This is a genomic window from Oryzomicrobium sp., assembly GCF_036820405.1.
Classification (GTDB): domain Bacteria; phylum Pseudomonadota; class Gammaproteobacteria; order Burkholderiales; family Rhodocyclaceae; genus Oryzomicrobium.
Window position 1 is genome coordinate 1 of sequence record NZ_DAISLS010000012.1, and the last position, 48,729, is coordinate 48,729.

Sequence of the window (48,729 nt, forward strand, 5' to 3'; positions counted from 1 at the left end):
TCCCGTTTCATCTTCCACCTTAACAAGGTGTCAGCGAAACCGGCTGCAGCCCAATGATGGGTAGTCGCTGTAGGTTTTACTGCAAGCACCAGGAACAACCTGGTGCTGTTGTGATGAGGATTTAGCTAACCGCATTCCTCAAGATTTCGCGCTGTTGCTTGGTGAATCGTTTCAAGATTTCGTCAAAGTTTGATTCCACGAAATCATCTACAGCAAGCATCAAATGGTGTTTCTCTTTTTCTCCAAGTAAAACAGTTCCATTTTTTTCTTTATCAAAAGCTGCAACCACATCAATGTATTGCATCGTGAATACAAGTGTTTTTACTTTTTGCTTTTGTGGATGAGGCACTGCCTTGAGTTGTCGGATGGCATCTTTAACCAAATCCAACTCTAGTAATTCATCAAAGGTAAAGTGGCCTTCTGGTACGTTTGCGCATGTAAATGTTTTCATATCAAATCCTTTCAATCGGTTGTCTATTTTATTTTTGACCCTCCTACAAAGTAGGCGGTTGATGGGTAGTCGCTTTAAATTTTTTATTTCGTCGCTGTATTGTGGAAGTGATTATGATCCTACTTAGGAATTTCGAAAACGTGGGGAAAGGTTGGGTCTGGAAGTCTGGGGTTGGGTCGTAAAAAAAAGCACCTGTAGGTGCTTGATAAAAAATCGCCGTAGCAAATTTTTTCTATTAATTTCTTAATGGGTTGAATATATCTTTGCTAGTGTGTTTTGTCTTTCTCTTTGCTGTGTAATTAGTTATTTGTATTCTATATAAGGTGTGCTTCGATATATTTTTTAAAAACTAAGAAGGCATGCCGAGGCCCTAGCGCTTTTGAATTAAAGCGACTCCTGACATACCTTCAAAAATTCAGTTCTAAGAAGGGTGTAAGATGTTTAAGGCACTTACACTTCGTGGTTTTCTTTCGGCTCTCTTAAAAGCCTGCCCCAAGGAGTTCACATGTATCTCATGTGGCATCCACTAGCAACCATCATCAGAACTTGGATTTCTTCTCTGATAACAATCACTGCCTTGGCCTTTTGCTAAGGGGCGCCCAACTGCGATTCGCTTTGAGTCAGTTTCTCGCGCAAATGAGGGTGGTGAATCTCTTCATCACTGTGGATGTTATTGGGTTCTAATACTCAACCAGGTTGCAATGTTCATTGGCCTTATCCCCCACACGGTTTGCCAATACATCAACTGAATGAAATCTATCAGTGATGATATCTATCTGCTCCATCGTCGCTGTAAATGGGTTGAGCTTTCTGCTTTAGTGAACCATGCTTTTTTAGTCACATCCAAAACTGATCGCATACCTTTCAGATATTTCTATCTGACTTCTGCTAAGCAACTTCACGCAAAACTGAGTCCAGAGGTTTCACTGTGACATATAGCTATCAAGTTGCCTTTGCTACCAAAGCAACACAATTAAGAGATTAGTTATTTGAAGTGATATTGACTTTTAAAAATATACGTCTTAATATTGATTTGTGTTTTGGTGATATACATCTATTAAATTTTTTCAGGAATGTCAAGATTGATAGATTGAAAAGTATATCGTTAGGTTTCGGGTGGTGCTGGCTTAACAAAAAACAAAAAGGCTAGTCGCAATGACTAGCCTTTTTGTTTGGTGTGAAGGAATTTATTTCACACGAAATTGTTCAATGTCTCCACCAGCATCAAGGATTTCTTTCACCCAATCAGGCTTACGACCACGGACAGCACCGGACCAAGTTTGATCACCATTCTTGTACATCACAGTAGTTTCCTTGGCTGCTGCCTTCTTAGCACCTTTTTTGGGTGCAGATGCAAAACCAAGTTGTTCAGCGGTCAAGCCGTATTCAGCAATCTTGGCTTTGATGTCAGTAATGACCGTTTCAAGCTCTTTGGCTTTTACTTGTTCAGCTTGTTCTTGAAGCTTCTTGATCTGTGCTTGCAGTTCTGCATAGGTACTCATGTTCTGTCCTTTAGTTGGTTTGCTGGTCATGGTGGTGAGGTAAGTGTAAAAAAAATCTGGAATTAATTCCTGTCGCCATAATAGACATTAGTTACTGCTGATGAACTATGCCCTGCAAGCATCATGATTTCTTCTTCACTGAGTGCTTGACCACTACGAAGCTTGGCAAATACACCTGCGAGGCGATCTGGCATGTTCTGAATAGTCTGTTCTACAGTCTGAGGTGATACACCCATTTCTTTTGCAATCTGGAAGTTGTTCAAAGCTTTTTGCCTAATCAACTTCGTCAGTGCAGTTCGGCGGGTATCGTGAAAATGAAGCCTTGTATCTGGATCATCATACATCCCCAGCGCCTTCAAGGCATCAACCCAATATTGCCTGAAATTCCAGCTTGTAAGTTTGAAGATGGGGCCTTTAGCTAACCTGTTCTTCAGCAGCCATGCACGGAATTCTTCATCATCTGGGATCAGAATGTCCCTTGGTTTGCCATTCTTTGTCTTCGGAATGAAGATGGACCAGATGTTGAAGTTCACATTCTCCCATTGAGCACCTAGAACTTCACTCTTTCGCGCACCAGATTCCAAGCAAGTGACAAACACAAAGTAGGGTTCTGGATTGCTCTTCAGCTTCATCCACTCTGCAATCTGTACTGCCTCTTCTTCAGAGAGAACCCGTTTTCTTCCAAGGTAGGGCTTAGGCTTTTCACCCTTTGGCAACATCTTTACAGGATTCATCAAGCCACTTGGGAATAAGTCAGGATAGAGCTTATAGACCTTTTCAAAGGCTGAACTGATGGTTGAAATCTCACGAAGAATTGTGTTGTTCTTGATGCCTGTAGCTTTCCTTGATTCCATGTAGGCAATCAGCAACCAGAAATCCACCGTATCAATTTTGAAGTCACCAAAGGGAATGTGATCCTTGTTGAACACCTTGTTCATCATGGCATCAACAATGGTGTTCTGATAACGGTAGTTATCAATCTTGGCGCCAATGTCTTTGAAGTAGACAGGAATGGAAGGAATAGCTGAAAGACAACGGTTGTGATTGGTCTTGAACGATGACTCAGAATGCTTGCTCATGAACTTCTCAAAGTAGTCTTTGAGAAGGGTTCTCATGTTGGGCATCTCCATTTGATATTTCATATCAAAAATGAGATTCTGCGGAACACCTGAGTCAATCCGCTTCAGTTCCTGCTCTTCAAAAGAACGGGCTGTGCTTTCATCATCAAAGACCTTGTTGATGTTTTCACCACCTTTGCGGATCTGGACTCGCCAGCGGGTAACAGACACCTTGCGGCCTGTTTCCCTGTTTAGAACCTTGTACTTGAATGAGTAGACGGACACTTTGAGCCCCCAGATTGCACAATCAAAAACCGTGGTGCAAAAAATTGTGCATCAGAAGCGGTGTTTTGTGCAAAAAATCCGCTCTAGGCCACGGCAACCTATTGTTTTACAACGGGTCCATAGCACTATATCGAGCTTCAACAAGGGTCAGAAGGACGCCTTCTTGCCCTGCGTGGAATCGGGCACCGTCACCTTCGTCGGCGCCACCACCGAGAACCCGTCCTTCGAGGTCAATTCGGCCCTGCTCTCCCGGGCCTCGGTGTATGTGCTGCAATCCCTCACCGCCGAGGAAATGGGCCAGTTGTTCGCCCGGGCCCGGGAAAAGGCTTTCCCCGAGCTGACCTTCGACGAGCAGGCCCAGGAGCGGCTGATCGGCGTGGCCGACGGCGACGCCCGCAAGCTGCTCAACCTGCTGGAGCAGATCCGCACCGCCGCCCGCACGGCCAAGACCACCACGGTGGACGGCGACTTCATCAACGCCGCCCTGGCCCAGCAGCTGCGCCGCTTCGACAAGGGCGGCGAGGCCTTCTACGACCAGATTTCGGCCCTGCACAAGTCGGTGCGCGGCTCCAACCCGGACGCCGCCCTGTACTGGCTGGTGCGCATGCTCGACGGCGGCGCCGACCCGCGCTACCTGTCGCGCCGGCTGATCCGCATGGCCTGGGAGGACATCGGCCTGGCCGACCCCCGCGCCGCCGAGATCGCCACCACCGCCGCCGACACCTTTGAACGCCTCGGCTCCCCCGAGGGCGAACTGGCCCTGGCCCAGGCGGTGATCTACCTGGCCGTGGCGGCCAAGAGCAACGCCGGCTACATGGCCTACAACCAGGCCCGGGCCTTCGTGCAGTGCGACGTGTCCCGGCCGGTGCCGATCCACCTGCGCAACGCCCCGACCAAGCTGATGAAGGAACTGGGCTACGGCAAGGAATACCGTTACGCCCACGACGAGCCCAACGCCTACGCCGCCGGCGAAACCTACCTGCCCGACGGCATGGCCGAGCCCGGCTGGTACCAGCCCGTGCCCCGGGGCATGGAAGCCAAGATCGGCGAAAAGCTGGCCTGGCTGCGGGGGCTGGACGATGAAGCGCGGCAAGAGGCCCGGGCTGCCGAGCGGGGCCGGCGCGGCGGTGGGGCGAATGCCGCGAATGCTGCCAGCGCCGCCAATGCCCCCACCCCCGGCGTGGCCCCGGCCACCAAGCCCGTGGCGCCCGCCAAACCGCCCAAGCCGCAAAGAGAGGATTGAGGCTGGCGGGCCGGTGATACATGAATTTTTTTAATGTTTCCCGTGGGTAGGGTCACCAAGGTCTAATATTGGCATTGGCGCGGACCTTGGGTTTTGGCTGCGCCTGAAACATTAATTTTCTTCATGTATCACCGGGCGGGCGCTTGATTGCGTGGCCGATGATCGGCGCCCTAGATGGCTCCCCTGCGGCAATCCAGCGGTAGCGGGAGCCCGGCGTGGCAGTGGTTGCCGCAATGCCACGATGCCGCAGCACCGCAGCACCGCAGCACCGGTGCACCGGCAGGCCGGGCCAGCGTAGCGCGCTCGCGGCGCAGCTCCCATGGGGGGGAGGGCGCTTTACCTACGGCCCGTCCCGCCACGTAGCGACACGATGAGGCCATGACGCCCGCCGGCCGGCCCCGCGCTCTCGCCGTTGCACCCGGAGCCGCCGCCACGGCAGCGGCCCCCATAGCCTCCGCGTCCCGCGAAGCCGCCTTCTTCTCGGCTTATAATCCGGGCATTACGCAACTTCGCGCCGAATATTGCGCCGACTCCTGCGCCACGCCGGCCCGCCGGGTCGGCGTGGCCTTTCATTTTCAGCCCACACCGCCATGCTCGACATCCAACTGCTCCGCTCCAACCTCGATCTCGTCAAGGCCCGTCTGGCCACCCGCGGCAAGGCCGTGGACCTGTCCGAATTCGCCGCCCTGGAAGCCGAGCGCAAGTCGCTCCAGGCCCGCACCCAGGAATTGCAGGCGGCGCGCAACAGCCTGTCCAAACAGATCGGCATGTTGAAGGGCAAGGGCGAGGACGCCTCTGCGGTGATGGCCGAGGTGGGCAAGATGGCCGACGAGCTGAAGGCGTCCGAGGCTCGCCTCAACGAGCTGCTGCCCAAGCTCGAAGCCATCGTCGCCGCCCTGCCCAACCTGCCCGCCGAGTCGGTGCCCGAGGGCAAGGACGAGGCCGCCAACGTGGAGATCAAGCGCTGGGGCACCCCGCGCAGCTTCGATTTCGAGGTGAAGGACCACGTGGCCGTGGGCGAGGCCCTGGGCGGCCTGGACTTCGAGCGGGCGGTGAAGATCACCGGCAGCCGCTTCACCCTGATGACGGGCGGCGTCGCCCGCCTGCACCGGGCTCTCGCCCAGTTCATGCTCGATACCCACACCCGGGACCACGGCTACACCGAGGTCTATGCCCCCTACCTGGTGAACGGCGACAGCCTGTACGGCACGGGCCAGCTGCCCAAGTTCGAGGAAGACCTGTTCAAGATTCCGTCCGCCAGCGGTTCCGACGGCCAGGCCGAGGGCGCCGGCCGGGATTACTACCTGATCCCCACCGCCGAGGTGCCCCTGACCAACACGGTGCGCGACGAGATCGTCGCCACCGACGCCCTGCCCATCAAGCTGGTCAGCCACACCCCCTGCTTCCGCTCCGAGGCCGGTTCCTACGGCCGCGACACCCGGGGCATGATCCGCCAGCACCAGTTCGACAAGGTGGAGCTGGTGCACATCGTGACCCCGGAAACGTCCGAGCAGGCCCACGAGGAACTGACCCGCCACGCCGAGACCATCCTGGAAAAGCTGGAACTGCCCTACCGCCGCATCGTGCTGTGCACCGGCGACATGGGCTTTTCCGCCGCCAAGACCTACGACCTGGAAGTGTGGCTGCCGGCCCAGGGCACCTACCGGGAGATTTCCTCCTGCTCCAACTGCGAGGCCTTCCAGGCCCGGCGCATGAAGGCCCGTTTCCGCAACGCCCAGGGCAAGCCGGAACTGCTGCACACCCTGAACGGCTCCGGCCTGGCGGTGGGCCGCACCCTGGTGGCGATCCTGGAGAACTACCAACAGGCCGACGGCTCGGTGACCGTGCCCAAGGCCCTGGTGCCCTACATGGGCGGCGTCGAAGTGCTGACCCCGGCTGCCGCCTAAGTCTGAGTTGGTGGCGGCGTGGCGCCTGCATCGGCGATGCGGGCGTCCGCCGCCTCCCCCGAAAAACCCGCCGCGAGGCGGGTTTTTTGTTGCCTGCGACTTGGTGGCAGCGGGGTAGGGCTGCGGGGGTAGGGCAGGGGGCTTGGGAGGTGGGTGGCTGGCGTTGCTTGTGGGGCGTGGTGCGGACCAGGGGCGGAGGCGAAACCGGGCCGGTTGTCGCGCCGCCGTTCCCCGGGCCGAAATGGCGACCTCTCAGGGCGACGACTGGAGGCGACGTCTGGGCCCGTGCCTAGCGTTGCAGCACCCAGGCGGTCCAGCGGGCTACCGGGCCTTCCACCACCCGGGCCACGCCGCTGGGCAGGTCCAGGGGCTTGAGCAGCATGCGGGCGGCCATGGTCACCGGGTATTGCTGCTTCATCTGCCGCACCAGCCGGGCGCGCAGGGCGTGGAGGCGGGCTGGGTCGGCGCTGCCGTCGCGCACCGCGAAAACGTGGCGCAGGGCGCATTCCGCATCGTCCTGGCGGGCTTCCACCAGGCGCCGCCGCAGGGCGCCCAGCACCGCCAGGCGGCCGGTCGGCTGGCGGGCGCTGAATTTGCGGAAGTAGCGGTAGAAGTGCTTGTAGTGGCCGATCTCCTCGGCCCGGATGCGGGCGGCGATGCCCGCCAGTACCGGCTCGTCGGTCTGGGCGGCGAGGGCCTGGTAGTAGGTGGAGGTGCCGGTTTCCACCACGCAGCGGGCCACCATCTCCAGGCCGTGGGTGGGTTCGAATTCCTCCACCGTGCAGTGTTGCGAATAGTCGGCGTAGAAGGCGGCGTAGGCCCGGGGCCAGTCGAAGTCGGGCCACACGTGGTTCACATAGGCGCGCAGGGCGCGGCCGTGGCGCACCTCTTCGACCTGCCAGTGGGCTTCCAGCCAGCCGCGCACCTCCGCATCGTCGGCGAAAGTCTGGACCAGGTTGGCGGTGTACAGCTCGGCGGCGATCTCGATGAACGAGGCGGCGGCCACCAGGTAGAACAAATCCTCCCGGTCCCGCACCCGGGCCAGGTCCACGTCCTGCAAGGGGATGTTGTCCAGGGTCCAGCCGTCCCCGTCCGTTCTGTGCGCCTGCATGGCCCGCTCTCCTGCCGCCGTTCCTTCATTTCACGATAGATTCGTTTCGGTCCGGCGGCCAGGGTGGGGCGGGCGTGCCCCGGGGGTTCAGGCCCGGCCGGTCTTGCCGCCCCGGCCGCCCTTCTTGGGCGGGGCCAGGGGGACGTAGGCGGGGGCGTGGCGTTGCAGGATGTCGTAGAACATGCGCACGTTTTCCACCAGGATCACCGCCTCGCCGCCCCGGGCGCGGCCGGACTTGAGGCGGCTGTAGTACTGGGGCCGGGAGAGCAGGGGCAGCACCTTCTTCATCTCGAACCACTGGTCCGGGTCGGCCCCGGTGGAGGGGGCGATGGCCCGGGCGCCGTTCATGTGGCCCAGGCCCAGGTTGTAGGCGGCCAGGGCCATCCAGGTGCGGTCCGGCTCCTTCACTTCGGGGGGCAACTGGTCGCGCAGGTCGGCCAGGTAGCGGCTGCCGGCGCGGATGCTCTCGCTGGCGTCGAGGCGGTTCTTCACCCCCAGGTGGTCGGCGGTGTCCTCGGTGAGCATCATCATGCCGCGCACCCCGGTGGGGCTGGTGGCGAGGGGATTCCACTTCGATTCCTGGTAGGCCAGGGCCGCCAGCAGGCGCCAGTCGATGCCGGTGATGATCTGACCGCGCTTGAATTCCTGCTCGTAGTCCGGCAGCAGGCTGTGGACCGCTTCCAGGTAGCTGATCACGTCGTTGCGGTCCAGCCGGCGGATGTGGCCGAAGTAGCGGTCGATCAGCCGGGCCAGGGTGCCGTCGCGCAGGCTCTCGTCGAGAAAGGCGTTGGCCCGGGCCAGCAGGTCCGGGTCTCCGTCGGCGGGGAACAGCCAGGAGACGGGCTTTTCGCCCCCCACCTCCAGGGTGGTCTGCAAGGTGGGGTAGAAGTTGCTCGCCACCTCCATCACCCGGGAGTCGGTCAGGGCGTACTCGATGCGCTGGTCGGACACCGCCTCCACCAGGTCGAATTCGTCCCAGGACTTGTGTTCGATGATGGTGGGGGGCGGCTCGACGCCGGTGAGGGCCTTGAGCCGGTCGGCGTGCTTGGAGCCTTCGACCACGTGGATGGTCTTGCCCGCCAGATCGGACAGCTCGGCGAGGGGCAGGGAGGCGTCGTTCTGCACGATCACCTGCCGGTTCTTGCCGTAGGGCGTGGCCTGGACGAAGGAGTCGGCATCAAGGTCGCGCAGGGGCAGCCAGCCGGCACCGAAATGGGCTTCGCCGCTCTTGAGCTTTTCGTAGAGCTCCTGGTCGCTCTGGGCGATGACCAGGCGCAGGGGCTTGCCGATGCTGGCGGCGAACTGCTCCACCAGGTCGGATTCGAAACCCCGGCTACCGATCCGCTCCGCCTGCTGATCCCGCTCGTGGGTGGTCAGCCGGTCCCGGATCACCACCACCAGCGCGTCGCTTTCCGTGAGCCGCGGCGGCGCGTGGTCGCCACAGGACACCACCCCCGCCGCCAGGGCAGCCGCGAGCAGCGCACGCGCAAGGCGGGCGAGGCGCGACAGCCAGGTGGGGCGGACGGCGGGGCAGACCCCGAGGGGCATACCCCCAGTCCGGTAGAGGTGGCTCGGCATGGAGCGGCGTCTCCTCCGGGAGGGAAGTACGGGGGGCAGGGAAGGCGCCATAATACCAGCCCCGTTTTTTTCACCCGCCGGACCCCCGCCGGGGGATGCGCGCCGGGGGCGCTTAGGCTATACTGCGCAGCCTTCCGGTACGCCGCAGCGCGGCCGGGAACACTGCCCCCGGGGTCCTCCGGGTTCGGCAGCGCGGAGAGGTACCGAAGTGGTCATAACGGCGCCGACTCGAAATCGGATGGTCAGGGAAACCTGGCACAAGGGTTCGAATCCCTTCCTCTCCGCCACTCCCTGCTTCCCATTCCCCTGTTTTTCTTCTTCCCGGCTTTTTCAGCCCGGGCTGCTGCGCGCATTCGCGACGCCAGTGTCACCGCCGCCAGTGTCACTGCCTTTTCTTGCGGCGCGATGACCGCCGCTTTCCCGCGTGCGTCCCACCCCACGGGCCCCGGGGCGGAGGCGGGAGGGGGGCTCAGTCTTGGCCCAGCCCCGCCGCCAGGGTGGCGGCGATGCGCGAGGCGTAGTCGCGGCGGTAGAGCACGATCACCACTATCACCGTCGAGAACAGGAACAGCCAAGGGCTGACCACCCAGGTGAGGGCCGTCAGGCCGAAGTAATAGGCGCGGATGCCCCGGTTGAATTCGTCGCCGGCCAGGGAATTGACCTCCGCCAGGCGGCGGGCGTCCTGTTCGCGCTTGGTCGGGTCGCCGGAGCCGGAAGGGGAGGGGGCGGCGCCGAGCAGGATCGATAGCAGGTTGAACTGGCGCAGGGACCAGGTGAACTTGAAGTAGGCCACCACGAACACGCCGAAGAGCAGCAGCAGCTTGAATTCGAGCAGGTCCCGGGAGGTGTGGGCGGCGAAGGGCAGGTCGGCGGTGAAGGTGATCAGCTTGTCCAGGGTGCCGAGCACGGCGAACAGGCCGGCGATGATGTAGATGGTGGTGTTGGCGTAGAACGAGACGCTGGTCTGCAGGTTGCCGATCAGGCTGGCGTCCATGATGCGCACTTCGCGGGTGAGCAGCTGGCGCGCCCAGAGCAGACGGTACTGGTGGCCCAGGCCGACCAGCCCTTCCCGGGCGCGGCGGCCGTATTCGGAATAGAAGGTGTAGCCGAACCAGGCGGTGACGAAGGCGAGCAGGGCGAGCCAGTCGGGCCAGCCGATCTCGGCGAGCAGGCTTTTGAGCATGGCCCCTCCAGGGCGGAAACGGCCGGCGATTCTGCCACATTTCGCCGGCGGGCCGGGGCGGGAGCCCGAGGGTTCAGGCGGCCAACTGGGGATGACCGGGGACGGGGCCACCGCTCAGAAGCGGGTCGGCGTGCAGGCGGCTGCGGGCCGAGACGTGGCGGGCGAGAAAATCCATCTGGTCGGCCAGGATGTGGCGGTTGCACAGGATCAGGAATTCCGCCCGATTGGGCACGTAGGGGGCGTAGAGCAGCTGCATGCGGGCCTGTTCCGGGGTCCGCCCGCCCTTCTTCTGGTTGCAGGGGCGACAGGCGGTGACCACGTTCATCCACACGTCGCGGCCCCCCTGGGACACGGGGGTGATGTGATCCCGGGTGAGGCGGAAGGCCGAGCCCTGGTGGCCGCAGTAGGCGCAGATGTGGCGGTCGCGGCGGAACAACTCCCGGTTGTTCAACGGGGGCACCTGGGAAAAGTCCAGGTGGCCCCGGGCCTGGCCGCGCACGGCGATGATACTGTTGGCGGTGATGTGGGAGCGTTCCCCGGTGCGCCGGCAGATGCCGCCGTGAAAAGTGAAGTCGTTATCGCCGGCCACCCAGGCCACCAGGTTGCGGGCATAGTAGAAGCAGGCGGTCTGCCAGTGCAGCCAGCGCTGGGGCACGCCGTTCTGGTCGAGGGCCAGAATCAGGGGGAGGCTGCCCGCCGGGTCGCTGTCGGCGGGAGGGGCGGGGAGGAAGGGGTCCATGATGGCAGTCGTCGCGGTTTGGAATGCGGTGCCTGGCCGGTCGAAAAGGCCGGGTGGCCCATGTTGACGTTTGTTAGACCGATAAACGGCCCCGCCGTTTCCCAAAATCCCATTGGCAAGCGTCTGGCCCTGGCCTTGAGCGCTTCCCTGATCCTCCACGCCTGGGTACTGCTGGCCCCGGCGCAACTGCCGACGGCAACTGCCACCGCGCCCCTCCAGGCCCGCCTGGAGCGCACAGGGGCGGCGTCCGGCGGCGACGGGAAGGCGGCGGAAGCACCCATGCCGGCGGCCATGCCCGAAAAGCCGCGCCATGCGCAACCGGTGCCGCCGGCCCATGCTTCTTCTACTCCGCCAAGCCCCAGGCGGGATGCGCTCCCCGTTCCCACGCCTCTGGCGCAAGCGGTCGCGCCAGCCGTTGCATCGGCACCATCTGCGCCGGCCGCTGCCGTGCCCAAGTCCGGTGAAACGGTAGGCCGGGCGGACGAGGCGGCGGGGCATCCCTCCGCTGTCGGTGGCCCGACGGCAAGGGGGGAGCCGAATCCTGGTGGAAATGCCGGTGGAACTTCTGCTGCGAATGCCGCTGTAAATGCCGCGCTAAATGCCGGCGGGGGAGGCGGCGAGGCGCCGCCGCCGGATGCGCTGCGAGCCTACACCATCGCCCTCGGGGCGTCGGCCAGCCGCCTGCGCCGCTATCCGCCCCTGGCCCGGGAGCGGGGCTGGGAGGGGCGGGTGGAGGTGGCGGTCACCCTGCTGCCGGGCCTGGCCGTGCCCCGGGTCGGCCTGCGTCGGGGTTGCGGCCACGAACTGCTCGACGAGCAGGCCCTGGAAATCGTGCGCGGGGCGGTGGCGGCGGTGCCGCTGCCCGAGGCCCTGCGCGGGCGCAGCGCCGCGGTGCGGCTGCCGATCGAGTTTTCCCTGGCCGGGGAGTGAGCGGGGCGGCCTTGCCGTTCGGCCGCGCTGTGCCGGGCCGGGCGTGGTGCCCGGTTGTCCGGCGCTATGCAATCCGGTATGCGGTTAAAGGAATTCCGGCGGCGGGGGCGGCAGGTCGCAGGAGTGCAGGCCGAAGGCGCCGCGCTTGCGGTCGGCCAGGTAGGCTTCGAGGCAGAAGCGCACGCTGCGGAAGGCCAGTTCGGCCCAGGGAATCTCGTCCTCGGCGAACAGGGCCGTCTCCAGGCTTTCCTCGCCGGGGGCGAAGCGGCCATCGCGCAGGTGGCCCCGGTAGAAGAGGTGCACCTGGTGGATGTGGGGCACGTTTACCAGGGCGAACAGGGACAGGTCGGCGCCCTGCGCTTCGGTGGCTGCCGCCGCCGCGCCGGGAGCGCCCACCACCACGGCACAGGCTTCCTCCCAGGTTTCCCGGGCGGCGGCCTGGGCGGTGGTTTCGCCGTTCTCCATGAAGCCGGCGGGCAGGGTCCATTTGCCGTGGCGCGGTTCGATGGCGCGGCGGCAGAGCAGGATGCGGCCTTCCCATTCGGCCACGCAGCCGGCCACGATCTTGGGATTCTGGTAGTGGATGGCGCCGCAGTTGTCGCAGACGTGGCGGGGCAGCCGGTCGCCCTCGGGAATGCGCAGCGAAACGGGGGCGCCGCAGTGGGAACAGAAATTCATGGCGGAAAGGCGGGGGAGTGGAATGCCCGGCGCCGGGGCCGGGGTTCCAGTGTAGCGGAGTTCGCTGCCGCTTTGCCGGCGGTCCGGGGGGCGGATTCAGCGGATTTCGTCACGTTTTTGCCATATTGGCGCGGCCATTCTTGCCGCCGCCGTGAAATATATGATGGCCGGTTTTGCCGCCCGCCCCGGGCTCCAGATAGAATGTTGCCATTCATTGCAGCCCGTCCGTGGCCGCCCGCTCGAACTTCACTCCGGCACCCACCGAGATCGGGGCCGCGTCAGGGGATTCCATGTTTTTGATCATCGGCTATGTTGTCGTCCTTGGCTCCGTGCTGGGCGGGTTCATGCTCGCCGGCGGTCACCTGGGCGCACTGGTCCAACCCACCGAGCTGATCATCATTGCCGGCGCCGCCGGCGGCGCCTTCTTCGTCGCCAACCCGCCCAAGTCGATCAAGGCGGTGTTCAAGGCCCTGCCCTCCGCCTTCAAGGGCTCCCGCTACACCAAGGCCCTGTACATGGACCTGCTGGCGCTGCTGTTCGAACTGCTCGCCAAGGTGCGCAAGGAAGGCCTGATGTCCATCGAGGCCGACGTGGAGAACCCGGAGCAGAGCCCGATCTTCACCAAGTACCCGAGCATCAGCGGCGACCACCATGCGGTGGAGTTCCTGACCGACTACCTGCGCATGATGGTGGGGGGCAACCTGAACGCCTTCGAGATCGAAAACCTGATGGACAACGAGATCGAAACCCACCACCACGAGGCCGAGGTGCCCGTGGCCGCCATCAACCGCCTGGCCGACGGCATGCCGGCCTTCGGTATCGTGGCCTGCGTGATGGGCGTGGTGCACACCATGGAATCGGTGGGCATCCCCCCCGCCGAGCTGGGCAAGCTGATCGCCGCGGCCCTGGTGGGTACCTTCCTCGGTATTCTGCTGGCCTACGGCTTCATCGGCCCGGTGGCCAGCCTGCTCGAACAGAAGGCCAGCGAAGAGACCAAGATGTACCAGTGCATGAAGGTGGTGCTGCTGGCCTCCATGTCGGGCTATGCCCCTCAGGTGGCGATCGAGTTCGGCCGCAAGGTGCTGTTCTCCAGCGAACGTCCGACCTTCCGCGAGCTGGAAGACGAGATCAAGGCCCGCAAGGGCAAGTAAGGCGGGCCGAGGACTATCACGGTGAGCGACGACTCCCAGCGCCCGATTATCGTCAAGCGCATCAAGAAGGGTGGCCACGGCCACCACGGTGGTGCGTGGAAGATCGCCTATGCCGACTTCGTGACGGCGATGATGGCCTTCTTTCTTTTGATGTGGCTGCTCGGCTCCACCGCCAAGGGGGATTTCGAGGGCATTTCCGAATACTTCAAGACGCCCCTCAAGGTGGCCCTCTACGGCGGCGACAACGGCACCGGCGATTCGTCGTCGGTGGTCAAGGGCGGCGGCAAGGATCTGACCCGTTCCGCAGGCCAGGTGAAGAAGGGCGAGATCGAGGCCAAGAGCAAGTCCTTCACCACCAAGGAGGCCGCCCTGGAGTTCGAGCGCAAGGAAAGGGCCATCCTGGGTGAATTGAAGAACCGCATCGAGGAGGTGATCGACAAGACGCCGACCCTCAAGCAGTTCAAGAGCCAGTTGCTGCTCGACATCACCAGCGAGGGCCTGCGCATCCAGATCGTGGACGAGCAGAACCGGCCGATGTTCGACCTCTCCAGCGCGGACCTGAAACCCTACACCCGGGACCTGCTGCGCGAGATCGCCAAGATTCTGGAGCAGGTACCGAACAAGGTGAGCATTTCCGGCCACACCGACGCGGCCCAGTATTCCGGCGGCGCCCGGGGCTTTTCCAACTGGGAGCTATCGTCGATGCGCGCCAATGCCTGCCGTCGCGAACTGGTGAACGGCGGCATGAACGACAGCAAGGTGCTGCGGGTGGTGGGCATGTCGTCTACCGTCATGTTCGACAAGAACGATCCCCTCAACCCGGTGAACCGCCGCATCAGCATCGTTGTCCTGAACAAGAAGACCGAAGAAGCCTTCCTGCGCGAGGGCGATCCCGAGGCCGACGCGCCGGCCGTGCCGGCCGAAAGCCTGGTCGGCGGCGCCCAGGAAGGGCGCTGACTTTCGCGGCGGGGCGCCTCGGCGCCCCGGGAGTTTCGGCAGCAACCACGGCGTCCTGCCAGGTCAGGGGAGGGGCGCCTGTCATGAGGTATTGTCCCGGCCATGTCCGATAGCAAAAAGCCGCCGCCCGGCGGCATCCATCCCCCGGGGAGCCTCGCTCGCCCCCTGTCGTCCCCGTCGCCGACTCCGCTTCGGCCTTCTCCTACCGGCACCGTGCCACGCCCGGTGTCGGGCGGCGCCCCGGCGACACCGGCACGTCCGGCCGCGCCCCCGGGGCGCTCTGGTCTAGCACCAACGGTTCCGGCGACGCCCGCCCGCCCGTTGAGCGGAGCAGCCGGTACGCTTTCCTCCCTTCTGCCGTCCCGGACCGAGGGAGCCTCGCCGGTGCGGGAGTTCGAATTCACCCCGGCGGATTTTGAGCGCATCCGCAAGCTCATCCACCAGTACGCCGGCATCTCCCTGTCGCCGATCAAGCAGGACATGGTCTATTCGCGCCTGGCGCGGCGCCTGCGTGCCACCGGCAAGCGCACCTTCGCCGATTACCTGGCGATCCTGGAGAGCGGCGACCGGGCGGAGTGGGAGCGTTTCGTCAATTCGCTCACCACCAACCTCACCTCGTTCTTCCGCGAGCCGCACCATTTCCCCATCCTGGCCGACCACCTGCGCAAGATCGGCACCGGCCGGCCGATCAAGATTTGGTGCAGCGCCGCTTCCACCGGTGAGGAGCCGTACTCCATCGCCATGACGGTGATGGAAACCTTCGGCACTGCCGACGTGCCGGTGTCGATCCTGGCCACCGACCTGGATACCAACGTGCTGGCCACGGCCCAGAAGGGGGTGTATCCGGCCGACCGGGTGGACAAGATGTCGCCCGAGCGCATCAAGCGCTTCTTCCTCAAGGGCACCGGCAGCCAGGAAGGGCAACTGTGCGTGCGTCCGGAGCTGCGCAAGCTGGTCAGCTTCCAGCGCATCAACCTGCTCGAGCCCAACTGGCCGGTGAAGGGCCCTCTGGATGCCCTGTTCTGCCGCAACGTGATGATCTATTTCGACAAGCCGACCCAGTACCAGATCTTGTCCCGCTTCGCCCCCCTGATGCATCCGGACGGCCTGCTCTTCGCCGGCCATTCTGAAAGCTTTCTGCACGCCGCCGACCTGTTCCGCTCCCTGGGCAAGACGGTCTACGAATTGGCGCGGCGTCCGGCGTGATGCCCATGGAGGGCCAGTTTCCCGCCCGTGCCGCGCCGGCTTCCGGGGCTGACCGGCCATGGCGATGACCCGCGTCCTGGTGGTCGACGATTCCCTGGTCATGCGGCGCCTGCTCTCTGACCTGATCGCCGCGCCAGATTTGGAGGTGGTGGGCAGCGCCGCCGATGCCCAGTCCGCCCAGGGGCGCATCAAGCTCCTGGCCCCTGACGTGGTGACCCTGGACGTGGCCATGCCCGGCACCGACGGCCTGGTCTTTCTCGAACGCCTGATGCGCCTCTCCCCGCTGCCGGTGGTGGTGGTCTCGTCCCTGGCCGGCGAAGGGTCGGATGTCCAGCTGAAGGCTCTGGAGCTGGGGGCGGTGGACGTCATTGGCAAGCCCCACCAGGAAGGCGGAAGCTTTGCCGCCTACGCTGCCGAGTTACAGGACAAGATCCGCGCCGCCAAGGGCGCCCGGCCGAAGCGCCCGGCCGGGGCGGGAGGGGCTGCGGTGGGGGCGTCCGCGCCGGCGCCGGTACGCCCCGTCCTCGGCGCGGGCAGCGGCAAGGTGCTGTTCGTCGGCGCCTCCACCGGCGGCACCGAAGCGATCAAGGCCTTTCTTTCCGGCATGCCGGCGGATTGCCCGCCGACCCTGGTGGTGCAGCACATGCCCGAAACCTTCACCGGCTCCTTCGCCCGCCGGCTGGACAGCCTGTGCGCCCCCCGGGTGGTGGAATCCCAGGGCGACGAGCGGCTCGAACCTGGGATTGTCTTCATCGCCCCGGGGCACTCCCACCTGCTGGTCAAGCGCATCCCGGCCGGGCTGGTCACCGAACTGTCCAAGGCGCCGCCCATGAACCGGCACCGTCCTTCGGTAGACGTGCTGTTTTCTTCCGCCGCCGAGGTGGTGGGGCGCAATGCCGTCGGCGTGATCCTCACCGGCATGGGCAAGGACGGCGCCCAGGGGCTGCTCGCCATGCGCCGCGCCGGCGCCCACACCTATGGCCAGGACGAAGCGTCCTGCGTGGTCTATGGCATGCCCCGGGAAGCGGCGGTCCTGGGGGCGGTGGAGGAGGTTGCCAGCCTGGGCGAGCTGTCCCGGCGAGTGCTGGCCGGGCTGCATCGTGTGTGATTTCGTGTGATTTGGCACGGTCGGCAGCGGCCTGACGCGATGCCGGGCAGCATTCCCGGTTCCACCGAAGGCGCCGCCGCAAGTATCATGGAATAACCCATAAGCGTGGCCGCCCTGCCCGATGCCGGGCGGTCCGGATAAGCGATGATCGGCCGGCTTGCCGGCACCGACTGGCGGAGGAGTGATTCGATGAAAATTGGGGCGAAGATTTCCCTTGCGCTCGTGTTCGCGGTTCTCCTGGCGCTTGGCGGAGGCTATGCACTGGGGCAGGCGGGCGCCGCCCAGGCGCTCTGGCTGGGGGCGGCGGCGGTGCTGGCGGTGCTGGCCTGGGGCGGCGGGGCCGTGCTGGCCCGGTCCCTGCTGGCGCCGGTGCGTGCCTTGCAACAGACCCTGGAAAAAACCTATGCCGATGGGGACTTGACCCGCCGTGCCCCCACCGACGGCCCTGCCGACCTGGCCGCCGCCGCCCAGGCCTACAACCGCTTGGTGGGCAGCATCCAGACCATCATCGGCAAGGTCTTCTTCAATTCCCGGGAAGTGGGGCGGGCGGCGCGCCAGCTGGTGGGCGAGGCCAACCAGGTGGCCGGCGGCTCGGCCCGTCAGCACGATGCCGCCCAGGCTTCCGCTGCCTCGATGAATGTGCTGTCGGAGCGCTTGGGCGAGGTCAGCGCCAAGGCCGGCGAAACGGCTGAGATCGCCGAGACCGCCACCGCCCTGTCGGCCGAAGGGGAGGGGATCGTGGCCGAGGCGGCCCAAGAGATGGGGCGGATCGCCGCCTCGGTGGACCAGTCGGCCCAGGTGCTCCAGGCCCTGGGTGAGCGCTCCGAGGCCATTTCCGGCATCGTCCGCACCATCCGCGAGATCGCTGATCAGACCAACCTGCTGGCGCTCAATGCCGCCATCGAGGCTGCCCGGGCCGGCGAGGCGGGCCGCGGCTTCGCCGTGGTGGCCGACGAGGTGCGCAAGCTGGCCGAGCGCACGTCCCTGGCCACCGGCGAGATCACTGGGGTGATCGGTGCGATCCAGACCGAGACCCGTTCGGCCATCGGCAGCATCGGCGCGGGGTCGGCCCAGGCCGTGCAGGGCGCGGCCCTGGCCCGGCAGGCGGCGGAAGCCCTGGCCCGGATCAACGCCGGCGCCCGGGATACCCAGGACAAGGTGCGCGCCATTGCCGCCACCATCGACGACCAGAGCCGCAGCGGGCAGGAGATCGCCGCCCATGTCAGCGAGATCATGTCCATGGTCGAGGCCAACAGCGCCTCGTCCGACGCGGCGCTGCGCGAAGCCCGCCATCTTGAATACCTGTCCGCCAACCTGAACGAGATCGGCGACGTGTTCCGCCTGGGCGAGGCCGGCGACCGGGCCCTGTCCATCCATTCCGGCATGCCCGGTGTGGTGGAGCAGGCGGCGCGGGCCGTTTCCGAAGTCTTTTCCCAGGCCGTGGCCCGGGGCAAGGTCGGGGCGGACGATCTGTTCGACGGACAGTACCAGCCGATTTCCGGCACCAAGCCGCAAAAATTCTCGACCCGCTTCGACGCCTTTGCTGACGGCGTGTTGCCCGCCGTCCAGGAGCCCTTGCTCCAGCGGCACCCGGAAATCGTCTATGCCATCGCCTGCGACGCCCGGGGTTACGTACCGACCCATAATCAGCGTTTTTCCCAGCCGCTCACCGGGGACGAAAAGAAGGATTTCGTCGGCAACCGCACCAAGCGCATCTTCGACGATCCCGTGGGCAAGCGCTGCGGCGCCCATACCCAGCCTTTCCTGCTACAGACCTACCGGCGCGACACGGGGGAGATCATGCATGACATTTCGGCCCCGGTTTACGTCGATGGCCGGCACTGGGGAGGGTTCCGCATCGGCTACAGAACGGAAGGATGAGGCCGTTCATACAGAATGACAAAAATTACGTGTATGCTCTGATTGAGCGGCATTTCGTCCGAATCCGTTAAAATTCGCCGCCCGCGCACCACTGAATTTCCGATTCAGAAGATCCCGCGGCCTGGGAGAAACAATGTCTGAACTGCTGAAGAGCATCGACGCCCGGACCAAACTGGCCGGCACCAACAAACTGGAAATCCTCCTGTTCACCTTGGGACAGGATGCCCGCAACGGCCGCAAGGAAACGTTCGGCATCAACGTCTTCAAGGTGCGGGAAGTGATGCGCACGCCGCCGATCACCTCGGCACCGGAAATGCCGGCGTCGGTCGAGGGCATGGTCAGCCTGCGCGGCGCCCTGGTGCCGGTGGTGGACCTGGCCAAGTATGCCGGCGTCCAGACCGAGTCGCCCCGGGACATCATGATCGTCACCGAGTACAACGGCCACACCCAGGGCTTCCTGGTCGAAGCCGTCGATACCATCCTGCGCCTGGACTGGAGCCAGATGCGGGTGCCCCCGGAAATGCTGGTGGCCGAGATGGGCGGCCTGGTCACCGCCGTGACCGAGCTGCGCGACAACCGGCTGGTGATGATGATGGACGTGGAGAAGGTGCTTTCCGAGACCTCCCGCTACGACGACGAATTCCAGTTCCGCACGATCCGCCCGATCGACCGGCCCGACTGTACCGTGCTCTTCGCCGACGACTCCATCGTCGCCCGCAAGCAGATTCAGCGCACCCTCGACGCCATGGGCGTGCGCTACGTGGCGGCCATCAACGGCCGCCAAGCTCTCTCCGAACTGGAGAAGCTGGCCACCTACGCCCAGGGCCAGGGCAAGCCGACCAGCGATGTGGTGAGCCTGGTGCTCACCGATATCGAGATGCCTGAACTGGACGGCTACATGCTGACCAAGCAGATCAAGACCGATCCGCGCTTCGCCAACATTCCAGTGATCATGCATTCGTCCCTGTCCGGTATGTCCAACCAGAAGCTCGGCCTGTCGGTCGGCGTTGACGAATACGTGGCCAAGTTCGAACCGCAGCGTCTGGCCGAAACCCTGGCCCGGCGCCTGGGGGCATCTCTGCCCGTCGAGGCGGAATAAGGTTCGCAGGGGACGATGACGATGAATCTTGCTGACAAGAAAAACCTGCTGGAAAGCGTGGATGCCCGCACCAAGCTGGCCGGCTCCAATCAGATGGAAATCCTGCTGTTTTCCCTGGGCACCCGGGAAACCTTCGGGATCAACGTGTTCAAGGTACGCGAAGTGGGGCGAACCCCCCACATCACCAGAACTCCCAACATGCCCCGCGGCGTGGAAGGCCTGATCTCCCTGCGCGGCAATGTCATTCCCGTGCTGTCCCTGTCCTCCTTCCTGCAACTGGACGGCGAGGCGCCGGCCATCGGCAAGTCGATGATGGTGGCCGAATACAGCCGCCGCACCCTGGGCTTCCTGGTGGACGAGGTGGATCGTATCATCCGGGTGGACTGGGAAAAGGTGAAGGCGCCCGAATCGGTGCTGGTCGCCAACCAGGGCCTCATTTCCGCCGTCATCGAGCTCGAAGGCGGCCACCTGGTATCGATCCTCGATGTGGAGCAGATCCTGGCCAACGCCTTCGGCGAGGCCGTGGTGGTGGACATCGCCCCGGCCAGCGTCGAGGAGGACACTACCGTCTTCTTCGCCGACGATTCCATCGTCGCCCGCAAGAAGATCGCTGAGGTGCTCGACAAGCTCGGCGTCAAGCACAAGCATGCCACCAACGGCGCCGAGGCCCTGTCACGGCTCCAGGCCATCGCCGCCCACTGCCAGCAGATCCACAAGTCGGTGCGCGACGAGATTCGCCTGATCCTGGTGGATGCCGAAATGCCGGAAATGGACGGCTACGTCCTGACCAAGAACATCAAGGCCGACCCCCGCTTCGACGGGGTGCCGGTGGTGATGCACTCCTCCCTGTCGTCCGAAGCCAACCGCGCCATGGGCAAGGCGGTGGGTGTCGATGCCTACGTGGGGAAATTCGACGCCGAAATCCTGGCCGATACCCTGCGCCCCCTCGTGGAACGTTGATTCCTTCCCCCTCAGAGACACCCGCTAAGAATTAGAACCGGAGTCACGCCATGCCCGATCCCAAGATGAAATTCCTGGTGGTGGACGACTTTTCGACCATGCGTCGAATCGTCCGCAACCTGCTCAAGGAGCTAGGCTTCACCAACGTCGACGAAGCCGAGGACGGCGCGATCGCCCTGCAAAAACTCCAGGCTGGCGGCATCGATTTCGTCGTCACCGACTGGAACATGCCGAACATGGATGGACTTACCCTGCTGCAGACCATCCGCGCCACACCGACGCTGAAACACCTGCCGGTGCTGATGATCACCGCCGAGGCCAAGCGCGAGAACATCATCGCAGCGGCCCAGGCCGGCGCGAGCGGTTATATTGTCAAACCGTTCACGTCGGCGGTGTTGAGCGAAAAGCTGCAGAAGATTTTTGAAAAGATGGGGGTCTGATTGATGAGCAATCCGGCCAATTTTGGGGAGGCGGGCGACAGCGCAGAGCTGGAGGCCCTGTTCGACAGCATCTCCTCGACCCTCCCGCAGGAAGCGCCCGCCGCACCTGCCCCGGCGCCTGCGCCAGCACCCGCCGCGCCTGCCAGCGCGGGAGCGGCCGGGGATTCCGACGAGCTTCAAGCCCTGTTCGACTCGGTGGCCGGCACCAGCGTGCCGGCTGCCGAGCCGGAAGTCGCCAGCACCGTGGAGGCCCTGCGCGAAGTGCCCCGCGCCCTGATCGTGGCGGCCGGTGCCGGCGAATCCTGGCCTGGCCAGGATCGGGTGTTCAACCGCATCGGCCAGATGGCCCGGCAGTTGCACGACACCCTGCGCGAACTGGGTTACGACAAGCTGCTCGAAAACACCATGTCGGCGCTGCCCGATGCCAAGGACCGGCTGGCCTACGTGGCCAACCTGACCGAGCAGGCCGCCTGCCGCGTGCTTAACGCCACCGACATCGCCAAGCCGATCCAGGACGAGCTCCAGACCAGCGCCGAAACGCTGGGCGGGCGCTGGGACAAGGTCTACGCCAACCAGATGTCGGTCGAGGAGTTCAAGGCCCTGGCGGCGGAAACCCGGGACTTCCTCAAGACCCAGGTGCCCCAGAAGGCCAGCGCCACCAACGACCAGTTGATGGAAATCATGATGGCCCAGGATTTCCAGGATCTCACCGGCCAGGTCATCAAGAAGATCGTCAGCCTCTCCCAGGATCTGGAAGAGGGGCTGATGAAGGTGCTGGTGGAGGCGATGCCCGAGGCGCGGCGCAGCGACGCGGTGGATTCGCTGCTCAACGGCCCGGTGATCAATCCCGAAGGGCGTACCGACGTGGTCGGCAGCCAGCAGCAGGTGGACGACCTGCTGGAAAGCCTTGGTTTCTAGGAGCAAGACGATGAGCGATTTCGCCGGGATGGAGGATCTTCTGCAGGATTTCCTGCAGGAAGCCCACGACCTCCTGTCCGATGTGGACAACAAGCTGGTGGACCTGGAAAAGAACCCGGAAGACCGGGGACTGCTGAACGATATCTTCCGCGGCTTCCACACCATCAAGGGCGGTGCCGGGTTCCTCAACGCCACCGAGCTGGTCACCCTGTGCCATCTCACCGAGAACCTGTTCGACCGGCTGCGCAACTCCGAGATGCACCTCACGCCGGAGTTGATGGACCTGATCATGGCGGCCACCAAGGGCGTGCGCGACATGTTCGGCGAGCTCTCCGGCGGCGTCCAGCCCCGGCCCGCCGACGATGCCCTGATCGCCGCCCTGCGCCACACCCTTGAGGCGGGCGCAGTTCCGGGTGCGGCTGCCGCACCGACGGCCGCGCCCGTGGCCGCCTCTGCTCCCGCCGCCGCTGGCACGATCCCCGCGGCCGCCGATGGCGGGCCCGATTGGGCGGTGCTCCATGCTGCGATCACCGGCGTGCCCGCCGTGATCCCGCCCCAGACGCCGGCCGCTGCGGCCGCAACCGCGCCCGCGGCCCCCGCCGGTGCCACGGTGACTCCGGTGCCGCCGCCCTACGGCCGCCGCGCTGTCGACAAGCCCGGTGCCGCCGTGCCGGCCGGCCGCCGCGTCGAGGAGCGGGTGCGTGAGAACACCATTCGCGTCGATACGGCCCGCCTCGACCAGGTGCTCAACCTGTCCGGCGAGATCGGCCTGACCAAGAACCGCCTGACCAGCCTGCGGGTGGACATCCTGGCCGGCAAGAACGACGCCGACACCCTGCATGCCCTGGACCAGGCCGTCTCCCAGCTCGACCTGCTGGTGTCCGACCTGCAGAACGCGGTGATGAAGACCCGCATGCAGCCCATCGGCCGCCTCTTCCAGAAGTACCCGCGCATTGCCCGGGACCTGGCCCGCCAACTGGGCAAGGACGTGGAGCTGGTGCTGGCCGGCGAGGAAACCGAGGTGGACAAGACCATGATCGAGGATCTGGCCGACCCCCTCATCCACCTCATCCGCAACGCCGTGGACCACGGCGTGGAAGGCCCGGAAGAGCGGGCCGCCGCCGGCAAGCCGGCTAAGAGCCTGGTGCGCCTGGAAGCGCGCCAGGAGGGCGACCACATCCTGCTGATCATCGCCGACGACGGCCGCGGCATGAGCGCCGAGCGCATCCGCGCCAAGGCGGTGGAAAAGGGCCTGATCTCCGAGGAAGAGGCCAACACCCTGGACGAGCGCCAGAGCCTCAACCTGATCTTCCTGCCCGGCTTCTCGACCAAGACCCAGGCCTCCGACGTGTCCGGCCGGGGCGTGGGCATGGACGTGGTCAAGACCAACATCCAGAAGCTCAACGGTTCGGTCGAAATCCGCTCCGAGCCGAGCAAGGGGTCGGTGTTCATCATCTCCCTGCCGCTCACCCTGGCGATCCTGCCGGTGCTGCTGGTGCTGCTCGGCGACCAGCCGTTCGCCCTGCCGCTCTCGCTGGTCCGCGAAATCCTGCCGGTGGATCGCAGCAAGATCCAGGAGGTGGGCGGCAAGGAAACCCTGGTGGTGCGCGGCGAGATCCTGCCCGTGGTATCCCTGGCCAAGCTGCTGGGCTGGCCCCAGGAGCGTCCGGCCGATTACGGCGTGCTGATGCAGACTGCGGAAAAGAGCTTCATCCTCGGCGTGGACAACTTTGCCGGCCGCGACGACGCGGTGATCAAGTCCCTCGAGGATTTCCGCCCCCGCGGCGTGGCCGGGGTCACCACCCTGTCCAACGGCCAGATCGTGCTGATTCTGGACATGAAGGAACTGCTGGCGGACATGGGGCAGCACCTCGATTCCGACAGCCGCAGCCTGCGCGCCCTGGAAGTGCACTGACCGGGCTCACCACTGCCGGATGAAAAAGCGGGGCTCACGCCCCGCTTTTTCATTTCTACGGTATCGCGTCGGGATTGAGTTGCAGGCTTGACAGGCTGGAAAACTTTAAAAACGACATGAAAATGAATTGGTTAGCTATTTAATTTTTCTGGATTTTTCTATAATACGGCCAACGTAAAGCGCACCCGGTATGGCTGAAGACAGCGATCTCGAACGAACAGAGCAGCCAACAGGCAGACGGCTCGAAAAGGCCCGGGAAGAGGGCCAGGTTCCCCAGTCTCGCGAACTGGGCGCTTTTCTCGTCCTTATCGCCGGCGCCGCCGTGATGTGGACCCTGGGCGGCTATTTCGTGGATCGCATGCTCCGGGTGTTCAAGAAGGGTTTCGCCTGGGACCGCCAGCTCGCCACCGATTCCAACGTCCTGGTGATGCGTCTGGCTGATGTGGCCACCGATGCGGTGTTCGCCCTGTGGCCCCTGTTCCTGGTGCTGATCGTTGCCGCCCTTGCCTCCCCGGTTTTCCTCAACGCTTGGCATTTCTCGGCCCAGGCCTTCTCGCCCCGGTTCAATCGCCTCAACCCGATGAACGGAATCGGGCGCATCTTTTCCTGGAACGGCCTGGTGGAACTGCTCAAGGCCGTGGTCAAGGCGGGCCTGGTGGGCGGTGTGGCGATCTGGGTGATCTGGCGCGAGATCGACCAGTTGCTCGGCCTGGCGTCCCAGCCCCTGGAATCCGGCCTGGCCGACGCCGGCCACCTGATGGCCTGGAGCTTCCTGGTGATTGCCTCGGCCATGGTCCTGATCGTGGCGGCGGACGTGCCCTTCCAGCTGTGGCAGTACTATGACAAGCTGAAGATGACCAAGGAAGAGGTCAAGCAGGAAATGAAGGAGATGGAGGGTAGCCCCGAGGTCAAGGGCCGCATCCGCCAGCTGATGCGCGAAGCTGCGCGCAAACGCATGATGTCCGCAATTCCCAAGGCCGACGTGATCGTCACCAACCCCACCCACTTCGCCGTGGCCCTGGCCTACCAGGCCGGCATGAAGGCCCCCAAGGTAGTGGCCAAGGGTCTGGGCGTGCTGGCCCTGAAGATCCGCGAGATCGGCGCCGAGAACGGCGTGCCGTTCCTCGAAGCTCCGCCCCTGGCCCGGGCCCTGTACAAGCATGTGGAGCTGGAGGCGGAAATCCCCGGCGACCTGTATACCGCCGTGGCCGAGGTGCTGGCCTACGTCTACCAGCTGCGCCGCTACCGCAGCGAGGGGGGCGACTATCCGGTGCCGCCCCGGGATCTGCCGGTGCCGCCCGAACTGGTGCCTCCGGCGCCTGAAGAGCCTGCGCTGGCGGGAGCGCTGAATGGCTGAAGCCAGCGCCGTCCTGCGCGGCTTGTTCAGCCGCCTCTCGCCCCAGCAGCTGGCGGGGCCGATCCTCATTCTGATGATCCTGGCGATGATGGTGCTGCCGCTGCCCGCCTTCGCCCTGGACGTGTTGTTCACCTTCAACATCGCCCTGTCGATCATCGTCCTGCTGGCCGCCATCAACACCCAGAAGCCCCTGGACTTCTCGGTCTTCCCGACCCTGCTGCTGGTCACCACCCTGCTGCGCCTGTCGCTCAACGTGGCCTCCACCCGGGTGGTGCTGCTGCACGGCCACGAAGGGCCGGATGCCGCCGGCAAGGTGATCGAGGCCTTCGGCCACTTTCTGGTGGGCGGCAATTACGCCATCGGCCTGATCGTCTTCCTCATCCTGGTGGTGATCAACTTCGTGGTGGTCACCAAGGGCGCCGGCCGGGTGGCCGAAGTGTCGGCCCGCTTCACCCTCGATGCCATGCCCGGCAAGCAGATGGCCATCGACGCCGACCTCAACGCCGGCCTGATCGGCGAGGACGAGGCACGCAAGCGCCGCACAGAGATCGCCACCGAGGCCGACTTCTACGGCTCCATGGACGGTTCGTCCAAGTTCGTGCGCGGCGACGCGGTGGCCGGTATCGTCATCATGCTCATCAACGTGGTCGGTGGCTTGGTCATCGGCGTGCTCCAGCACAACATGGATGCCGCCACCGCCGCCAAGCAGTACGTGCTGCTGACCATCGGCGACGGGCTAGTGGCCCAGATTCCCGCCCTGATGATCTCGATCGCCGCCGGCATGGTGGTGACCCGGGTCGGCGACAACGAGCCGATCGCCCAGCAGTTCCTCAGCCAGCTCCTCTCCAATAGCCGGGTGATGGGCGTGACGGCGGTGATCGTCGGCGGCCTGGGGATCATCCCGGGCATGCCCAACCTGGTCTTCCTGCTCTTTGCCGGCACCCTGGGCTACTACTCGTGGCATCTGTCGAAGAAAACCACCGAGGTGGCCAAGGCCAAACCGGTGCCAGTCCAGGCCAAACCGCCCCAGGAAGCCCAGGAGGCCAGCTGGAGCGACGTGCTGCCGGTGGACGTGCTCGGCCTGGAAGTGGGTTACCGCCTGATCCCGCTGGTGGACAAGAACCAGGACGGCGAGCTGCTCAAGCGCATCCGCGGCATCCGCAAGAAATTCGCCCAGGAAATCGGCTTCCTGGTCCCCTCGGTGCACATCCGCGACAACCTGGAACTCAAGCCCAACGCCTACCGTATCCAGCTCAAGGGGGTGGAGATCGGCGGCGGGGACGCCTATCCGGGCCAGTTCCTGGCCATCAACCCGGGCCGGGTGGCCGCCGAGATCAGCGGCAACAAGACCATCGACCCGGCCTTCGGTCTGCCGGCGGTGTGGGTCGAGGCCGCCCTCAAGGACCAGGCCCAGGCCTTTGGCTACACCGTCGTCGATTCCAGCACCGTGGTGGCGACCCACCTCAACCACCTGATCATGTCCCATGCCGCCGAGTTGCTCGGCCGCCAGGAGACACAGGCCCTGGTGGATTACGTCGGCAAGGAAGCCCCCAAGCTCACCGAAGACCTGGTGCCCAAGCTCATCCCCTTGGGAACCCTGCAAAAGGTGCTGCAGAACCTGCTCGAAGAGGGCATTGCCATCCGCGACATGCGCACCATCCTCGAGACCCTGGCCGAGCATGCGCCGCGCAATGCCGACGCCGAGGCTCTCACCGCCCAGGTGCGCCAATCCATGGGGCGTGCCATCATCCAGCAGCTCTATCCGGGCAACGCCGACATGCAGGTCATGGCCCTGGATCCCCAGCTGGAGCGCATCCTGGTCCAGGCCGTGTCCGGCTCCGGCGACGGCGCCACCATCGAACCGGGCCTGGCTGACACCCTGGTGCGCGAAACCGCTGCAGCGGCGCAGCGCCAGGAAGAGCTCGGCCTGCCGGCGGTGCTGCTGGTTCCCGGCAGCATCCGCGCACTGTTGTCCCGCTTCCTCCGTCGTTCGGTGCCCCAGCTCAAGGTGATTGCCCACGCGGAAGTACCCGAAACGAAGATCATCAAAGTGACCTCGATCATCGGAGGTAGGTCATGAACGTCAAGAAATTCATCGCCGTCAACGCCCGGGAGGCGCTGCGCAAGGTCAAGGAGACCCTGGGCGCCGACGCCATCATCCTGTCCAACCGGGGCGTGGCCGGCGGTGTCGAGATCATGGCGGTCGCCGCCCGGGACATGGCGGCCATCGCCCCCGGCCCGTCCCGCGACGAGCAGGGGCCGGTGCCGGTCGCTCCCCGGCTGCCTGCCGCCCGCAGCGACGACGGCGACGATTATTCCGTCAGTCTGAGCGCGGCGCGCGCTGCCGCTGCCCAGGCGCCGGTCCGTCCGACGCCGATGCCCCTGGCCGACCTGGCCGGCGGCATGGCTCCGCCGCCGGAACAGCGTCCCGCCCCCTTGCCGCGCCCCGCTGCCGAGGCCGGCTATGCCCCGTTTCGCCAGGTGCGGCAGGAGGTGGCCGCGCCCCGCGGCATTGTTCCGCCGCCTGTGCCTCCGATGGCGCCGCCGGCCATGGAGCGGCCTGCGGCCATCGCCGCGGAACCCCGCCGTTCCCTTCGCCCCGAGCCCCTACCACGCGCCGAGGAGCCAGGCGTTTCCCAGGCGGTGATGGACGAACTGCGAGCCCTGCGCAAGGTGGTGGAACAGCACCTGGCTGGCTTCAGCTGGGCCGAGACGGGGCGCCACGAGCCGGGCAAGACCCAGGTCCTGGCCCAGTTGCTCGATGCCGGGTTTTCGCCCGGATTCGCCCGGGAGCTGCTCTCCGGCCTGCCCGAAGGGCTGGATGCGGCCCAGGCCATGATCTGGGTGAAAGGGGCGGCGGACCGTTCCCTGATGACCCTGGCTTCGGACGCCGACATCATCGAGCAGGGCGGCGTCTATGCCCTGGTCGGCCCCACCGGCGTGGGCAAGACCACCACCACCGCCAAGCTGGCGGCCCGCTGCGTGGTGCGCCACGGCGCCGCCAAGGTGGCCCTGGTGACCACCGACGGCTACCGGATCGGCGCCCACGAGCAACTGCGCATCTACGGCCGTATCCTGGGGGTGTCGGTGCACCTGGTGCGCGACGCTTCCGACCTGCGCCAGACCCTGGCCGAGCTGTCCCACAAGCACATGGTGCTGATCGACACCATGGGCATGAGCCAGAAGGACAAGCACGTCCAGGAGCAGATCGCCATGCTGGTTTCCGGCGGTAGCGTGCGCCGCCTGCTGTTGCTGTCCGCCACCAGCAAGGGCGACACCCTGGACGACGTGATCCGCGCCTACCGGGGCGACCAGCCCGGCGACGGTCTGGCCGGGTGCATCCTGACCAAGGTGGACGAGGCGGCCAGCCTGGCCTCGGCCCTGGACACGGTGATCCGCCATGGCCTGTCGCTGCACTACGTTTCCAACGGCCAGCGGGTGCCGGAAGACCTGCACCTGCCCAACCGCACCTACCTGCTGCACCGCGCCTTCCGCGACGTGCCCGGCGATTCGCCCCACCGTTACGCAGGGCTCGAACCGACCCTGGTAATGGCCAATGCCGGCCTGCCCAGTTCCGGAGGCAGCCATGGCTGAGTTCTATGCCGACCAGGCGGCGGGGCTGCGCCGCATCTTCGGCCAGGAAACGGTGCGGGTGGTCAATTGCATCGCCGGCCGCACCGGCGTTGGCCGCAGCGTCGTCCTGGCCCAGTTGGCCGCCACCCTGGGGCGCCAGGGCCAGGAGGTGCTGATCCTCGACGAGAACGGCGAAAAATCGGTAGCCGCCTTGTTCGGCGCCATGCCCCGGGCCGATCTGCTCGATGTGCTGCGCGGCCGCTGTACCCTGGCCGAGGCGTTGCTGCCGGTGGCGCCGGGGGTGACCCTGCTGCCGGTGGCCCAGGCGATGCGCGCCATGGCCGCCGCCACGCCGGCCCAACAGCGGGCCCTGGCCGACACCTTGGCGGGTATCGATCGGCCGGTGGACGTGATCCTGGTGGACGGCGCCCCAACCCCGTCCGGCGTTTCCCCCCTGGGGCTGGCGGCGGGCGAGACCCTGGTGGTGGTGTCGGGCGACACCGCGGCCATCACCGAGGCCTATGCCCTGATCAAGCGCCTCAGCCAGTCCTACGGCCGGCGCCACTTCCGGGTGCTACTCAACAACATCCGCCTGCCCGAGGAAGCTGCCGCCATTTTCGATAACATGGCCCAGGTGGCGGCCAGCCGGCTCGGTGTGCGGGTGGACCTGGCCGCGACCCTGCCCCACGACGAGGCCCTGCGCCGGGCGGTGCGGTTGGCCCAGCCGGTGATCGCCGCCTATCCGGATAGCCCGGTGTCCTATGCTCTCAGGATGCTGGCGGCCGACCTGATGTCCTGGCCAGTGGCCGATTCTCAGGGGCCGGGGGGACTCGGACAGTTCACCCAACAGCTGTTACACTTGAGCCAACAAATAACGCCAACCGCTGTCCTTGCCGGATAGCCAGTACCAGAGCCGATGTATACCCCTGCCGGACAGCTTGATAGGGAGCAGCTGATCCAGCATTACGCCCCGCTCGTCAAACGCATCGCCCATCACCTGATGGCGCGCTTGCCGGCCAGCGTGTTGGTGGATGACCTGGTCCAGAATGGCATGATCGGTCTGCTGGACGCCATGACCCGCTTCGAAAGCGGCATGGGCGCCCAGTTCGAGACCTACGCCACCCAGCGCATCCGCGGTGCAATGCTGGACGGCTTGCGCGAAAACGACTGGTTGCCCCGGGGGCTGCGGCGCGAGCTGCGGCGCGTGGAGCAGGCGGTGCATCGGCTCGAGCATGCCAATGGCCGCCCGCCTACCGAGCAGGAACTGGCCGATTCCCTGGAAATGCCTCTGGCGGACTACCAGCGTCTGCTGCTCGACGCCCGGGGTCACCAGATTCTCTATTTCGAGGATTTCTCCGACGAAGAGGGCGAATCGTTTCTCGACCGCCATGCCGGCAGCGAAGACGATGATCCCTTGCGCCGGCTGGAGGATCAGGGGCTGCGCCAGACGCTGGTGGCAGGGATCGATGCTCTGCCCGAGCGCGAAAAACTGGTGATGGCCCTGTACTACGAAGAAGAGCTCAACCTGCGCGAGATCGGCGAAGTCCTCGGCGTGACCGAATCCCGGGTCTGCCAGCTGCACAGCCAGGCCATCGCCCGGCTGCGCGCCCGGGTGTTGGGCGAGGAGGGAAAAGTGAAGAAGACCAAGAAGGGGCGTCATGGATAAGATCAGCCTGATCGGCCTGGTGGTGGGCCTCACTGCCATCGTCGGAGGACAGATTTTCGAGGGGGGGCACATCGGCTCCCTGTTGCAGCCCACCGCCTTTGTCATCGTGATCGGCGGCACGCTCGGGGCCATCCTGCTGCAAAGCCCGTCGGCCACCTTCACCCGCGCCCTGCGCATGCTCAAGTGGGTGGTCCTGCCGCCCCAGGTGGAAACCAAGCGACTGATCGACCAGGTGGCCAATTGGAGCCAGATTTCCCGCCGCGAGGGCCTGCTGGCGCTGGAAGGTTTCATTGCCGCCCAGACCGATCCCTTTTACCGCAAGGGTCTGCAATTGCTGGTGGATGGCGCGGAGCCGGAACGCCTGCGGGAAGTGCTCGAGGTGGAGATCGGCGCCTACGAGAGCGATCTCAAGCAGGCCGCCAAGGTGTGGGAATCCGCCGGCGGTTATTCGCCCACCATCGGCATCCTTGGCGCGGTTATGGGCCTCATCCACGTCATGGAAAACCTGACCGATCCCTCCAAGCTGGGGGCGGGCATCGCCGTGGCCTTCGTCGCCACCATCTACGGCGTGGGGCTGGCCAACCTGGTGCTGATCCCCATGTCCAAGAAGCTGCTGGCCTACGCGGGCCGCCTGGTCACCGCCCGGGAAATGTTCGTGGACGGCCTGGTGGGCATCGCCAACGGCGACAACCCGCGCATCATCGAAGGCCGCATGCGCGGCTACCTGGGCTGATTTCATGGCGAAGCGTCGGCGCGGCCACGAGGACGAGCACGAGAACCTGGAGCGCTGGCTCGTCTCCTACGCCGACTTCATCACCCTGCTGTTCGCCTTCTTCGTGGTGATGTACGCCATTTCCTCGGTGAACGAAGGCAAGTACCGGGTGTTGTCCGATTCCCTGGTGTCGGCCTTCCGCAACGTGCAGATCGTCGGGGCCGGGCAGATGCAGGTGGTTACCACGCCTAATGCGGCGGTCAAGCAGATCGTGGTGCAGCAGGACCCCAAGAGCGAGGCGCGTCGCCAGGCCCAGCGCGAGAAGATGCGCAATGTGGCCCAGGACATCTTTCGCGTGTTGGCCCCCCTGGTGCGCCAGGGCAAGGTGCGCCTGGTGGAAACCGACAAGGGCGTGACCATCGAGATCGCCGACAGCGTCCTCTTCTCGCCCGGCCAGGCCCAGCTGGAAACGACCTCGGTCCAGGCCCTGCGCATGGTCGGCGAGGTGCTGGCGCCCACCGAATTCCCCATCGTGATCGAGGGGCATACCGACAACGTGCCCATCCGCACCTCCCAGTACCCCTCCAACTGGGAACTGTCGGCGGTGCGGGCCACCACGGTGCTGCGCCTGTTCGTCGATGCCGGAGTGTCGCCGCAGCGCCTCACCGCCATCGGCTACGGCGAGCACCGGCCGGTGGAAAGCAATGACAGCCTAGAAGGCCGGGCGCGCAACCGACGCGTCTCGATCCTGATCGAGTCGGCCATCCCGCTCGAACCGGAGGCGCCTCCCCTGGCACCGCCACCGGAGCAGCCCCAGGCCGCTGCCGCGGCAGGCCGTGGCGGTGTGGCCACTTCGCCTGCCGCCGCTTCGGCGGTGGGGGCCGCCCTGGGCGGAGGAGGGGGACAACCGGGGCGCTGAAATCGAGAGAATCCGGGGCGGTCGTAGGCCCCGGGGAGCAGCGCAAATGACAACGCCCTCGCAAGAGGGCGTTTCCGTTGGGGCATCTAGTATCGCCGCCGGTCGCTTGCGCTGCCGCCGTTCAGATCGAATTCAGACCGAGTCGATCAGGCGGCTGCCGGTGCCGGCCTGCTTCTGGCCGTCGGGACCATAGACACCGCTACCGGCCTGGTGCCGCTGGAGGAGCACCTGGAGGGCGCCGCTGGCCCCCTGCAGACGTTGGGAGATCAACTGGCCGTTGAGCCCATTCAATTCCTGGGCCTGGTGGGCGAGGGATTGCAGGCGTTCCCAGGCGGCGCGCATCTCCGCGGTACCGTGAGCTTCCAGGTAACCGTGGAAACCGGCGCGGTCATTGGTGAAGCCGGCGACCTGGAGCAGGTAGCGGCGTTCATCGGCGATGCGGTTGAGTTGCTGGACCAGGGGGGTCTTGGCGGCCACCAGGGCGTCCAGACTGTCGACCTGGCCGGCGGTGAGGGCGGCCTGCTCCTGTTGCAGCAAGGTGACGAACTGGCCGATGGCCGACTCCTCCTGACTCAGCAGGGTAGCGAATTCACCTGGTGTGGCGGCTGCGGGAGGCGTGGCAGTAGCCATTCGGACTGATCAGGCCTGACGGCCGGCCCGTTCCGGGCTGCCCTGGACCAGTTCCCGCGCGGTGGCGAGCAGGCGATCAGCAATGGCGCCGGAATTGATGGAGAAGCGGCCTTCGCTGATGGCCTGGCGGATGGCGGCCACCCGGCCGGCGTCGAAGGGGCTGTCGCTGCTGGCGGCCTCTTCACTGCGGGACAGGCTGACGCGCACATCCTCGCCGGACGGCGCTTCCTCGGTACGGGTTTGCTGCCGGACGCGCGCGTCGCCGGCAGCGTAGCTGCCGGTGGTACTGGCCGGTGGGGTGGCAGAGGGTGAGATTTTCACGATGGGCCTCTGAAATAGTTTCCTAGCAAATCCTTCTATCGGCACAACGGCGAGAAACTTGAGGCCCTTTGTTATGCCGTTTTGCAAATCGCATTGCCGGGCCCGGGCATCAAGCAGATGCATCCGCTTGAATTGTAGCCGATTTCACCCACAGCGGGCGGGAACGGGGCGTTAAAAGCTGACTTCGACGATCCCGCCGGCACGGGCGGTGCCGCTGACGGTCTGGCCATTGGCTGTGCGCACCTGGGCGGGTTGGCCTTCTGCTGCGTTCGACAGGGCGGTGCCCTCGGCGCTCACCGAGAAGCCGGCCCCCTGGGACACCAGCTTGACTGGTTGGCCCTGGCGCACCACCAGCGGTGCGATCAACTGGTCGGCCCGGATCGGCTGGCCGGCGGCGATGGCGTTGCGCAGGCTTTTGCCCACTAGTTGCCCGGTATCGGTGACTACCCCGGCCGGCAGGGTGGCCAGGTCGCCGCTGGCCAGGGCCACGTCGGCGGCCTGGAGGGGCTGGTTGGGGGCCAGGGGGCGGGCCGATACCAGGTAATTGCCCATCACGCTGACGGTGACCGGCACGAACACGGTCCAGCCGGCCGGCGCGTTGCAGCGCACGCCCACGGTGGAGCGCCCCCACAGCCGGGCGCCGTTGGGCAGGAAAGCCTCGACGGCAGGGCAGGGGGTGAGCTGGGTACGCGGGTCCAGGGTGCCGATGCTGCTGCTGACCCGGCCGGGCAACCCCTGGGTCTGGGTTGCCAGGAAGCGGTCCACCGCGTTGTACACCACGGCCTCCACCCCGTTGCCCTGGGCATGTCCCGGCAGGGATGCCAGGGTTAACAGGAAGACGAGCAGCGGGGCGAGCAGACGAGGCATGGGATCGGCATCGGAGTGGCGGGGCAGGGCTATTGTGCCCCAGGGGCGGGCCCCCGGCAAAACTTGCCGGATGGCATGGATAGGAGCGGCGCCGGCGGCATCGCCCGGGCCGTGACCCCGGCCCTGCACGGCGTTTCCCGGGGCTGGCGGAGCAAGAAGGGAGTTGGCATGAAATCCGCTAAGGAAAAGCCAGTCTTCTCCAGCGAGGTTTCCCGTGGTGGCCAGCAAACTCGATCAGCTCATCAACGTCCAGCGCCAGGCGCTCGGCGTGCGCTCCCAGCGCCAGCAGATCCTGGCGGCCAACATCGCCAACGCGGACACCCCCAACTACAAGGCCCGTGACATCGATTTCCAGTCGGTGTTCGCCGATGCGGTGGCCGGCAAGAGCCAGGATAGCGGCGTCGATCTGGCCCGCACCAACACTCGCCACCTGTCCGGCACCGGCAGCCCGTCGCCCTTCCCGGTGCTCTACCGCCGCGACGTGCAGTCGAGCGTGGACGGCAACACGGTGGACATGGACACCGAACGGGCCTCCTTCACCGACAACGCCCTGCACTACGAAGCTGCCGTGACCTTCATCTCCGGCCAGTTCCGCACCATGCAGTCGGCGATCCAGAGCAACAACGGCTGACCTTCGGCGCCCGCCAACGAACAGGAATAATCACCATGAGCATGTTGAGCGTCTTCAATATCGCCGGCAGCGCCTTGACCGCCCAGTCCATGCGCCTGAACACCGTGGCCAGCAACCTGGCCAACGCCGACTCCATGGTCTCGGCCAACGGCCAGCCCTACCGGGCCAAGCAGGTGGTGTTCGAAGCGGTGCCGATGGGCTCCACCCAGGCCTCCATGGGGGTCAAGGTGCAGCAGGTGGTGGAAAGCGCCGCCCCGGGCCGCCTGATCTACGACCCCCGCAGCCCGGCGGCCAACGCCGACGGCTACGTGACCATGCCCAACGTGGACGTGGTCGAGGAAATGACCAACATGATTTCCGCCTCCCGGTCCTACCAGACCAACGCGGAAGTCATGAATACCGCCAAGACTCTGCTGATGCGCACTCTCAATCTCGGCCAGTAAGCCGCGCATCCATACCCTGTTACGTAGGAGACCACCATGTCCACCGTCCAGTCCTCCACTGATCCCCTGGCTGCGTACAAAAGCGGCTCGTCGAGTTCGTCCGGGTCCAAGTCGTCCGGTTCCAGCACGACCGCTTCCGACATGCAGACCACGTTCCTCAAGCTGCTCACCACCCAGCTGCAGAACCAGGATCCGCTCAACCCCATGGACAACGCCCAGATGACGTCCCAGTTGGCTCAGATCAACACCGTCAGCGGCATCGAGAAGCTCAACACCACCATGGCGCAGATGATGTCGGCCTTCACGGATGCCCAGGGGGTGCAGAGCGCCGCCCTGCTCGGCAAGAACGTGCTGACCAGCGGCAACACCCTGGCGCTCGGCGAGAACGGTGGCCTGGCGGGGATCGAGCTGGGCAGCGCCGCCGACAAGGTGGTGGTCAACATCAAGGATTCCACCGGCCAGGTCGTGGCGACCGAGGAGCTGGGTGCCAACAGCGCCGGCAGCTTCGCCTTCATCTGGGACGGCAAGGGCGCCGACGGCACGGCGCTGCCCCAGGGCAGCTACACCTTCGACGTGACGGCCTCCAAGAGCGGCAGTGCCGTCAAGGCCACTGCGCTGCAACTTGGCACGGTAACTGCATTGGTTCGTACCAGTACCGGATTCAACCTGGATCTGGGCTCCCAGCAGGTGTCGTTCTCCGACGTCCGCCAGATTCTCTAAGCCCGCCGTCCATCCAGACCGGCAAAAAGCGCCGGCAGCCCGGTAAAAACGATCAGTCAGGAGTTAGAACATGGCATTCCAACAAGGCTTGAGTGGACTCGCCGCCTCGTCCAAGGCGCTGGATGTGATCGGCAACAACGTTGCCAACGCGAGCACGGTCGGCTTCAAGGCGGCAAACGCCCACTTCGCCGACGTCTATGCCAACGCCCTCAACGGGGGCGGCGCGATGCAGGTGGGCATCGGCACCTCGCTGGCGGCGGTGGTCCAGCAGTTCACCCAGGGCAACATCACCACCACCAACAACCCCCTGGACATCTCGATCAACGGCAACGGCTTCTTCCGCATGAGCCAGAACGGGGCCATCACCTACACCCGCAACGGCCAGTTCCACCTCGACAACAGCAACTACATCGTCAACGACCAGGGCTACAAACTGACCGGCTACCTGGCCGATGCCACCGGCAACATCGCCGCCACCACGCCCCAGGAAATCCAGATCAGCGCCACCGACCTGGCGCCGGTGGCCACCGGCGCCAGTACCGGCACCGGCTTCAAGGGCGTTCAGGCGGTGGTGAACCTGGATTCCCGCTCCCTCGTGCCGAGCACCGCCTGGGCTCCCACCGTGTCCCCGGGGCCGACCAACGGCCTGGCGACCGTCAGCGCCACGTCGTACACCTACTCGACTCCAGCCCAAATTTACGATTCCCTGGGTAATTCCCACACCATGACCTACTACTTCCGGCAGACGGCGACCCCCGGGCAGTGGCAGGTCTATGCCAACGTGGATGGTACCCAGTTCTCCAACGTGGACCTGGGGGCCGGTGCCGGCAACCCCATCACCCTCAATTTCGACACCAACGGCAAGCTCACTACCGCCATGCCGATTACGGGGGTGAGCGTGAACTTGGCCGGTATCACGGCTGACCTGACCGCCGCCGGAGTGAACAAGCCCAACGGTGCGACCACTCCCCTGGTGTTCGGCCTCGACTTTACCGGCACGACCCAGTACGGCAGCACCAGCGGTACCAATACCGTTACCTCTGATGGCTACAGCTCGGGCCGCCTGGTGGGCCTGTCGGTGGGTGCCGACGGCATCGTCCAGGGGCGCTACAGCAACGGCCAGGCCCGCAACCTGGCCCAGGTGGTGATGGCCAACTTCCAGAACCCCAACGGCCTCACCAGCCTGGGTAACAACCAGTGGGCCCAGACGTCCGCCTCCGGCCAGCCGGCCATTGGTACCCCCAACACCGGCAGCATGGGGGTGCTCCAGTCCAACTCGATCGAAGAATCGAACGTGGACCTGACCGGCGAACTGGTGGCCATGATCACTCAGCAGCGCAACTACCAGGCCAACGCCCAGACCATCAAGACCCAGGATTCGATCATGAACACCCTGGTCAACCTGCGCTGATCGCCGTTCTGACCTGTAACCCGTAGCCAACCTCACTGACCTGACCGGATTCCATGGATCGCCTCATCTACACGGCCATGAGCGGCGCCAAGCATGCCTTCCTGCGGCAGGCCGGCGTGGCCAACAACCTGGCGAACGCATCCACCGTGGGCTACCGCAGCCAGGATCACCAGTTCCGTGCCGTACAGGTGCAGGGCGAAGGGATGCCGACCCGGGCCTTCGTGGTGGATGCCTCGGTCAAGGACGTGTTCGATCAGGGCACCCTCAGCTACACCGGCCGCGCCCTTGACGTGGCCGTGCAGGGCCAGGGTTGGATCGCTGTCCAGGCGCCCAACGGCCAGGAGGTCTATACCCGGGCCGGCAACCTGCAGGTCAGCGCCAACGGCCAGTTGCAGACGCCGGACGGCTATCCGGTGCTCTCCCCCAGCGGCCCGATCGCGGTACCGCCGGACAACCGGGTGACCGTTGCCCCGGACGGCACGGTATCGGTGGTGCCCCAGTTCGGCACGCCCAACGTGACCGACTCGGTCAGCCAGATCAAGCTGGTGAATCCGGACCCCTCGACCCTGGAGCGGGGCGCCGACGGTTTCTTCCGCCTGAAGAACGGCCAGCCGGCCGATGCCGACCCGAACGTGCGTCTGGCGCCGGAAACCCTGGAAGGGAGCAACGTGAACGTGGTGGACAGCATGGTCACCCTGATCTCCCTGTCCCGGCAGTTCGAGATGCAGGTACAGATGTTGCAGAAAGCCGATACCAATGCCCGCAGCGCTGACCAGCTGCTCAGCCTCTCCAGCTGACCGGCGCGATGAATAACTAGGAAGAATGCACCGATGATCCGCTCACTCTGGATTGCACGGACCGGCCTGGATGCCCAGCAGACCCAGCTGGACGTGATTTCCAACAACCTGGCCAACGTCAGCACCAACGGCTTCAAGCGCTCCCGTGCGGTGTTCGAGGATCTGCTCTACCAGACCGTCCGCCAGCCCGGCGCCCAGTCGTCCCAGCAGACCCAGATTCCCTCCGGCCTGCAGATCGGTACTGGCGTGCGCCCCGTCTCCACCGCCCGCGTCTTCACCCAGGGCAACCTGCAGCAGACCGGCAACGCGATGGACGTGGCCATCAACGGCAACGGCTTCTTCCAGATCCTGATGCCGGACGGCACCATCGCCTATACCCGGGACGGTTCGTTTCAGCAGGACAACCAGGGCCAACTGGTCACCTCCAGCGGCTATCCCCTGCAGCCCAACATCACCATTCCCTCCAACGCCCTGACCCTGACCATCGGCAAGGACGGGGTAGTCAGCGTGACCTTGCCGGGCCAGACCAACGCCCAGCAGCTGGGCCAGATCCAATTGGCGGGCTTCATCAACCCGGGCGGCCTGCAGAGCGTCGGCGAGAACCTGTTCCAGGAAACCGCCGCCAGCGGCGCTCCCCAGCCCAACATTCCCGGCACCAACGGCCTGGGCAGCCTCAACCAGAATTACGTCGAGACCTCCAACGTGAACGTGGCCGAGGAGCTGGTGACGATGATCCAGACCCAGCGTGCCTACGAGATGAACACCAAGGTCATTTCCACCTCCGACGCGATGCTGGGCCGCCTGACCCAGTTGTAAGCCTGGATTGCAACGACAAGGACGAATGCCATGAACCTGCCCACCCTGCGCCGCGGCCTGCTGCTTGCCGCCGCCGGCGTCGCAGCCCTCCTGGCCGGCTGCGCCTCGGTGCCGCCCACCAACATCCACCAGCCGATGACGGCCCGGCCCCAGCCCAAGGCGGAAATTGTTGCCGCCAACGGCAGCATTTACCAGAACGCCAATTTCCGCCCCCTGTTCGAGGACCGGCGCGCCCGCTTCGTCGGCGACACCATCACCATCACCATCACCGAGAACACCAACGCCTCCACCAATCAGGCCACCAAGGCCACCCGCGACAGCAGCATCCAGGCGGCGGTGCCGACCCTGAACGGCCTGCCGGGCAAGAGTCTGATGGGCATGGGGCTCAATGCCACGTCCAATTCCGCGCTCAACGGCCAGGGGCAATCCAACAACACCAACGTGTTCTCCGGTACCATCACCGCCACGGTGATCGAGGTGTTGCCCAACGGCAACCTCCTGGTCTCCGGGGAGAAGCAGATTGCTATCGGCTCCCAGCAAGAATTCGTGCGGCTTTCCGGTGTCATCAACCCGCTCTTCGTCGGCACCAACAACACCGCTGCCTCGTCCCAGGTGGCCGATGCGCGGATTGAGTACAAGTCCACCGGCAGCATCAGCGAATCCCAGGTCATGGGCTGGCTGGCACGATTCTTCCTTAACGTATTGCCGTTCTAAGTCGACTCGTTGGGAGGGGCCATGCCCGGTCCTCGCAGGTTTTCCCGCCGCTTTGCGGCCCTTTCACGCCTTTCGTGCCTGGCCCTGGCCATTTTTGCCGCCGCCATGCCGGCCCACGCCGAACGCATCAAGGATCTGGCCACGGTCCAGGGTGTGCGTAACAACCAGCTGCTGGGCTACGGCCTGGTAGTCGGCCTGGACGGCAGCGGCGACCAGACCACCCAGACCCCGTTCACCGTGCAGAGCTTGACCAATCTGCTGTCCCAGCTGGGGGTCAATCTGCCGACCAACGGTCAGCCGCCCCAGTTGCGCAACGTGGCGGCGGTGATGGTCACCGCCAACTTGCCGCCCTACGCCAAGGCGGGCCAGCAGATCGACGTCACCGTTTCGTCCATGGGCAATGCCAAGAGCTTGCGCGGCGGCACTTTGCTGATGACACCGCTCAAGGGCGCCGACGGCCAAGTTTATGCCATGGCCCAGGGCAGCTTGGCTGTGGGCGGGGTGGGAGCCTCGGCCTCCGGGTCCAGCGCCCAGATCAACCACCTGTCTGCCGGGCGGATTCCCGCTGGCGCCACCGTGGAGCGGGAAGTACCGTCCGCCGTGGGGCAGGGCGGCTACGTCCACTACGAACTCAACACCGCCGATTTCGATACCGCACGGCGCATCGTCGATGCCATCAACCGGGAAGTCGGCCCCGTGGCCCAGGCCGTGGATGGCCGCCAGATTCGGGTGGCCGCCCCGGACGACCCCAACGCCCGCATCGCCTTCCTCGGCCGCATCGAGAACCTGGACGTGAAGCCGGCCATGCTGCCGGCCAAGGTCATCGTCAATTCCCGCACCGGCTCGGTGGTAATGAACCAGACCGTGCGCATCGACCCCTGCGCCGTGGCCCACGGCAACCTGTCGGTGGTGATCGGCACCCAGAACTCGGTGAGCCAGCCCAACGCCTTCTCCCAGGGGCAGACTGCCGGGGTGAGCAATTCGGATGTGCAGATCAAGCAGGACGGCACGGCCCTGATCAACCTCAAGGGCGGCGCCAATCTGGCCGACGTGGTGAAGGCGCTCAACACCCTGGGGGCCAAGCCCCAGGACATGCTGGCCATCCTCCAGGCCATGAAGGTGGCGGGAGCCCTGCGCGCTGAGCTGGAAATCATCTAAGGCCAGCGACGCCATGAAGGCATACGATCCGTCCACCCAGCAGCTCATCGGCGACCCGCGCACACTGCAGCAGCTGAAGAGCCAGGCCGCCAAGGACCCCAAGGCGGCCCTCAAGTCCACGGCCCAGCAGTTCGAAGCCCTGTTCCTGCAGCAGGTGCTGAAGAGCATGCGCGATACCCTGCCCAAGGACGGTCTGTTCGACAACGACACCACCCGGCTCTACACCAGCATGCTCGACCAGCAGCTGGCCCTGCGCCTGGCTAGCTCCGGCCAGGTCGGGCTGGCCAAGGTGATCGAGCAGCAACTCGGCCGCAACATGGGCGTTCCCCCGTCCGCCCTGGAGAACGGCGAGGCGGCCGATTCCGCTGCCACCGGCAAGGTGCCGACGCCGGCGCAATTGCTCGAATCCTTGCAATCCGGCGTGGACGGCGTCCAGGCCAATCCGGGATTGCAGACCAAGCTGGCGGCGGCCTTGCAGTCCCTGACCAACGAGCAGCAGCGCAGTCGGCTGCTGGCGGCAGACCGCACGGCAAATATTGCCACGACGGCACCGTCCACTTTGCCGGCCACGGCCCAGTCCGCGGCTGACGGCCGGGGCGATGCCAGCGCCCGGGATTTCGTCGCCCGCATCTGGCCCCATGCCGCCGAGGCGTCCCGGGCCACCGGGGTGCCCACCCATTTCCTGGTGGCCCATGCGGCCCTGGAGTCGGGCTGGGGCAAGGGCGAGATTCGCCGCGCCGACGGCTCGCCGTCCTTCAACCTGTTCGGCGTCAAGGCCGGCAAGGGCTGGCAGGGCGGCGCGGTGGAGGTCAATACCACCGAATATGTGGGCGGCCAGCCCCAGCAGGCCCGCGAAAAATTCCGTGCCTATTCTTCCTATGCGGAGGCATTTCGCGACTATGCGGCGCTGTTGCAGCGCCCCCGTTTTTCCGGGGCATTGAACGCTACCGATGGCACAAGTTTTGCTGCATCTCTGCAGCAAGCCGGATATGCCACCGATCCCATGTACGCGGACAAGCTCAACCGCATCATCAACGGTGCCACGCTGCGCCAGGCCCTCGCGGGCTAGCCTGCCACCGTTCTCGGTATCCGTCCGGCTCAACTTTTTCTGAATCTGGCCGTTACTCTAGGTCAGTCGGGAGTTTGCCATGACAGGTATCTTCAGCATCGGGCTGACCGGCATCAATGCCGCCCAGTACGGTCTTCTCACCACCTCGCACAACATCACCAACGCCAACACTGACGGCTACAACCGTCAGGCGATCTCGCAGGCGACCAATATCGCCCTGCCGACCGGCGCCGGCTTCGTCGGCCAGGGGACGCACGTGCAGACGGTGCAGCGGATGTACAACCAGTTCCTGTCCCAGCAGGTGATGCAGGCCCAGACTTCCGCCAACGAGTACAACACCTACTACAAGCAGGTTTCCCAGGTGGACAACCTGCTTGGCGACAGCAGCGCCGGCCTGTCCTCGGCGCTCCAGGGGTTCTCCTCCGGCGTCCAGCAGTTGGCTTCCAAGCCGGGCAACTCCACGGTGCTGTCCACCATGGTGGCCTCGGCCCAGACCCTGGCGAGCCGTTTCCAGACCATGGAAAACCAGCTCAATCAGCTCTACCAGGGGACCAACCAGCAGATCACGGACACGGTCAACAAGATCAACTCCTACGCCACCCAGATCGCCAAGCTCAACGAGAGCATCACCATGGCGCAGGCGTCCACCAACCAGCCGCCCAACGATCTGCTCGACCAGCGCGACCAGCTGATCTCCCAGTTGAACCAGGAAGTCCGGGTCACCACCGTGACCCAGAGCGATGGTTCCCTGTCGGTGCTGATCGGCTCCGGCCAGCAACTGGTGGTGGGTCAGCAGGTGAACCAGCTGACCACCCAGCCGTCCCAGGACGATCCGACCCGCATGGCCGTGGCCCTGCAGACCGGCAACGTGAGCCAGGAATTGCCCGAGTCTCTGCTGTCCGGCGGCAACCTGGGCGGCTTCCTCTCTTTCCGTTCCGGCGCCCTGGACGATGCGCGCAACACCCTGGGCCAACTGGCGGCCAGCGTGGCGCTCACCTTCAACGCCCAGCAGGCCCTGGGCCAGGATCTCCACGGCAACGTGGCCGGCGACACCGGCTTTGCCTCCCAGCTGTTCCAGATTTCCGACCCCAAGGTCATCCGCAATTCCACCTCGTCCAACACGGCGGTGCTGTCGGCGAGCTTCCAGGCGCCCCAGTACTCGAACGGTAACTTCAGCACCCAGCTGACGTCCAGCGACTACGAGCTGCAGTTCGGCGCCGGCGGCGCCTATACGGTGGTGCGCCTGTCCGACAACTCCCAGGTAGCCTCCGGCACCGTGTCCGGGACGCCGCCGACCAACGTGACCTTCGATGGGGTGCAACTGAGCATCACCACCGCCGGCCTGAACGGCGACCGCTTCACCATCCAGCCCACCAAGGAAGTGTCGCGCAACTTCGCCGTCAATTCGGCGGTGATCGGCGATCCCAGCCTGGTGGCGGCGGCCGCGCCGATCCGGGCCTCGGCGGCCCTGACCAACACCGGCGACGCCACCATCACCCAGGGCAGCGTGGGCACCGGCTACACCCTGCCGGCCACGCCCCTGACCCTGTCGTACACCAACACGCCGACTTCGGGGCTGACCGGTTTCCCGGTGGGGTCCACCATTTCGGTGACCGATGCCAGCGGCAACACCACCACCAGCACCATCGCCGCCACCACCGACGTGGTGGCCTTCGGTTCCGGCAACACCATCACTATCAACGGCCCCACGGTCAATGCGGTGAGCTTCAGCGTCAGCGGCACGCCCAAGGCCGGCGACCAGTTCACCCTGCAGAAGAATACCGCCGGGGTGTCCGACGGCCGCAACGCCAATCTGATGGGCATGTTGCAGACCCAGCAGACCATGACCGGCTCGGGCAACGGCGGCGGCCTGACCACTTTCCAGGATGCCTACGGCGCCCTGGTGGCCCGGGTGGGCACCACGACCAATCAGGTCAAGGTCATGGGCGATGCCCAGAGCGCCCAGCTGGCGGCGGCCCAGGCCTCCCAGCAATCCGTGTCGGGGGTGAACCTGGACGAAGAGGCAGCCAATCTGATCAAGTACCAGTACATGTACCAGGCATCGGCCAAGATGCTGCAGGTGGGTAGCACCATCTTCGATACCATCCTGTCGATCGGAAGATAAGGAACAGGGTAGGGGGAGGCGACGATGCCTTCCCCGGCCCCCAAGGAGAACACCATGCGCGTTAGTACCGCCCAACTCTACGATGTCGGCATCTCCGGCCTGCAGCGCAACCAGTCGTCCCTGCTGAACACCCAGAACCAGCTGTCCACCGGCAAGCGGGTGATCAATCCTTCCGACGATCCGGTGGCCTCCGCCCGGGCGCTGGTGCTGAGCCAGTCCCAGAACGTCAATAGCCAGTACCTGACCAACCAGAAGGCGGCCAACAGCCAGTTGCAGCTTGTCGAGGGCACGGTGGGCTCGCTCAACGACCTGCTCCAGTACATCCGCAGCCAGGCCGTGGCGGCCGGCAATCCGGCCCTGACCAACTCCGAACGCCAGTCCATGGCGTCCGACCTGGAGTCGTGCTTCCAGGATCTGCTGGGCATCGCCAACACCCAGGACGGCACCGGTCAGTACCTGTTTTCGGGTTTCCAGGGCCAGACCAAGCCCTTTGCGGTGACCTCCACCGGCGCCGTGCAGTACCAGGGCGACGATGGGCAGGTTTCGGTGCAGGTATCTTCTTCGCGCCAGATCGCCATCACCGATGCGGGCAGCGACCTGTTCATGCGCATCCGCCAGGGCAACGGCAGTTTTGCCACCGCCACCAGCGGTAACGCCTTCAACGCCCCCACCAACCAGAACCTGGGCACCGGGGTGATCGACCAGGGCAGCGTGCTCGATCCGACCAAGTGGAACGCGACGACCAACTCGGGCAGCTTTTCCATCACGTTCGCCCGGGACTACACCGCTTCGCCGCCCACCACCACCTACGACATCGTCGACACCACCAGCAACACCTCGATCTTCACCGGAGCGGCGCCGTCGGCCACCGGCCCCCTGCCGGGCGGCACCTTCGTCCCGGGGCAGACGATCAAGCTGGCCGGCCCCAACGGCGGCACTCCGGTGGATTACGGCGCATCGATCACCATTACTGGCCAGCCCGAGGACGGCGACACCTTCGCGATTTCGCCGAGCAAGAGCAACCAGGACATCTTCCAGACGGTCCAGAGCTTCATCAACCTGCTCAAGAACCCGCCCACCCAGGGCACCTCTCAGAGCGTCACCCACAGCAACCTGGGGGCCACCGCCACCGGCTACAACATCAACGGCAGCGGCACCACCGAGTTCGCCAACCAGCTGGGCGGGATCATCTCCAACCTGGACCAGGCCCTCGACAAGGTGAACACGGTGCGGGCCTCCCAGGGCTCGCGCATGAACGAGCTGGATTCCCTGACTTCGGCTGGCCAGGCCATGGACACCCAGTACCAGTCCTCGATCTCGGACCTGGTGGACGTGGATTACTACAGCGCCATCTCCCAGCTCTTCAAGCAGTTGGTGCAGCTGGAGGCCGCCCAGAAAGCCTTCGTGCAGATCACCGGCCTGGGCCTGTTCAAGCTGCTCTGATGGTGCCTGCCTCCTTTTCCGTCCGCTGCCTGCGGTGGCTCGCCGCGGGTGCGGGCAGCCTGCTGGCCGGGTGCAGTGCGATCTCGGGGACCTACCCGCGCTCGTCCCCCATCGTGCCCAATGCCAGCATCCAGGTGACGGCCAGCCAGGCCTACTCGTTCGAGCAGATCGCCACGGCGGCGGGCGTGGCCGCCATCCTCTACGTGGTCTACGATCCCCTGGCGCCCAACTGGACCATCCAGGAAACCCGCCTCGACGACCGCACCTACCGGATGGCCTTCAAGCTCAAGCGCTTCCACATCGGCGGCTCCGGCGAGGCTTCCCAAATCTTCCGCCGCCGGGCCGAGCAGTTGCGGCGCGAGACCGGCGCTTTGTCCTACCGGGTTCTGGATTACACCGAGGGCATCGAGTCGGGCACGCCCCAGGCCCAGCGTGTCGCCGAAGGTACCGTGGAGCTGGTGGCGGGCGCCTTCCCCCTGGCCGAGCCGGTGTCGGCGCCGTCCACGCCGCGCTCCAACTTCTACCGCGACTGAGGGCGGCCGGGCGGGCGGCGTCCGCTCAGGGCTTGAACAGCAGCAGCGAGGCGCTGATCGACTGGTCGATCAACTGCATCAGCGGCGCCACCATCGAGGGCAGGGACAGGCCCAGCAGCACCATGCCCATGGCCAGGGTGATGGGAAAGCCCACGGCGATCAGGTTGAGCTGGGGGGCCGCCCGGGACAGCACCGCCAGGGCGATGTTGGTGATTGACAGGGCCACCACCACCGGCAGGGCCAGCAGCAGCCCCCCGGAGAACATCAGCCCGGCGAAGCGGACCAGGCTCAGCCAGGAATCCGGATGGGGAAAGGGCGAGAACACCGGAATGCGGATGAAGCTCTCGGCCAGGGTGGCGATCATCGTCAGGTGGCCGTTGAGGGACAGGAACACCAGCAGGGCGAACAGGTTGATGAACTCGGTCACCACCGCCGTGTTGGCGGACGAGTGGGGGTCGTAGAAGGTCGCGAACGACAGGCCCATCTGGAAGCCGATGAATTCGCCGGCCACGGCGATGGCGGCAAAGGCGATGCGCATGGCGAAGCCCAGGGCGACGCCGATCAGGATCTGCTGGCCGACCAGCATCAGCACCACCAGCGAATTGGGCTCCAGGGGCGCAGGCGGGGGCGGCAGCAGGGGATGCAGCCCCAGGGCGACGGCCATGCCGAAGATCAGCCGGATACGGCGCGGCAAGGCCGCGCTGGAGAACACCGGCGCCACGAAGACCAGCGCCAGCACCCGGACCAGGGGCAGGAAGAACGACAGGATGAAGGCGTTCAGCTCGGCGCTGGAGATGGTGAACATGGGGCGCGGGCGGTAGCGGTAGCGCGGAGGCGCTTCCTCAACCGATCAGCTGGGGAATGGCGCTGAACAGGCGGGTGATGAAGTCCACCGCCGTTTGCAGCATCCAGGGGCCGGCGATGATCAGGGTGGCGAACATGGCCAGCACCTTGGGCACGAAGGACAGGGTGGTCTCGTTGAGCGAGGTGGCAGCCTGGAAGATGCTGATCAGCAGGCCCACCACCAGGGCCACCAGCAGCAGGGGGCCGGACAAGAGGATGGTGGCCTCGACTGCCTGGCGGCCGATTTCGACGACGGTGCCCGTATTCATGGCGCGAAGCTCTTCACCAGGGAACCCAGGACCAGGTGCCAGCCGTCGGCCAGCACGAACAGCATCATCTTGAAGGGCAATGCCACCATCACCGGCGACATCATCATCATGCCCATGGACATCAGGGTGGCGCCCACCACCATGTCGATGACCAGGAAGGGGATGAAGATGATGAAGCCGATCTGGAAGGCGGTCTTCAGCTCGCTGGTCACGTAGGCCGGCACCAGGATGCGCATCGGCACCGCCTCGGGGGATTCGATGCGCTCGACCTTGGCGAAGCCGGCGAACAGGGCGATGTCCGCCTCCCGGGTCTGGCGCAGCATGAACTGCTTCATCGGCACCGAAGCCCGTTCCATCGCCTGGGGAAAGGTGATCTTGTTCTCGGACAGGGGCTGGTAGGCGTCCTGGTACACCTTCTCGAAGGTGGGGGCCATGACGAAGAAAGTCAGGAACAGGGACAGGCCGATCACCACCTGGTTGGGCGGCGCCATCTGCAACCCCATGGCCTGGCGCAGCATCGACAGCACGATGACGATGCGGGTGAACGCCGTCATCATCAGCAGCGCCGCCGGGATGAAGGTCAGGGAGGTGAGGAAGAGAAGGGTCTGGATCGACAGCGAATAGTTGGTGCTGCCGCCCGGTCCCGGGCTGCTGGTCAGGGCCGGCACGCTCTGGGCCAGCACAGGGGCGGCCGCCAGGACCAGCAGGCCGAAAACGGCCGCCAGTAGCGCCTTTCCAGGGAGGGGGCGTGAAGATGCCCTATTGGCGCGGGGTTTGGCGGGGAGGGGGTCAGGAACGGGGTTGGCCATGACGGCGGTCGATGAATTCTTTGAGTTTGGCGGCGAACGGCGGAAGCAGTTCGGGAGCGGGCGGGGCTTCGCCCTTGGGCAGGGTGTGCAGGGCGACGATGCCTTGGGGGGTGATTCCCAGTACCAGCCAGGTATCGGCCACCTCGACGATCACCAGCCGTTCCCGGGTGCCCAGGGGCAGGGCCGCCACCACCCGCATCAGCCCGCCCCCCAGGCCGCGCTGGCCCTGGACCTTGCGCAGCCAGTAGGCCGCGGCCATCACCAGAGCCAGCACCAGGATCAGCCCGAGCAGGGCCTGGAGCAGGCTACCGGCCCCCAGGGGGGAGGCGGAACCCAGGACCATGGTGGGGGCGGATGGCGCTGTAGTCACCGGAACCGGGTTTGCCGCCGGCGCCGCCTGGAGCGTGGGAGCCGCCGCCGGAGGTGGGGCGCCATCCTCGGCCAGGGCCCGGGTCAGGGGCATGGCCAGCAGCAGGGTCAGGCAGAAGCGGGGGAAGAGGCCGAGGCGCAGGCGGGACACGGTGGCGGTCGGAAAGTGTGCGGAAAAGGTGCGGAAAAGGTGCGGAAAAGGTGCGGAAAAGGTGCGGAAAAGGTGCGGAAAAG

46 protein-coding genes, 1 tRNA gene and 1 pseudogene are annotated in these 48,729 nt (G+C 65.1%); 33 read left to right on the top strand and 15 right to left on the bottom strand.

Annotation, left to right across the window (positions count from 1 at the left end):
- Positions 1–121 precede the first annotated feature (121 nt).
- The 3 genes from V7Z98_RS12595 to V7Z98_RS12605 form a co-directional block, all read right to left on the bottom strand.
- Positions 122–451, bottom strand: a complete 330-nt coding sequence (locus tag V7Z98_RS12595) for a hypothetical protein (RefSeq protein ID WP_334158366.1) — start codon at positions 449–451, stop codon at positions 122–124.
- A gap of 1,187 nt (positions 452–1,638) precedes the next feature.
- On the bottom strand, positions 1,639–1,953 hold the full coding sequence (locus tag V7Z98_RS12600) for an H-NS histone family protein (RefSeq protein WP_334158367.1): 315 nt from the start codon (positions 1,951–1,953) through the stop codon (positions 1,639–1,641).
- Between the two features lie 62 nt (positions 1,954–2,015).
- Positions 2,016–3,242 (bottom strand): tyrosine-type recombinase/integrase, encoded by a 1,227-nt coding sequence (locus V7Z98_RS12605; protein ID WP_334158369.1) that lies wholly within the window; start codon positions 3,240–3,242, stop codon positions 2,016–2,018.
- Positions 3,243–3,366: 124 nt separating this feature from the next.
- Between V7Z98_RS12605 and V7Z98_RS12610 the strand changes: the two are divergent.
- Both V7Z98_RS12610 and serS read left to right on the top strand, forming a co-directional pair.
- Positions 3,367–4,539 (top strand): annotated as a pseudogene (locus V7Z98_RS12610) (replication-associated recombination protein A); the annotation flags it as partial.
- Positions 4,540–5,129: 590 nt separating this feature from the next.
- A complete protein-coding gene (serS, locus tag V7Z98_RS12615; RefSeq protein ID WP_334158370.1) occupies positions 5,130–6,446 on the top strand; it encodes a serine--tRNA ligase in 1,317 nt (438 codons plus the stop codon).
- 289 nt (positions 6,447–6,735) lie between these two features.
- Here the strand turns inward: serS and V7Z98_RS12620 are convergent, their stop codons facing one another.
- Complete coding sequence (locus V7Z98_RS12620; protein ID WP_334158371.1) at positions 6,736–7,557, bottom strand: ferritin-like domain-containing protein; 822 nt, start codon at positions 7,555–7,557, stop codon at positions 6,736–6,738.
- Between the two features lie 87 nt (positions 7,558–7,644).
- A complete protein-coding gene (mltF, locus tag V7Z98_RS12625) occupies positions 7,645–9,105 on the bottom strand; it encodes a membrane-bound lytic murein transglycosylase MltF (protein WP_334158372.1) in 1,461 nt (486 codons plus the stop codon).
- Between the two features lie 224 nt (positions 9,106–9,329).
- Here mltF and V7Z98_RS12630 point away from each other — a divergent pair.
- Positions 9,330–9,422 (top strand) — tRNA-Ser (locus tag V7Z98_RS12630).
- A 182-nt stretch (positions 9,423–9,604) separates the two neighbouring features.
- On the opposite strand, the gene V7Z98_RS12635 is transcribed toward V7Z98_RS12630, so the two are convergent.
- Complete coding sequence (locus tag V7Z98_RS12635; protein WP_293259924.1) at positions 9,605–10,318, bottom strand: DUF599 domain-containing protein; 714 nt, start codon at positions 10,316–10,318, stop codon at positions 9,605–9,607.
- A gap of 73 nt (positions 10,319–10,391) precedes the next feature.
- Positions 10,392–11,057: an HNH endonuclease gene (locus V7Z98_RS12640; protein WP_293259927.1), complete on the bottom strand. Its 666-nt coding sequence runs from the start codon at positions 11,055–11,057 to the stop codon at positions 10,392–10,394.
- A gap of 447 nt (positions 11,058–11,504) precedes the next feature.
- On the opposite strand from V7Z98_RS12640, the gene V7Z98_RS12645 reads away from it, so the two are divergent.
- Entirely contained in the window at positions 11,505–11,987 is a 483-nt protein-coding gene (locus tag V7Z98_RS12645) for a TonB family protein (RefSeq protein WP_334158373.1), read from the top strand.
- Positions 11,988–12,071: 84 nt separating this feature from the next.
- Here V7Z98_RS12645 and V7Z98_RS12650 read toward each other — a convergent pair whose 3' ends face one another.
- Positions 12,072–12,665: an NUDIX hydrolase gene (locus V7Z98_RS12650; protein WP_293259933.1), complete on the bottom strand. Its 594-nt coding sequence runs from the start codon at positions 12,663–12,665 to the stop codon at positions 12,072–12,074.
- A gap of 290 nt (positions 12,666–12,955) precedes the next feature.
- Between V7Z98_RS12650 and motA the strand changes: the two genes are divergently transcribed.
- From motA to motD, 17 genes are all read left to right on the top strand, one after another.
- Positions 12,956–13,816 carry a flagellar motor stator protein MotA gene (motA, locus tag V7Z98_RS12655; protein WP_293259936.1) on the top strand — a complete coding sequence of 287 codons (861 nt, stop codon included), beginning with the start codon at positions 12,956–12,958 and terminating at the stop codon, positions 13,814–13,816.
- Positions 13,817–13,837: 21 nt separating this feature from the next.
- Complete coding sequence (motB, locus tag V7Z98_RS12660) at positions 13,838–14,773, top strand: flagellar motor protein MotB (RefSeq protein ID WP_293259939.1); 936 nt, start codon at positions 13,838–13,840, stop codon at positions 14,771–14,773.
- Positions 14,774–15,157: 384 nt separating this feature from the next.
- Positions 15,158–15,979, top strand: coding sequence for a CheR family methyltransferase (locus V7Z98_RS12665; protein ID WP_334158374.1), 822 nt, complete (start codon positions 15,158–15,160; stop codon positions 15,977–15,979).
- A 58-nt stretch (positions 15,980–16,037) separates the two neighbouring features.
- Entirely contained in the window at positions 16,038–17,087 is a 1,050-nt protein-coding gene (locus V7Z98_RS12670) for a protein-glutamate methylesterase/protein-glutamine glutaminase (protein WP_442951843.1), read from the top strand.
- A gap of 222 nt (positions 17,088–17,309) precedes the next feature.
- Positions 17,310–18,968 carry a methyl-accepting chemotaxis protein gene (locus V7Z98_RS12675; RefSeq protein ID WP_334158375.1) on the top strand — a complete coding sequence of 553 codons (1,659 nt, stop codon included), beginning with the start codon at positions 17,310–17,312 and terminating at the stop codon, positions 18,966–18,968.
- Between the two features lie 133 nt (positions 18,969–19,101).
- Positions 19,102–20,067 carry a chemotaxis protein gene (locus V7Z98_RS12680; protein WP_293259945.1) on the top strand — a complete coding sequence of 322 codons (966 nt, stop codon included), beginning with the start codon at positions 19,102–19,104 and terminating at the stop codon, positions 20,065–20,067.
- Between the two features lie 21 nt (positions 20,068–20,088).
- On the top strand, positions 20,089–21,027 hold the full coding sequence (locus V7Z98_RS12685) for a chemotaxis protein (RefSeq protein WP_293260322.1): 939 nt from the start codon (positions 20,089–20,091) through the stop codon (positions 21,025–21,027).
- 50 nt (positions 21,028–21,077) lie between these two features.
- Positions 21,078–21,467, top strand: a complete 390-nt coding sequence (cheY, locus tag V7Z98_RS12690) for a chemotaxis response regulator CheY (protein WP_293259948.1) — start codon at positions 21,078–21,080, stop codon at positions 21,465–21,467.
- A 3-nt stretch (positions 21,468–21,470) separates the two neighbouring features.
- A complete protein-coding gene (cheZ, locus tag V7Z98_RS12695) occupies positions 21,471–22,385 on the top strand; it encodes a protein phosphatase CheZ (RefSeq protein ID WP_293259951.1) in 915 nt (304 codons plus the stop codon).
- Positions 22,386–22,395: 10 nt separating this feature from the next.
- Positions 22,396–24,300 carry a chemotaxis protein CheA gene (locus V7Z98_RS12700; protein ID WP_334158376.1) on the top strand — a complete coding sequence of 635 codons (1,905 nt, stop codon included), beginning with the start codon at positions 22,396–22,398 and terminating at the stop codon, positions 24,298–24,300.
- A 190-nt stretch (positions 24,301–24,490) separates the two neighbouring features.
- Entirely contained in the window at positions 24,491–25,657 is a 1,167-nt protein-coding gene (gene flhB / locus V7Z98_RS12705) for a flagellar biosynthesis protein FlhB (RefSeq protein ID WP_293259955.1), read from the top strand.
- Positions 25,650–27,737: a flagellar biosynthesis protein FlhA gene (gene flhA / locus V7Z98_RS12710; RefSeq protein WP_334158377.1), complete on the top strand. Its 2,088-nt coding sequence runs from the start codon at positions 25,650–25,652 to the stop codon at positions 27,735–27,737. Before flhB ends, flhA begins: the two co-directional genes overlap by 8 nt.
- Positions 27,734–29,251, top strand: a complete 1,518-nt coding sequence (gene flhF, locus V7Z98_RS12715) for a flagellar biosynthesis protein FlhF (RefSeq protein WP_334158378.1) — start codon at positions 27,734–27,736, stop codon at positions 29,249–29,251. Before flhA ends, flhF begins: the two co-directional genes overlap by 4 nt.
- Complete coding sequence (locus tag V7Z98_RS12720; protein ID WP_334158379.1) at positions 29,244–30,131, top strand: MinD/ParA family ATP-binding protein; 888 nt, start codon at positions 29,244–29,246, stop codon at positions 30,129–30,131. Before flhF ends, V7Z98_RS12720 begins: the two co-directional genes overlap by 8 nt.
- A gap of 15 nt (positions 30,132–30,146) precedes the next feature.
- Positions 30,147–30,896: an RNA polymerase sigma factor FliA gene (locus V7Z98_RS12725; RefSeq protein WP_293259967.1), complete on the top strand. Its 750-nt coding sequence runs from the start codon at positions 30,147–30,149 to the stop codon at positions 30,894–30,896.
- A complete protein-coding gene (locus V7Z98_RS12730; protein WP_293259969.1) occupies positions 30,889–31,629 on the top strand; it encodes a flagellar motor protein in 741 nt (246 codons plus the stop codon). The genes V7Z98_RS12725 and V7Z98_RS12730 overlap by 8 nt, the downstream gene beginning before the upstream one ends.
- Before the next feature lie 4 nt (positions 31,630–31,633).
- Positions 31,634–32,527 (top strand): flagellar motor protein MotD, encoded by an 894-nt coding sequence (gene motD / locus V7Z98_RS12735; RefSeq protein ID WP_334158380.1) that lies wholly within the window; start codon positions 31,634–31,636, stop codon positions 32,525–32,527.
- A gap of 132 nt (positions 32,528–32,659) precedes the next feature.
- Here motD and V7Z98_RS12740 read toward each other — a convergent pair whose 3' ends face one another.
- The 3 genes from V7Z98_RS12740 to flgA all read right to left on the bottom strand — a co-directional run bounded on the left by V7Z98_RS12740 (position 32,660) and on the right by flgA (position 34,345).
- Positions 32,660–33,157 carry a flagella synthesis protein FlgN gene (locus tag V7Z98_RS12740; protein ID WP_334158381.1) on the bottom strand — a complete coding sequence of 166 codons (498 nt, stop codon included), beginning with the start codon at positions 33,155–33,157 and terminating at the stop codon, positions 32,660–32,662.
- A 9-nt stretch (positions 33,158–33,166) separates the two neighbouring features.
- Positions 33,167–33,478 (bottom strand): flagellar biosynthesis anti-sigma factor FlgM, encoded by a 312-nt coding sequence (gene flgM, locus V7Z98_RS12745; RefSeq protein ID WP_293259979.1) that lies wholly within the window; start codon positions 33,476–33,478, stop codon positions 33,167–33,169.
- 171 nt (positions 33,479–33,649) lie between these two features.
- Positions 33,650–34,345 (bottom strand): flagellar basal body P-ring formation chaperone FlgA, encoded by a 696-nt coding sequence (flgA, locus tag V7Z98_RS12750; RefSeq protein WP_293259982.1) that lies wholly within the window; start codon positions 34,343–34,345, stop codon positions 33,650–33,652.
- A gap of 214 nt (positions 34,346–34,559) precedes the next feature.
- On the opposite strand from flgA, the gene flgB reads away from it, so the two are divergent.
- From flgB to V7Z98_RS12810, 12 genes are all read left to right on the top strand, one after another.
- Positions 34,560–34,976, top strand: coding sequence for a flagellar basal body rod protein FlgB (flgB, locus tag V7Z98_RS12755; protein WP_334158382.1), 417 nt, complete (start codon positions 34,560–34,562; stop codon positions 34,974–34,976).
- Positions 34,977–35,011: 35 nt separating this feature from the next.
- The gene (gene flgC / locus V7Z98_RS12760; protein ID WP_293259985.1) at positions 35,012–35,419 is read left to right on the top strand and encodes a flagellar basal body rod protein FlgC; all 408 of its coding nucleotides are present in this window, start codon (positions 35,012–35,014) and stop codon (positions 35,417–35,419) included.
- A 36-nt stretch (positions 35,420–35,455) separates the two neighbouring features.
- Positions 35,456–36,139, top strand: a complete 684-nt coding sequence (locus V7Z98_RS12765) for a flagellar hook assembly protein FlgD (protein WP_334158383.1) — start codon at positions 35,456–35,458, stop codon at positions 36,137–36,139.
- 70 nt (positions 36,140–36,209) lie between these two features.
- A complete protein-coding gene (gene flgE, locus V7Z98_RS12770) occupies positions 36,210–37,550 on the top strand; it encodes a flagellar hook protein FlgE (RefSeq protein ID WP_334158384.1) in 1,341 nt (446 codons plus the stop codon).
- A 53-nt stretch (positions 37,551–37,603) separates the two neighbouring features.
- The gene (flgF, locus tag V7Z98_RS12775) at positions 37,604–38,347 is read left to right on the top strand and encodes a flagellar basal-body rod protein FlgF (protein WP_334158385.1); all 744 of its coding nucleotides are present in this window, start codon (positions 37,604–37,606) and stop codon (positions 38,345–38,347) included.
- A 33-nt stretch (positions 38,348–38,380) separates the two neighbouring features.
- Positions 38,381–39,163 carry a flagellar basal-body rod protein FlgG gene (gene flgG, locus V7Z98_RS12780; RefSeq protein ID WP_334158386.1) on the top strand — a complete coding sequence of 261 codons (783 nt, stop codon included), beginning with the start codon at positions 38,381–38,383 and terminating at the stop codon, positions 39,161–39,163.
- A gap of 30 nt (positions 39,164–39,193) precedes the next feature.
- Positions 39,194–39,877 carry a flagellar basal body L-ring protein FlgH gene (locus tag V7Z98_RS12785; RefSeq protein ID WP_334158387.1) on the top strand — a complete coding sequence of 228 codons (684 nt, stop codon included), beginning with the start codon at positions 39,194–39,196 and terminating at the stop codon, positions 39,875–39,877.
- 105 nt (positions 39,878–39,982) lie between these two features.
- Positions 39,983–41,035, top strand: a complete 1,053-nt coding sequence (locus tag V7Z98_RS12790; protein ID WP_334158539.1) for a flagellar basal body P-ring protein FlgI — start codon at positions 39,983–39,985, stop codon at positions 41,033–41,035.
- A gap of 13 nt (positions 41,036–41,048) precedes the next feature.
- Positions 41,049–42,104, top strand: coding sequence for a flagellar assembly peptidoglycan hydrolase FlgJ (flgJ, locus tag V7Z98_RS12795; protein ID WP_334158388.1), 1,056 nt, complete (start codon positions 41,049–41,051; stop codon positions 42,102–42,104).
- A gap of 79 nt (positions 42,105–42,183) precedes the next feature.
- Positions 42,184–44,229 (top strand): flagellar hook-associated protein FlgK, encoded by a 2,046-nt coding sequence (gene flgK / locus V7Z98_RS12800; protein WP_334158390.1) that lies wholly within the window; start codon positions 42,184–42,186, stop codon positions 44,227–44,229.
- A 54-nt stretch (positions 44,230–44,283) separates the two neighbouring features.
- On the top strand, positions 44,284–45,672 hold the full coding sequence (flgL, locus tag V7Z98_RS12805; RefSeq protein WP_334158392.1) for a flagellar hook-associated protein FlgL: 1,389 nt from the start codon (positions 44,284–44,286) through the stop codon (positions 45,670–45,672).
- Positions 45,672–46,205, top strand: coding sequence for a hypothetical protein (locus V7Z98_RS12810; protein ID WP_334158393.1), 534 nt, complete (start codon positions 45,672–45,674; stop codon positions 46,203–46,205). The genes flgL and V7Z98_RS12810 overlap by 1 nt, the downstream gene beginning before the upstream one ends.
- A 25-nt stretch (positions 46,206–46,230) precedes the next feature.
- Here V7Z98_RS12810 and fliR read toward each other — a convergent pair whose 3' ends face one another.
- The 4 genes from fliR to fliO are packed head-to-tail and all read right to left on the bottom strand — an operon-like array spanning position 46,231 to position 48,646.
- Positions 46,231–47,010, bottom strand: coding sequence for a flagellar biosynthetic protein FliR (gene fliR, locus V7Z98_RS12815; protein WP_334158394.1), 780 nt, complete (start codon positions 47,008–47,010; stop codon positions 46,231–46,233).
- A 37-nt stretch (positions 47,011–47,047) separates the two neighbouring features.
- Positions 47,048–47,317 (bottom strand): flagellar biosynthesis protein FliQ, encoded by a 270-nt coding sequence (gene fliQ / locus V7Z98_RS12820; RefSeq protein ID WP_293260020.1) that lies wholly within the window; start codon positions 47,315–47,317, stop codon positions 47,048–47,050.
- Positions 47,314–48,126: a flagellar type III secretion system pore protein FliP gene (fliP, locus tag V7Z98_RS12825; RefSeq protein WP_442951844.1), complete on the bottom strand. Its 813-nt coding sequence runs from the start codon at positions 48,124–48,126 to the stop codon at positions 47,314–47,316. The genes fliQ and fliP overlap by 4 nt, the downstream gene beginning before the upstream one ends.
- The gene (fliO, locus tag V7Z98_RS12830; protein ID WP_334158395.1) at positions 48,107–48,646 is read right to left on the bottom strand and encodes a flagellar biosynthetic protein FliO; all 540 of its coding nucleotides are present in this window, start codon (positions 48,644–48,646) and stop codon (positions 48,107–48,109) included. The genes fliP and fliO overlap by 20 nt, the downstream gene beginning before the upstream one ends.
- Positions 48,647–48,729: the final 83 nt, after the last annotated feature.

Bases quoted from the DNA above. Each gene is read 5' to 3' on its own strand.
- V7Z98_RS12595 (WP_334158366.1), bottom strand. From the start codon at position 451: ATGAAAACATTTACATGCGCAAACGTACCAGAAGGCCACTTTACCTTT.
- V7Z98_RS12600 (WP_334158367.1), bottom strand. From the start codon at position 1,953: ATGAGTACCTATGCAGAACTGCAAGCACAGATCAAGAAGCTTCAAGAA.
- serS (WP_334158370.1), top strand. From the start codon at position 5,130: ATGCTCGACATCCAACTGCTCCGCTCCAACCTCGATCTCGTCAAGGCC.
- V7Z98_RS12620 (WP_334158371.1), bottom strand. From the start codon at position 7,557: ATGCAGGCGCACAGAACGGACGGGGACGGCTGGACCCTGGACAACATC.
- mltF (WP_334158372.1), bottom strand. From the start codon at position 9,105: ATGCCCCTCGGGGTCTGCCCCGCCGTCCGCCCCACCTGGCTGTCGCGC.
- V7Z98_RS12635 (WP_293259924.1), bottom strand. From the start codon at position 10,318: ATGCTCAAAAGCCTGCTCGCCGAGATCGGCTGGCCCGACTGGCTCGCC.
- V7Z98_RS12640 (WP_293259927.1), bottom strand. From the start codon at position 11,057: ATGGACCCCTTCCTCCCCGCCCCTCCCGCCGACAGCGACCCGGCGGGC.
- V7Z98_RS12650 (WP_293259933.1), bottom strand. From the start codon at position 12,665: ATGAATTTCTGTTCCCACTGCGGCGCCCCCGTTTCGCTGCGCATTCCC.
- motA (WP_293259936.1), top strand. From the start codon at position 12,956: ATGTTTTTGATCATCGGCTATGTTGTCGTCCTTGGCTCCGTGCTGGGC.
- V7Z98_RS12670 (WP_442951843.1), top strand. From the start codon at position 16,038: ATGGCGATGACCCGCGTCCTGGTGGTCGACGATTCCCTGGTCATGCGG.
- V7Z98_RS12680 (WP_293259945.1), top strand. From the start codon at position 19,102: ATGTCTGAACTGCTGAAGAGCATCGACGCCCGGACCAAACTGGCCGGC.
- V7Z98_RS12685 (WP_293260322.1), top strand. From the start codon at position 20,089: ATGAATCTTGCTGACAAGAAAAACCTGCTGGAAAGCGTGGATGCCCGC.
- cheY (WP_293259948.1), top strand. From the start codon at position 21,078: ATGCCCGATCCCAAGATGAAATTCCTGGTGGTGGACGACTTTTCGACC.
- cheZ (WP_293259951.1), top strand. From the start codon at position 21,471: ATGAGCAATCCGGCCAATTTTGGGGAGGCGGGCGACAGCGCAGAGCTG.
- V7Z98_RS12700 (WP_334158376.1), top strand. From the start codon at position 22,396: ATGAGCGATTTCGCCGGGATGGAGGATCTTCTGCAGGATTTCCTGCAG.
- flhB (WP_293259955.1), top strand. From the start codon at position 24,491: ATGGCTGAAGACAGCGATCTCGAACGAACAGAGCAGCCAACAGGCAGA.
- flhA (WP_334158377.1), top strand. From the start codon at position 25,650: ATGGCTGAAGCCAGCGCCGTCCTGCGCGGCTTGTTCAGCCGCCTCTCG.
- flhF (WP_334158378.1), top strand. From the start codon at position 27,734: ATGAACGTCAAGAAATTCATCGCCGTCAACGCCCGGGAGGCGCTGCGC.
- V7Z98_RS12720 (WP_334158379.1), top strand. From the start codon at position 29,244: ATGGCTGAGTTCTATGCCGACCAGGCGGCGGGGCTGCGCCGCATCTTC.
- V7Z98_RS12725 (WP_293259967.1), top strand. From the start codon at position 30,147: ATGTATACCCCTGCCGGACAGCTTGATAGGGAGCAGCTGATCCAGCAT.
- V7Z98_RS12730 (WP_293259969.1), top strand. From the start codon at position 30,889: ATGGATAAGATCAGCCTGATCGGCCTGGTGGTGGGCCTCACTGCCATC.
- motD (WP_334158380.1), top strand. From the start codon at position 31,634: ATGGCGAAGCGTCGGCGCGGCCACGAGGACGAGCACGAGAACCTGGAG.
- V7Z98_RS12740 (WP_334158381.1), bottom strand. From the start codon at position 33,157: ATGGCTACTGCCACGCCTCCCGCAGCCGCCACACCAGGTGAATTCGCT.
- flgA (WP_293259982.1), bottom strand. From the start codon at position 34,345: ATGCCTCGTCTGCTCGCCCCGCTGCTCGTCTTCCTGTTAACCCTGGCA.
- flgC (WP_293259985.1), top strand. From the start codon at position 35,012: ATGAGCATGTTGAGCGTCTTCAATATCGCCGGCAGCGCCTTGACCGCC.
- V7Z98_RS12765 (WP_334158383.1), top strand. From the start codon at position 35,456: ATGTCCACCGTCCAGTCCTCCACTGATCCCCTGGCTGCGTACAAAAGC.
- flgE (WP_334158384.1), top strand. From the start codon at position 36,210: ATGGCATTCCAACAAGGCTTGAGTGGACTCGCCGCCTCGTCCAAGGCG.
- flgF (WP_334158385.1), top strand. From the start codon at position 37,604: ATGGATCGCCTCATCTACACGGCCATGAGCGGCGCCAAGCATGCCTTC.
- flgG (WP_334158386.1), top strand. From the start codon at position 38,381: ATGATCCGCTCACTCTGGATTGCACGGACCGGCCTGGATGCCCAGCAG.
- V7Z98_RS12785 (WP_334158387.1), top strand. From the start codon at position 39,194: ATGAACCTGCCCACCCTGCGCCGCGGCCTGCTGCTTGCCGCCGCCGGC.
- V7Z98_RS12790 (WP_334158539.1), top strand. From the start codon at position 39,983: ATGCCGGCCCACGCCGAACGCATCAAGGATCTGGCCACGGTCCAGGGT.
- flgJ (WP_334158388.1), top strand. From the start codon at position 41,049: ATGAAGGCATACGATCCGTCCACCCAGCAGCTCATCGGCGACCCGCGC.
- flgK (WP_334158390.1), top strand. From the start codon at position 42,184: ATGACAGGTATCTTCAGCATCGGGCTGACCGGCATCAATGCCGCCCAG.
- flgL (WP_334158392.1), top strand. From the start codon at position 44,284: ATGCGCGTTAGTACCGCCCAACTCTACGATGTCGGCATCTCCGGCCTG.
- V7Z98_RS12810 (WP_334158393.1), top strand. From the start codon at position 45,672: ATGGTGCCTGCCTCCTTTTCCGTCCGCTGCCTGCGGTGGCTCGCCGCG.
- fliR (WP_334158394.1), bottom strand. From the start codon at position 47,010: ATGTTCACCATCTCCAGCGCCGAGCTGAACGCCTTCATCCTGTCGTTC.
- fliQ (WP_293260020.1), bottom strand. From the start codon at position 47,317: ATGAATACGGGCACCGTCGTCGAAATCGGCCGCCAGGCAGTCGAGGCC.
- fliP (WP_442951844.1), bottom strand. From the start codon at position 48,126: ATGGCCAACCCCGTTCCTGACCCCCTCCCCGCCAAACCCCGCGCCAAT.